Genomic DNA, 57,671 nt, shown 5'->3' with positions numbered 1-57,671 from the left:
GCGGACTGCCTGGTTGTTGTTGTAGATATCCATTGGGTTATATCCACCCTCACGCTCATACTTCATAACCTCTTCTGCTGAAAGTCCGAAGATGAATGCGTTGTCGATACCAACCTCTTCAACGATCTCTACATTTGCACCGTCCATTGTACCAAGTGTAGGAGCACCGTTTAACATGAACTTCATGTTACCTGTACCTGAAGCCTCTCTTGAAGCTGTTGAGATCTGCTCTGATACATCTGCTGCTGCAAATATTATCTCTGCGTTTGATACTCTGTAGTTCTCAATGAATACAACCTTGATCTTGCCATCAATAGACTCATCATTGTTTACAACGTCTGCAACTGAGTTGATGAGCTTAATGATAAGCTTAGCTCTCTTGTATCCTGCTGAAGCCTTAGCACCGAAGATGAATGTTCTTGGGTACATATCGAATTCAGGCTCTGTCTTAAGTCTGTTATATAAGTGCATAACATGTAAAATGTTAAGTAACTGTCTCTTGTACTCGTGAAGTCTCTTAACCTGTACATCGAAGATTGAACGTGGATCTACGTCGATACCATTGTGCTCCTTGATGTAATTTGCAAGACGGATCTTGTTTTGGTACTTGATGTTCATGAATTCCTGCTGACACTTCTCGTCGTCAACATATACCTTAAGCTTCTTAAGGTGTGTAAGCTTTGTGATCCACTCATCACCGATCTTGTCTGTGATCCATGAAGCAAGAAGTGGATTAGCATGTAATAAGAAACGTCTCTGGGTAATACCGTTTGTCTTGTTGTTGAACTGCTCAGGTCTCATCTCATAGAAGTCCTTAAGCTCTCTCTCTTCGAGGATCTTTGTATGAAGGGCAGCAACACCGTTTACTGAGTATGAACCTGCAATAGCAAGGTGAGCCATCTTAACCTGACCATCGTAAAGAATAGCCATGCTTCTTACCTTATCCTGGTTGCCCGGATACATCTCCTGGATCTTAAGTACATATCTTCTGTTGATCTCTTCTACAATCTGGTATACACGAGGAAGTAATCTTGAGAATAACTCGATAGGCCACTTCTCAAGAGCCTCAGCCATGATAGTATGGTTTGTATATGCACATGTTCTGCATGTGATATCCCATGCGTCATCCCACTCAAGACCTTCTACATCCATAAGTATTCTCATAAGCTCTGCAACTGCTACAGTTGGATGCGTATCATTCATCTGGAATGTCACCTTATCAGGAAGCTTGTGGATATCCTTATTGGTCTCCTTGAACTTAAGGATCGCTCTCTGTACTGATGCTGAAATGAAGAAGTACTGCTGTCTCAGTCTCAGCTCCTTACCTGCGTAATGGTTATCATTTGGATAGAGAACCTCTACGATTGTCTTAGCAAGGTTCTGCTGCTCAACTGCCTTCTGATATTCACCCTTATCAAATGAATCAAGACAGAACTCCTGCATTGCCTCTGCGTCCCATATACGAAGTGTATTTACTACGTTGTTGCCATATCCGATAACAGGAAGGTCATATGGTACGGCACGAACTGACTGGTAATCCTCCTGGATGAAGTAGTTCTTACCATTTTTGTTCTCAACTCTTACATATCCACCGAACTTAACCTCTACAGCATACTCTGAACGCTTAACCTCAAATGGGTTGCCGTCTCTGAGCCAGTCATCCGGAAGCTCTACCTGATAACCATCCTTAATGCCCTGCTTGAACATACCGTACTTGTATCTGATACCACAGCCGTATGCAGGATATCCAAGTGTTGCAAGTGAATCAAGGAAACATGCTGCAAGACGTCCGAGACCACCGTTACCAAGTGCTGCGTCCGGCTCCTGATCCTCTATGAAGTTAAGGTCAAAACCTAACTCTGCAAGTGCTTCCTTTACTGAATCATAATAAGTAAGGTTGATGAGGTTGTTACCAAGTGCTCTACCCATAAGGAATTCCATTGAAAGATAGTAAACTGTCTTGGCATTCCTCTTCTCATATTCTTTATGAGTTGCAATCCATCTATCAATAATGTCATCTTTCACTGCATAACATACAGCCTGAAATACCTGCTGGTTAGTTGCCTCGTCAATAGACCTACGATATAAAGTCTTTACATTCTTGGCAACTTCCTTTTTGAAGCTTTCTTTGTCAAAATCCGAAATCTTCTTCATTTATCCATGCCCTCCTGAATATTATTAATGTATCGTTTACATACACTCAACACATTTTATACTGTTTAATATTACCAAAAATGGACTCATTTCTCAATACATCAGTTGATTTTTGTTAATTATTTACCTAAAAAGTAGACTGACGTCAAATAAATATAACAAAACGAGCAATAATTTTACAAAAAATCATGCTCGTTGCTTATTTTATAGGTTTTTACTATATGGCTTTGTATATTTTTCATTAACAGCATAAAGTGAATGATCCGGGACAGCAACAACTCGTAAGGCAAAGCAGCGTACATGCTGTATTGCAGCATCTTGACATAGGATTCATATTCATATCCATTCCATAGGAATTGCCTCTGTCCATATACCACTGCTCACCTGATTTTATCTGCTCGTATGCCTTTTTGTACTCCGCATTGTCCGGTTCAAGAGTCATGGCTCTCTGTAGCATCTCCAGTGCCCTTATCCTGTTTCCGAGTCCTGCATTACACACACCGGCGTAATAATGCCACTTTCCGTTATGGTTTTCTATCTCATTAAGGACATTTCTTGCCTCTTCGTAGCTTCCGTTTCTGAGATAATTCCTGGCTGCATTAAAATATCTGGACTCCCTGTCATTCGGATCGTACTCTTCGTTTCTGCTTCTTCCCGCAGCCCCAAACCCAAATGGACCAAAGCCCCAGAACATATCCTCGAAATCCGGATCTCCCGATCCCTGGTTCCTGTAAGAACCACCATAGCCGGAATTACCATAACCGGAGCTGCCATAACCGGAACCCCTGTAACCGGAACCGCCATAGCCTGCGGAACCGTATGGGGAGCTGTCGCCTGTACCACCTGTATTTCCACTCATTATAGCCTTATAAGCCTGCTGGATCTCCTTGAATTTCTCCTCAGCCTGATCCTTGTTGGGATTGTTTACATTTGCATCGGGATGGTATATCCTGCTAAGCTTCCTGTATGCTTTTTTAACCTCCTCTTCACTGGCACCTCTCTCAAGTCCCAGCACCTCATAGGGATCTCTCATCTAATTCACCTTCTATCACTAACATCAGCCCATTGAAATCTGCCTTCCCGGTACTGACGTCCCTGGAATTTATTCAATATTTTCTTCACCGATACGCTTTCTGGTACGGTTTATATAGGCATTCCATATTCCAGAATACAATATATTTCTGAGGATTTCCACATTCTTTATAATAGGCAGCTGCTCAAATGCCCTTGCACAGGAGCTGGCGTCCATGGCCAGTGCATCCCTTGTCCACCGGGCAAATCCCTTCCAGGCCTCCACATCCACCTGCTCAATATCCAGTGGAAGGTCATGGCTCATATCCTCGGAAACACTCTCGGAAACATTCATGGAACTTTTATCATTTATATATTTAAGTCTTGATATAAGAGGATTGAAGTTCTTGCTCCTCACATCCTTCTCAAGGTCATCATAGGCATCCATTATATATATAAATCTTCCAAGATGATACCCTATTGCTCTTAATTCTTTATCCCATTCATCCTTTTCAGGGCTGCAGATTTCTGCCATAACTTTACCAAAATGTCCTGCCAGACAATCTATGTCACTGCTGTCCTGCTTCTCAAGTCCGGAAATAGCCTCAAGATTATCCTTTATGATCTTGATCTTCTCCATATATTTCTTCCTGACCTCAGATTTCTTGGACAACAATATATCCGAGTACAGCTTTTTGATCACTTTTCTTTCGTCGGTCCAATCATCCTGACATTTATAATAAGTCAGGATCACGTTCATGTCAGCAACATATTCCGTATACCTGTTCATTGTGTACCGGTGCTTCTTCACAGGATGAGGTATGCACCTGCCTGTGCCTGCTGCCTCTTCCGGCTCATAAAGCCCTGTAAGCAGCATTATAAGAAAGGTCATGTCATAGCTTAAGGACAATTGTCCTTTCACTCCGTAACGGTTCCTTAATCCCCTGCACAGTCCACAATAGTACTTGTGGTATTCATCATATTCTTTAAATTTCATTTCTGACTGATTACATACGATATAACCAAACAAAACAATATCTCCTAGCTCTTCTTTATAAATTTGTTGCCGCATTTAGGACATCTTATCTCTATCTTACCGCGTCCTCTCGGAACTCGTATAAGCTGATCACATTTGTTGCATATAAATATACGATATTCCTTGCCTGCTTCCTTTGATTTCTTTAACTTCTTAAAATAAAGTCTGACTCCTGCCGTCTTCTCAAGGAACCACTTGTTCTGGGCACTTCTCAGCGAATATTTCTTGGAAAATACCCTCACATATCCATATATTACCATAACAAGACCAAGACCGTACAAAATTCCTGTCTTTATAATGGCATCAAGCACCATTACTATAAGTCCTGTCCAGATAAGGAATCCTGACAACTGGTCGTTGCCGTATCTTCCTCTCATAAATCTTATGATCTTATCCTTCATTACATATACCTCTCCAAAGCTGCCGCAGATTCCTTAAGGGCTCTGTAAGCCTCCTTGATCTGTCCTGCTTCTATATCTGTCATCTTGTTTATATCGTTACGGCACACCAGCTTCTTCAGATAATCCACATCTGACTTTATAAGCTTTGCCTGCTTCTTGTCAAGCTCTCCGCTGTGGTCAGCAAGCACCTTCTCTACCTTATACACATATGCCTCAGCCTCATTCTTGATGTCGATCTTCTCCTGGTTGCTGTTGGCTTCATTTTCATATCTCATGGCGTCCTCTCTGGCTCTTCTTATCTCTTCCTCAGAAAGGTTATTGCTGGCGGTGATCACTATCTGCTGTGTGGCGCCTCTGCCCAGATCCTTGGCGGATACCTTAAGGATACCATTTGCATCAATATCAAAGGTTACTTCTATCTGTGGAACGCCTGCCATGGCACGTTTTATGCCGCTGAGCCTGAAATTACCCAGAAGCTTGTTGTCCCTGGTAAATCTCCGCTCACCCTGATATACCTTTACTTCTACATCCTTCTGGAAGTTCGCCGCCGTGGTAAATACCTTGCTCTCCCTTGTAGGTATAGGTGAATTCCTTGGGATTATGACATTTGCCACGCCACCCAGAGTCTCGATGGACAATGAAAGTGGGGTAACATCCATAAGTAGAATGTCATTTACCTTATTTGTGACCATTAACTCACCGGACAGCTTGCTGCCCTGAATGGCTGCACCCATGGCAACGCACTCATCAGGGTTCACACTCTTGGACAACTGTTTGCCTGTAAGTCCTACAATCTTATCCTGCACTGCCGGTATCCTTGTGGAACCGCCCACCAGAAGAACCTTGTCCAGCTCCCTGGCAGCTATGCCGGCATCACGAAGTGCCTGATTTACAGGGCCTGCTGTCCTGTCCACCAGATCTTCGGTGATATGGTTAAAGGTCTCTCTTGATATGGTCATGTCAAGATGTACCGGATTGTTCTTCACCACAGAGATAAATGGAAGGTTAATGTGGGTCTGGGTCTGGTAGGAAAGCTCCTTCTTGGCATTCTCTGCTGCCTCCCGTACTCTTCCCATGGCTACCGGATCCTTAGCCAGCTTGACCTTTGTCTCTTTTCTGAACTCTTCAACTATATATTCTGTGAGCCTTATGTCGAAATCATCACCGCCCAAATGGTTATCTCCGGCTGTGGCTAGAACCTCTATTACATTGTCTCCGATCTCAATAACCGACACATCAAAGGTTCCTCCACCCAGATCGTACACCAGTATCTTCTGGGAATGTCCGTTGTCAAGACCATAGGCAAGGGCTGCTGAAGTAGGCTCATTTATTATCCTCAAAACATTGAGACCTGCTATCCTGCCTGCGTCCTTGGTTGCCTGTCTCTGGCTGTCATCAAAATATGCCGGCACTGTAATAACCGCATCCTTTACCGGCTCTCCCAGATAGCTCTCTGCGTCTGCCTTAAGCTTTGAAAGAATTATGGCTGACAGCTCCTGTGGAGAATACTCCTTGCCGTCAATCGACTTTCTGTAGGTGCTTCCCATTTCCCTCTTAATAGAAGTAATGGTTCTGTCCATGTTCACTGTCATCTGTCTCTTGGCGGTGTCCCCTACAAGTCTCTCTCCGTTCTTGCCAAATGCAATGACTGACGGAGTGGTCCTGCCGCCTTCTGAGTTCTGTATGATCACCGGCTGATCGCCCTCCAGTACCGCCACACAGCTGTTTGTTGTTCCTAAATCTATTCCTATTACTCTGCTCATATAAAAGCCTCCATAATAAATATCAGCTAAATTAAAAACCGACACGCTAATTGATATCAGTGCATTTAAAACTTCACATGACTAACATCAGCTCAATTCCACTAACACTACATACAATCCTCCAGTGTCTAATATATAATAATATCTACTTTTGAACATACTTTTAAGAAAAAATAAAACAAGTATAAAGTATTTAATAAAAACTAATAAAATCCCGGGATTTAAGATAATTATTTTCATACATTACGGATTTGATACCTGCATTTATGGTGTTGCTTTTTCTTTACATTGAAATTATATTATTTATATGGGATCTTTATTTTTATAAGATAGTATTCAGGTTATGATTTTTATTGTGTCAGCCCTTTGTCAGAGGAAGCACCAAGTGTCGAAGACACATTTAGAATGGTGCTGACGAAATGCCGCCGAGAGATTGTGCCCATGCGTTGAAAACGCATATTTAAATGGCACAATCGACTTGCCGCCGAGTGTAAACGAGGGGGCGTTACCCAGAGATTGTGCCCATGCGTTGAAAACGCATATTTGAATGGCACAATCGACTTGCCGCCGAGTGTAAACGAGGGGGCGTTACCCAGAGATTGTGCCCATGCGTTGAAAACGCATATTTGAATGGCACAATCGACTTGCCGCCGAGTGTAAACGAGGGGGCGTTACCCAGAGATTGTGCCCATGCGTTGAAAACGCATATTTGAATGGCACAATCGACTTGCCGCCGAGTGTAAACGAGGGGGCGTTACCCAGAGATTGTGCCCATGCGTTGAAAACGCATATTTGAATGGCACAATCGACTTGCCGCCGAGTGTAAACGAGGGGGCGTTACCCAGAGATTGTGCCCATGCGTTGAAAACGCATATTTGAATGGCACAATCGACTTGCCGCCGAGTGTAAACGAGGGGGCGTTACCCAGAGATTGTGCCCATGCGTTGAAAACGCATATTTGAATGGCACAATCGACTTGCCGCCGAGTGTAAACGAGGGGGCGTTACCCAGAGATTGTGCCCATGCGTTGAAAACGCATATTTGAATGGCACAATCGACTTGCCGCCGAGTGTAAACGAGGGGGCGTTACCCAGAGATTGTGCCCATGCGTTGAAAACGCATATTTGAATGGCACAATCGACTTGCCGCCGAGTGTAAACGAGGGGGCGTTACCCAGAGATTGTGCCCATGCGTTGAAAACGCATATTTGAATGGCACAATCGACTTGCCGCCAAGTGTAAACGAGGGGGCGTTACCCATAATGGGAGGGGGCGTTACCAGAAAGGCAAATTTTAAATGGGCTGATGTTCAATGGGGGAGGGACGAATATGATATTGCGATGTAAAAACTGCGGCGGTGCGGTAAGACTTAATCCCGCCACAAGAAAGGCCGAGTGTCCAAACTGCGGCTCTATATATGCAGAAGAGGGCGACACGGACTACTACTATGCAAATGCCAATTCTCTTGCGGACATGAACGAAGATGTTCCCGAGGATTATTTCTCCTCTGACGGAAAAAAAGATGATACAGATAAGGGTGTCAGACCCGCTTTTAAGTTAAAGCTGAATGAGGATGACGATGAAGATATCAGCTCTGAGAATGGCAGCTCTGAGGAACACGATTATGAACATGATGACCATGACAATTCCAAAGAACCGGAGGTTAATTTCTTCCAGGACGATACCTACGAAGCCTTTGGCTACAACTTAAGGGAGCACGGCGGACAGATAACGGAAGAGATAGTATTTGCCCCTTCACTGGAAGCTGACGTAAGCTCCGGTATGGCTGGAAACAACGCCGGAAATTCTGATGATGAGGCAGACGATCAGTCTGAGCTTACCCTTAAGGAGGAAACCGGTCCTACCCCTGACGAGCTGGAGCAGAGGAAACGGGAAGCCAGAGGTCATATGCGTGTGGAACGCTACATCAAGGAGAGCGAAAAGGCTCTGGATGAATTGTACTTCGACACCCCCGACGAGGTTCCTGACAACGACTTTAAGCTTAAATATCTGAACTTCAATATCTACAGGTGTGCCGCCTGCGGTGCGAAGCTTATGCTGACAGGAAGAGACGCTTCCACCATATGTGCCTACTGTGGTCAGCCGTCCATAGTATTTGACAAGGTATCCAACGAGTTCTGTCCGGATCTGGTCATTCCCTTCTCCGTTACCAAAGAGGAAGCCATGACGAATATAAAGGCTGCCATACAAAACAGTAAATTTGTCAGCAGGGAGATAGATAACTACCGCCTTGATAACCTGATAGGTGTGTACATCCCGTACTGGCTGCCTACCATAGATATAAGAAAAGCAATGAAATTAAACGGAACTAAGCAGATAAGACAGGAAAAGATGCTATCATCCTCATCTTCCAGCGAAACCACCACTATACCTGTGAAGCTGCTCCGTGATATCGAATGCATATATGCAAGGATAACCGCAGACTCATCAAGGCAGTTAAATGACGACGTGTCCAGACGTCTTGAGCCCTGGGACACCGACAGAGCCATACCTTTCACCCCTAAGTATCTCACAGGCTTCTATGCAAATGTCTATGATGTGCCTGCAGGGGAAGCCATTAATATATCAAAGAAAAGGGCAAAGGAATTTATTGACGAATACATATATGATTCCTGTGCAGAGTTCCAGCCTGTAACTGTTGAGAGCGAGGAGACCACCTGCGATGTGGCAGACTTGGAATACGCTCTGCTTCCGGTGTGGTTCATGACCTTCAGATGTAACGATAACATAATAAATATCCTGGTAAACGGACAGACCGGCAAGGTGGTGGCACACCTGCCTAACGACACTGCCAAGGTTGCAAGATCTGCTATACCTATAGGAATAGGCGTTGTATTTGCTTATGCGGTGCTTGGCCTTATATGCGGGCTTCTGAACAATATCACTCCATGGCTGTTCCTGTTCGCCACCGGCTCGGCTGCATTTGCCAGTATGAGAAATAATATGAAACGGTACAACATCAGCCGTACCACAATGAAATCTTCAGGGTTAAAACAGATATCCCGGAAAGGAAGGGGCATATGGTAATATCAGTACCCGCTCTGATCATAGGGCTTATAGGCGGTATACTATGCGGCATCTGCGTTGCCGGCAATATAATAATCAAAAAGATAGTGAAGTCCTCTGTCTTAGGTGGAGATATCGGTGAGGCAAACGACTTCCAGCAAAGGGGAAATACCATAATCCACGCCATGGTGGATCCGCGTAATACAATAATAGGCGAGTCATATAAGAAATAAAAAAAGGCTGCAAAATAAGTTTCTAAAAAATAGGACCATTTGTATGATCGAATGGTCCTATTTGTATGATAAAATCAACTTGCAATGAACGCTTTGCACAATAATTATTCTAACTTAAACAGACTCATGGTATCTCTCCCAGGTATCCTGTGACAAATGCCAGATATGGCTCATACGACACCCCTACATTGACATTATATCCACGTCTCAGAAAATCATTGTATATAATGTTTTCCATAATGTGTCCAAGATCATATTGTCTAAAGTGGAAAAGATTACGGATTCGCAATAATTTGAAAGGTGGCTTGCCCCACAATCACAATTTATGGCAAACCACCTTATTTCTCTGTATCCTTTCAATTTTCCACGATTTATCAACCTCAAATAAATGCGTGCTTATTTAATCATACTTTAAACGAATCTATCCACTTCTGGGCTTCTATTCCTGGATTATAATCTTCAAGTGCACTCAATTCTTCCCCATATCTATAATTTGAATCAAATGCACCGGAAGCAACATTATATACATACCTAAATTCTTGAGGCATAGGCATATCGTATTCTTTACATATATCTTCAAGTTCAGGTATAATTTCATCCTCTATCACATCAAATATATCTAATATATCTTTATCCGATATACCCGCTTCAAGATTACCAAGTATTGAGCCTTTTACTCCGAAGGCACACGTTTCCATTGCTGACCATTCATCCGATTGGACGAAAACATATATTGTATCTACATTATCACCTATAACCTCTAAAAACATTGATATTATTTCTGATTGTTTTTCTGTAAATGCATCTTCAAAAATCATAATTTACCCCTTCAGCAAATTTAGAATTTCAGCTTTCCCTTACCAAGCAAGACAAAGTCTGTTCCCTTTGTCATCATATTCTGTATTCCAATAATGTGGAGCATTCACTTTCGTATAAATGAAAGCCTACTCCCATATTATTTTTGTCCTGCCTATACTTTTTTCCGGTGCAAAATAGAATTTTACAAAATCGCCTTCCTTTAAGTTATGTTCTTCCTGTTCTGATTTTGTTATTGCTACATCCGCCATTGTAATTTTATTATATTCATTATTTTGCAGTACCTCATTAAACCATAATAGCCTTATGTCTATTTTATTTCCTTTATCCTTCATTTTCGCTACCATTGCTTTTTGTACCCATGCATTTTTCCCAACAAAATTTACTTCTGTTGACATTAAAATATTTCTCTGCTCCTCTGTTAATTTGGAAACCATATCTATGCGTTCTTTACTGTCTTTTCCTGCCACTATAAAAACCACGGCAATAAAAATAACTACTACAACTGCTACAATTAAGTATGACATAAAACATTCCTCCTACTTAATTCCATTTCCAAGCTTTAATAACCTGAATAAAGGAAATTTCATTTTCCCTTATTTTAACACATCAATTACAGATATTCTATCCTCAAAACTTGTAAATTTTATCTTTTCATAAAATTCTGCTTCATCGAATCCGAACAAATTCTCTGAAACCTCATATTCTTCATCCGTTGGTTCTATGATGAATGCCGGAGTCAATGACACCCCTTTTAGGAATTCATCTTTTATTCTAAGCATAGTCACGCACCCTTTTTTGTCTTTCTTACCTAACTCCATTGCTTCCCTTAATCACAATCAACATTCAATCTAAATTTTCCACAATGAATACATCTGAACAAATATCCAGCCAGGGAACCGCCCTTTTCTAACATTTCATTATCAAAGTCCATTCCCTCTACTTTTTTGTATTCTTCAATAATACTTACTAAATTCATCTCTTTTAATTCCGCATATCCTACATCACCTAAATACTCACAATAGTCATCGCAACATGCCAACCAATATTCGCCTTGCCAAGAACAATATCCCGGTGTTCGCCTAAACAATTCAGTCCTTTTCTCCTCATCTGATATTTCCTCTGCGTATTGGATAAATTCACCATCATACTTTTCTGCTGCCTTACCATTTGCCACACATTCCATGCAAATACAATCCACTTCTCCACTGCAGTACATAGTTGACACATACACATCTGTTTTGTTGCCACAACACTGGCATACATTATTATCGAACTGAACTGCATCTAAAACTTTTTCTTTATCGTAAACATTAGGATGATATTTAAATTTGGGTAATTTCAAAGAATTATCATTCATTTTTGTATCCTCTTCATCTTCACAACTACATCAACTCCGGACAGTTCTCTACATACTCAGAAAACAGCCCCCCACCAATCTCATAATCTCTTAATGCAACTTCCTTGCTACTCATAACCTCAGGGTTCAGTTCGTCAGGCAGAATACAAAGCAGACATTCTTCATCCGACATCGGTAAGTCATATTTGGAAATGCCGTACTTTTCATTAAAAACCCTGCCATTTACCACATAAATTTTCAGATGCTCATTCATAAGCAAGCGCTTCTGATTTAATGTTTCACTATAAAATCGGTTATATAAAAAATCAAGCATCTCGTCACTTGGCTTTGAAAAGTAGCAAAGTGCAGTCTGGGAATTGAGCAAATCAAGAAATGCTATATCCTTCACATAAATAAGCTCACACCGTTTTGCACCATCTGGTACTTTGTAAAATGTGCGCTTTACGTGGTTTTTCCACAGACAGTAAATCCAGACATCGACATAAAACAATAAAAATGCCAAAAAAGGTAAACCGAAGTATGTCAGGACACACGTACCACCAATAAACAAAACGATCATAGTTATAATAACAGCCACACCTTTTGCCGAGCCATATATATGTATATACCATTCTTCGATGTATTTGTACCGATAGGATTCTTCTATCTCTGCAGGGTCTTTCATTTTTTTCCTGCATTTAATTACAAAAGGCGACAGAGTTATAATCGCAAAGGCAAGCATTGCCGAAAGTACAATAAATGCATAGCTTACCTGCTCATTTTCCAAATTAAACCAAACATACAGACAATCAACCGCCAATATGAAAAAACCAATGTATTGCCAAAATAAATACGGATGCTTTTTTATGAATTTCATTCTATACTTAAATTCCCTTTCCACTCCAATATACCTATTACAACTTATCCCACACCCAATCGGGTGCTGAATAATGAATATTCAAATTGATAGATTTAACCCCCTGTAACTATGTCGTCCAAATATCTTCCAAACACCATATGCTCATACGAAAACTGCTCCGTATTTTCTGCATTGATATTCAGATCGCCCATAGCGATACATAAAATCTGCGTATCATCATTTACTTTGCAGGCAAATCGCTGATTCCACAGCTTTCCTGTAAGGTAATACAGTTTAAGTTTGCCTTCCGGCAATGCATTCATGCCGATTAACCAGTTGTACAGAATATTGAAAAATTCTTCATCCGGAATAGCTTCCATTCCAATAGTAAGTGCAGATTCCTCGTACAGTTGATTCAGAATCTCTACCTGTTTAACATCTATCTTTTCTATATTTTCCGCTCCCACAGGCACCGAATACAGCAGCTTCATAATACGTTTTTTCCTTAGCAAAGCATATGTAACAGCTGCTCCAAAGCATAAAAAAATTACAAGGAGCATGATAACTCCTGCTTTTACGTTCGCTCCCATCAAGCCAAATGCAGCTATAGTCAAAATGAGACACAAAAAAAATATTGTTCCAAATATCACATCAAAACGTTTCTGATTTTTGTTGTTTCTGTTTCTTGTGTTATAGGCTCTAAACAGGGCATCTTTTATACTCTTGTTAATTGTGTTCATAATCTCACTTACTACTTTCTATCATTATTCTGTTCAAAAAAACTCACCAATTCTTACACAAATAAACGGCTTTCCAATACCATTTGGACATTTCTGTGCTTCAAAAAAGCAATCTATACTTTTGCGAATTTCCTGTGCAAGTTATTTTCTAAAGCCGATTGTTGTACAGATTGCCAAGGCTGTTATCTATCTCATATCCGCACACACCATTTTGCCCTTAGAATCCACATCTACATCAATCTCATGTCCGCCAAATACATAGCCATCATCATATCCTATAGTATAGGAACCATTTTGATTCACAAAGATGTATTTCATGCGTCCTTTTAATGCGTTTGCAAATTCTTCCGGTGTAGAAAAATGAATTTCACATTCATCTTCATAGTCTTCCAAGCACTCCAAAGCAGCGTCATACAATGCTTCATCAGCTGCAATATATTCTCTAAATGCTTCATCTCTTGACACAATATGCTCCACAAAATCTCTTGCAACAGTCAAAGGCTTTTTCCAGGTTGCTTTACTACTCCATTCTACCTCAATATAAATCGTAATATCATTACCTAAAAAATGATACGTTCCTTCAAACAGCCCTTCTGATTTCTCTAACACCAATTTCCCCAAAACATCATCTTCTAAAACAATCGGTGCCAGATATTTTTCCTGCTTTTTATCAAGCTTTGTTCCGGATACATTTTCTTCTAATACCTCTTTTACATACAAAAATGCAAGTTCCCCAAAGGTACTATACTGTAATCTTCCCAAAACCTTATAAATCACACCATCTTTAAATCTGTTAAAATATTCGCTGTTTTCATTCTGTGCCTCATACTCCTGATTTGATATAGGCCATGTCATAATCTTTATCTTCTTTACCACACAATCAGCATTTATATCATATATTGCAACAGCAGAACATGTAATAATATGATACTTTTCATTCTTGCTCAAACGTGAAGAACCACCGTTTCCAGCAAGGACATAATACAAGCTCTCCTCGCCCTCAAATTTATTATCTTTCTGATAGATTCCATTCATATCCATACGCATTCCTCCTACTTAATTTCCTTACCAGGCAAGGCAAAGTCTATTCTCTTTGTCATCATATTCTGCATTCCAATAATGCGGGTCATTTACTTCCATATAAGTTACACCCAGAATATCCGTCCTAACCTTCGTCTTTAGTGTCTTATTTAGAAAAATAAATGTTGTTTCATCACTATCACTGAAACGACCTCTGTAGGTTTCACGTATTGTATTTCCAGCCTCAAGCTCTGCCAGCAAAATATCATATAGTTTACTATGAGATTTTTTAAATCTCCGGATATTATTCCATTCATAAAGAAGCTTCTTAAGATCTTCGGTACTTACGCAAAGAGGCTCGTAATCGTCAACCAAATAACATGTTATAACGGTAATTTCCTTTTCTATGTCCGCAGAAAAAACATTTCCAGCCGTATTATATATTTCAGCCTCACCGTCAATCACTATGTCTACACTTCTTTCCATCAAATCCGGAAAATCAATAAGACAGCCAAGCAGTGCTTCATACTCATTCGAAAGAGCAGGGCGAATTATTTTGTTTCCGTCATCAAAGGTTTGCACATCATATGTATGTTGAATCAATTTCTTCTTTCTCCTATCATATTTCTTTGGCAAAGGCTCAATATATAAACTTCAAAATGTCACGTGCTACATACTTTCTTTAATTTTTCTATACCAGTCCATCAATTCTGACACAGGTGATATTCCACTTTTGGTATAGTCATCATAACGATAGGATGCATCAAATTTATGAGTTGCAACATCAAACTCCAGCTTATATTCATTCGGACATTTTTGTTGGTACATATCACACAACTCAACCAGCTTACTAATATCTTTTGTTCCAATTGATAAAAATTCATCAGAGGCTTCATCATCAGCAAAATTACCGGCAGGTATGACCCTATCTCCTTTGACAAAAATAGCATTGAACATTTTCTGTGATGCATCCTGATAAATATAGATATATATTTTATCAACGCATCCGCCCGTATATTCCATACACAGAGAAACAAATTCTGACTGTAAATCAGTGAACGCATCTTCAAAAACCATATCAACATCTCCTTCATTAGCCGCAAAGCCTGTACATCTTATCTTTTCATTAAATTCTGCTTCATCGAATTCGAACAAATTCTCTGAAATCTCATATTCTTCATCCATCGGTTCTATGATGAATGCAGGAGTCAATGAGACTCCTTTTAGGAATTTTTCATATACCATTCTGTTATCCAAATCAAGATGTTCAGATTGTAAAAAATCATTTATAAGCTCCGATGTATTCGAACCGTATTCATCTCTCTGGTAATCTTCTATAAACTCCTCAAAACCATCAAATACTTTTTTCGTAATTGGAATATATTTGTACCATAATAGTATATTTATAAAATCATCTACAGAAGCTGCGATATATCCGGCTCCACCTTCCGAATCAATCATGGAAACATATTGATTATCCACCAATACACATACTCCACCATCACCATCACTGGCAAATGGAATAAGTTCATAATTCTGTTTACAGCCACCCTCCATTAGAGATTCCAAGTCATCCTGTAATTCGTTAGGTTTCCATATTTCCAATCCACATTTCCAATATATTTCATCCTTAAGCTCGGTGCTATTATTTATCCTGTCCAAGTAATAAAATAGTTTTTCTTTCTGTGTCATTTTTCAATCCTCCTTTTCTGCTGCAAAATCTACAGCTTAAATGCGAAAGTTTCTTATTTTCCAGACTTTAAATCAGCAGGGTACAACATATCCACAAACAAGGAAAATGATTTTTATCACTCATCGGGATACAAAATTTCATATTTCATCCCTCCAGCCTTTTAACATATTCGCTTTTGTTGCCCTTCCACAAACACTTTACACATCTTCCTTGATGAAAAATATGTTTGCAGTTTTCATATCCATATAAAACGGATGCACATTCAGGGCATAACCCCATCATTTTAGATGAACCCACTAAAAATTCACTACCACATTCATCACATATTTTTATGTCTTTATTATTCATGTTGCTTTAACCTTTTTTCACCTGCAATTTTCTCAATTCATCAAAGGTATAATCCTTATAAGTGCTGTTCCTACCAGCTTATCAATATGCTCCTGAATCTCCGGAGCCATCTGGCACATTTCTGCTATTGATAATAATTTAATATTTTTATAATCCTCTATAAACTCATCATCCTCATTACCTGCCATAAAGCTCCAGCCACTATCTTCCTCTCGTTCAGCTTCTTCCCTGACCATATATCCGACTTCCAGCCTTCGTCCGTAATCTTCGTGGACACATAGCAAAACATAGGTGAAAAGCAATATTCAGCTAAAATACAGTAACTATGTGGCTTTCAGCCACTTTCACGGCTGAGCCGTGAATAATCTAGGCTTATCTACATCCTTTAACTGTTGCTGCGTACTTTTAATTTGTCCATTGACTCCCTTTAGGGCAGTCTGTAATTTGGTGGTATCTCCGCCAATCTCGACAGTAATACCCATGATTCTGTTAGCCACGGTCGATACCTCCTTCCGTAAAAATGGGCATTAAAAAAGCCCAGATTTCTCCATGCATGAAAGAGCACCAACCATTTCTGATTGATGCTTTCAAATTATTTTGATTTTGTTAATCTGTTTAATTGCGTATCCACATCTCGTCCACCGTACATAACACGGATAATCGTAACCACTTGTGTATCATCATCTGGAATATATAGAATAAGATAATTGTCTACTGGCGCTACGCGTAGCCCTCGACTTTTCCATGGTTCCAATTCATATTGTCGATATCTCTTCGGCATATGATCAAGATCCATAATACATGCTTCAAGCCTATCAAGCTGACCACTTGCATTTCCTGGTGCCTGCAGTTCAAAAGCAATGTATTCGAAAATTCCACGAAGGTCTATCTCGGCCTGATCTGAAATCTCGATATCATAAATCATAAACTGTAATCCTTGCGGATATCAGCAAAAACAGATTTTGCTGATCTAGTACGACCAGCCTGCATATCCGCATATCCTTTCTCTAGTTCTGCATTCATCTGTGCTTCTGATAATGCACTAACGTCTACAAGACGAGCGGATGGCATTTTCACTTCAAAAGGAAGTCCTCTTTGAAGAATAATTTGTTTGTAAAACATATTTATTGCATTGGATGCAGGAATTCCTAATGCTGCTAAGATTCCTTCTGCCTGTTCTTTTACATCAGGCTCTATGCGTACGTATAAATTTGCTGATTTTGTTGCCATAGTAAACACTCCTTTCGAGTTTTTTCTAACTATATTATATCCATTTGTCCTGACAAAAGCAATACAAAAGCAGCATTTTACAAATTGTTCATACTCCATACGATAAATACGGATGCTTTTTTATGAATCTCATTCTATACTTAAATTCCTTTCCACTCCAATATACCTATGACAACTTATCCCACACCCAATCGGGTGCTGAATAATGAATATTCAAATTGATAGATTTACCCCCCATAACTATGTCGTCCAGATATTCAATAAGACAGCCAAGCAGCGCCTCATACTCATCCGAAAGGACAGGTTGAATTATTTTGTTGCCATCATTAAAAGCTTGCACATTATATGTATGTTGAATCATATAGCCCTTCCATAAACAAGGAAAATGAATCCGCAATCTTAGAGATTGTAAAGTGTTCATTTACCGTGTCAAAAAGATCATTGTATGCGGGTCAAGATCCTCGTCCGTACACTTACTCGCAATAGTCATCGCAACAGGCCAACCAATATTCGCCTTGCCAAGAACAATATCCCGGTGTTCGCCTAAACAATTCAGTCCTTTTCTCCTCATCTGATATTTCCTCTGCGTATTGGATAAATTCACCATCATACTTTTCTGCTGCCTTACCATTTGCCACACATTCCATGCAAATACAATCCACTTCTTCACTGCAGTACATAGTTGACACATACACATCTGTTTTGTTGCCACAACACTGACATACATTATTATCGAACTGAACTGCATCTAAAACTTTTTCTTTATCGTAAACATTGGGATGATATTTAAATTTGGGTAATTTCAAAGAATTATCATTTATTTTTGTATCCTCTTCATCTTCACAACTACATCAACTCCGGACAGTTCTCTACATACTCAGAAAACAGACCCCCACCAATCTCATAATCTCTTAATGCAACTTCCTTGCAACTCATAACCTCAGGATTCAGTTCGTCAGGCAAAATACAAAGCAGACATTCTTCATCCGACATCAGTAAGTCATATTTGGAAATGCCGTACTTTTCATTAAAAACCCTGCCATTTACCACATAAATTTTAGGATTCTCGTTCATAAGAGGTCATCAAACAAGTAGGAAATACGGAATACCGGACCCTCTTGGAGGAACGATACCTTTGCTTCATCACTTGGGAGCAGATTGCTGTTGATATGGGATACGAACTACGTTATCTCCATAAACTTCACGGGAAAGCACTGGAAGAAGTAAAAATTCCACCTTCCTGCGAAGTGGACATGAAATGACATAGAAAGACACCCACGCCTTCTGATATTATTATAATAGCGAAAATGAAAATTACAGAGAACCTTATGGGAGCAATCCTACAGGGCTTTTCTTATGTCCACACGGAAGGAGAAACACGATGCCAAGGAAACCAAAAACGTCCCTGCTCCTATCCCGGTTGCTGTACTGTTGTTCCTTTTGGTCAGGGCTTTAAGGACATGTCTCCTCCGACAAAGGAATCTTATTCCTATTACCCCTGCATACTTTACCTTATAATACGCATGCTATTAAGGGAAAATTCCCTTAATATGTTGCCGTTTCCCTTATTTTGTGGTAATATTTAAGGGAAATAATCGGAGGTGAAGGAAATGAGAACTTTTAATTACTCTGAAATCAAGAAGCAAAAGTGGGATTCAGATGTTCTTAGCTTAATTGCAGCAATTTATAAAGAGGCCGGTAAACAGGAAATGTACCTGAAACAACGTCCTGAAGAATTAGAAAAACTGGTTGAGATTGCTAAAATACAAAGCACCGAGGCATCAAACGCAATTGAGGGAATTGTTACAACAAGCACTCGTATCAAGCAGATTGTAGAAGAAAAAACAACACCAAAGAACCGTGATGAGCAGGAAATTGCAGGGTATCGCGATGTTCTTAATATTATTCACGAAAGCTTTGATGCAATTCCTATCACACAGAATTATATTTTACAGCTTCACAAAATATTGTATAGCCACATGAATAATCCTATGGCCGGAAGAACTAAAAGTGTACAAAACTATATTAGTGCCACCTATCCAGATGGCCATGTAGAAACTCTGTTCACTCCACTTGCTCCATACGATACTCCACAGGCTTTAGATAGAATATGTGAGGAATATAATCGTGTCATTGGAAATATGGAAGTTGAACCCCTGATTGCAATTCCAATCTTCATTCATGACTTTCTTTGCATCCATCCGTTCAATGATGGAAATGGACGAATGAGCCGTTTGCTTACAACACTTCTGTTATACAGAAATGGCTTTTATGTTGGCAAGTATATTTCATTGGAAGCTAAGATTGCCAAGAACAAGGACCTGTATTACGACGCACTTGGTCAGGCACAAATTGGCTGGCATGAAGGGACAGAGGACTCAGTTCCATTTATCAAGTATTTGCTTGGTACTGTTCTTGCTGCATACAAAGATTTCGAAGAACGTTTTGAACTTGTTGAAACAAAGTTGCCAGCTCTCGAAACAGTCAGACGAGCAACCTTACACAAAATAGGTCGCTTCACAAAGCAGGATATTCGTGAGCTTTGCCCTTCGCTTAGCGTCAGCTCTATAGAGGGCTCACTAAGAAAATTAGTCGCATCTGGTGAACTAAAACGTGAAGGCTCAGGAAAGAACACTTGCTATTTTAGAATGAAATAATACCATTAAGTATTTTATATTTCCCTTAAACATTTCCATTTTTTAAGGGAAAGTCACCGTAATTAAGGTTAAGCATCTGCAACTTATCCTCTGTACCCTTTCATTTTATTTCTTTAGCCACATATCTTATTTTCTAAGATTGCTCTCTTTATCGAAAAAAGCCTTCTCTAATGCATCATATTCTTCTTCAGAACACACTTCCTTACACTTTTTCTGATAGTTCTTTGAACGCTCCAACATATCTATAATCTTATCGCACGGAAACTCTTTACACTGATTACATTTTTCAATACCATGCTTATACAGTATATTTCCTCATAAGGATTATAGCAATTTGTAACAGATGAAAGAAAAGCTGTCTTCCCTTCTATTTTATTTGCTTATCGGCTTTGAGCATCTTTTGATATCTATAAATGTACCCCATTTTTCCTTGTGTCCTGTAAATCTTTTCATGAAACTGGCATAACATTATTTACATCCATGTGGACAGCCCACATATGGATTAATAACATAATCACCGGCAGGGATATTGGATTTTGTCAGATAATCCTTTGCCTCAATTTCCTTTTCAATTATATTCATTATCGAATAGCTCCTCCATGAAAATGACACTCATATATTTTTTCATCTATGTAAAATATTTCTTCATATCCCTGAAACCATACAAACTCGCCATCTATTTTGCAATGATAGTGATAATCTCCTTTTGCATATATCTCTGGACCACGAAATGGCAACTCTGCCGAAACTTGCATAAGCACCTCTTTCAAGAAATTGCCACTGAAATTCTCCCCTATCACACGTCCTACATAGTTCATGCTCCAAACAGGATTCTCACGCAACCCCCGTCAGCTATTTCTACCTAAACCATCTTCCGATATCACAGCTTGAAAAATGATACCAATTATCTACTATCTTAAACTTGTGCATTCTCTCAGTACGAATACCACTGATCTCACCGGGCTTGGGAGTCTTCCCATCTGACGAATATACATATGCCTCTCTGCCATTCAGATTACAAAAAGAGACAAATCCTTTATTCACAACTATACGATCTAAATTCTGTCCATCTAAATAATAATTTTCATAAACCTTCTGGAAGAATTCACGACTTACACCATCGAGTTTAATTTTTCTTGAGTCAGCATAGCAATATAGTGTGTTGTCATCATCTGTAAATGAATAAACTACCTTGGATGTATATTCGTTAGAGTTATAATCGTTCAAGCAAAAAACCGCCACATAATCATATGCGTCAAGTTCCTTAATAAATCTTTTTACAACATACTCATCTGGTCTATTTAATTGCCATATAACCAATACTACAACCAATACTGTTGCAAGAGAAATTATGATCAGTTTTTTATGTCGTAACTTTTTCATTGTAATGTTCCCCTTATTGTTTTCTCAATAATACATATTGATTTTTCTACTTAACCCCATACTCTGCTTCCTTTCGTTCTCTTATAATTTCTCCTTTTTGTATTTTCCTTTTTGCACCCCTTTCTCCATTTGTTGAATAAAATAATAATATTATATTTTATACTGCTATTCAAGAAAATTATTATAACGCTATGTCAATATTGCAATAGTGTAAAAAAACAGGGACATGCGGATACAATCCGCACATCCCTGTGTAACATTTTTATTTATAATGCATTAAGCGTTTTTCTTAACACCAAGTGTTACCTTCTCACCGTTGATGTTCCATTCCTTTGAATATCCGTCAACTGAGCCTGTAACCATATCTGTAGCCATAACGTCTACCTTGATACTGTCGGCATTTGCAGCGATAACTGACTGAACCTTGTCGTTTCCTTCAGCGTAAACAGTTATCTTATCCATTACCTCGAAGCCTGCTTCTTTTCTCATGGTCTGGATCTTTGATACGATCTCTCTTACGAAACCTTCCTCTAAGAGCTCCTCTGAAAGCTTTGTATCGATAACTACGGTTACTCCGCCGTCACTCTCTGAAACGAAGCCATCCATCTGTGCCATATCTATAAGAAGATCTTCTTCAGCAAGGGCGATCTCCATGTCATCGACTGTGAACTTAAGAGCACCATTTGCCTTAAGCTCTGCCATGGCTGCATTTCCGTCTACTGATGAAAGATATGCCTTGATACCGCCAAGGTGCTTGCCATACTTTGGTCCAACAGTTCTGAGCTGTGGCTTGAAGCTGTAGGTTGTATATGCTGATACATCATCTGAGAATACTACATTCTTGATGTTAAGCTCGTCCTCGATGATCGCCTTCTCCTCACCCTCAAGCTTCTTGTCAGCCTTAACATACATTGTACCGATAGGCTGTCTGTTCTTGATATTTGCAGTGTTTCTTGCAGCACGTCCAAGAACTACGATCTTAAGGATCTCGTCCATAGCTGTCTCAAGCTCAGGGTCTATCATCTGCTCATCCACTGTAGGGAACTCGCACAGATGAACTGAAAGTGGAGCGTCCTTGTCGATATTTCTAACCAGGTTCTGGTAGATATCCTCTGCCATGAATGGGATCATTGGTGCAGCAGTCTCAGCTATTGTAACCAGTGCTGTATAAAGTGTCATGTAAGCATTTACCTTATCCTGCTCCATTCCCTTTGCCCAGTATCTCTCACGGCCGCGACGAACATACCAGTTACTTAAATCATCAACAAACTCCTCAAGAACTCTTGTGGTCTCAGGAATCTTGTAATTTGCAAGGTTGCTGTCCACTGCTTTAACTGTTGAGTTAAGCTTTGAAAGAAGCCATTTGTCCATAAGTGAAAGCTTCTCGTAGTCAAGCTCGTGCTCTAATGGGTTGAAGTTGTCTATATTTGCATAAAGTACATAGAAAGCATATGTGTTCCAAAGTGTTCCCATGAACTTTCTCTGACACTCTACTACTGCGTCCTCATGGAATCTGTTAGGAAGCCATGGTGCTGAGTTGCTGTAGAAGTACCATCTGATGGCGTCTGCACCGTACTTGTTCAGTGCGTCCATCGGATCTACAGCGTTACCCTTTGACTTACTCATCTTCTGTCCGTCTTTATCCTGAACGTGACCAAGAACGATTACGTTCTTGAATGGTGCCTGGTCAAAGAGCAGTGTTGATATAGCCATAAGTGAGTAGAACCAGCCTCTTGTCTGGTCAACAGCCTCACTGATGAAGTCAGCAGGGAAGTGCTGCTTGAAGATGTCCTCATTTTCAAATGGGTAGTGCCACTGTGCAAATGGCATTGATCCTGAATCGAACCAGCAGTCAATAACCTCTGATACTCTGTGCATCTGCTTACCACACTCAGGACACTTGATAGTAACAGCGTCGATGAATGGGCGGTGAAGCTCAATGTCATCAGGACAGTTGTCACTCATGCTCTTAAGCTCTGCCTTTGAACCGATGGCATGTCTGCATCCGCACTCGCACTCCCAGATATTAAGTGGAGTACCCCAGTAACGGTTTCTTGAAAGTCCCCAGTCCTGAACGTTCTTGAGCCAGTCGCCGAAACGTCCCTTACCAATGCTCTCAGGGATCCAGTTTACTGTATCATTATTCTTAACAAGCTGATCTCTTACTGCTGTCATCTTGATGAACCATGTATCTCTTGCGTAGTAGATAAGTGGCTTGTCACATCTCCAGCAGTGTGGATATTCATGCTCAAACTTAGGTGCGTCGAAGAGGAGTCCTCTGTTGTCAAGGTCTACAAGTACCTTAGGATCTGCGTCCTTTACCCATAAGCCTGCAAATGGTGTCTCTTCTGTCATCTCACCCTTGCTATTTACAAACTGTACAAATGGAAGATCGTACTTTCTTCCTACATTTGCATCGTCCTCACCAAAAGCAGGAGCTATATGAACGATACCTGTACCATCTGTCATTGTTACATATGAATCACATGTGATGTAGTGGCCCTTCTTCTTCTGAGCTGCTGCCTTATCTGCTGCTGCCTGGTAAAGTGGCTCATACTCCTTGTACTCAAGATCCTTTCCTTTGTATGTCTCAAGAATCTCATAAGCTGCTACAGCAGGTGAATCCTCTGTTGCTTCCTTTGCAAGTCCGCCTAATACCTTATCAAGAAGTGCCTCTGCCATGTAATATGTGTATCCGTCAGCAGCCTTAACCTTAACGTAGGTCTCATCCGGATTTACACAGAGGGCTACGTTTGATGGAAGTGTCCAAGGTGTTGTTGTCCATGCAAGGAAATATGCATCCTCACCTATAACCTTAAATCTTACTACTGCTGAACGTTCTTTAACTGTCTTATATCCCTGGGCAACTTCGTGGCTTGAAAGAGGTGTACCACAACGTGGACAATATGGAACGATCTTGAAGCCCTTGTATAAGAGACCCTTATCCCAGATCTTCTTAAGTGCCCACCACTCTGACTCGATGAAGTCATCATGATATGTTACATATGGATTATCCATGTCTGCCCAGAAACCAACTTTTCCTGAGAACTCTTCCCACATGCCCTTATATTTCCATACTGATTCTTTACATTTCTGGATAAATGGCTCAAGACCATACTCTTCTATCTGTTCCTTGCCATCAATTCCAAGAAGCTTCTCAACCTCAAGCTCTACAGGAAGACCGTGAGTATCCCAGCCTGCCTTTCTTACTACGTTATGTCCCTTCATTGTCTGATATCTTGGGATCATATCCTTGATTACACGGGTAAGGACATGTCCTATATGTGGCTTACCATTTGCTGTTGGAGGTCCGTCATAGAAGGTATAAGTTGGCAAATCCTTTGTTTCTTCTACACTCTTCTCAAATATCTGGTTTTCCTTCCAGAAATCCAGTACCTTCTGTTCACGCTCTACGAAATCGAGCTTTGTGGATACTTTGTTGTACATCTGATCCATCGTCCTTTCATTTTATTTTTTTCAAAATTATAATTTAAAAAGCCCTTCCGTCGTAATCAGGACGAAAGGGCTTGAAATTCGTTATACCACCTATTACCACTATACTTATTGCCTGTGCGACCACAATATCTATGATCCCTTAACCACCTGCAATGCATACACGTTTCCGTTAACGCCGGAACTACGACAGAGCCTACTTGATAAGATCATATCTTTCGGTCTGCAACTCCAGAGTGATATTCGATCAGCCACTACTTACACCGGGCTTCCACCATCCCCGACTCGCTTAAAGCTTTCATGTGCTGTCTACTGTCTCTGTCATTGTTTTTGATCATGTTTATTTTTAACATGCTTAGTATAGCAATTTATATTTTTATAGTCAATAAGTTATTCTCACTTTTGACCACATTTAATCTGCCTTACTTATATAATGAGTGATACCAATCTGCACTTCCTATAACACTCTGGATATTGCTTATAGTTGTTCCGTCTGCAATCTTTCCACCGAGGAAATCAAGGAATACGCATACGATAAGGCATACAAGAACTGTTGCTGCCGCTGCGATTATCTTCTGGTTAGGGTTGAGATTTGCAACGTCCATAACTGCCTTGATAGCAAGCATTATTCCGACAAACATGATACTTCTGTAGAGTATATCTGCAAATGAACCAATGGCTCTTACTTCTGTAAGTGCTGCAAGAAGTGAGATTATACAGCTTGCTGCAACTGCAACAGCACCATATGCTGCGGCAATACCTGTAGCTGTGATAGCCTGGTTAAAGTTTACTCCGCCTCTGAATACTATGCCGATAAGTAATGTTGCAACACCGGCAACAGCAAATTCAAGTACAATGACCATGATAAGTGCGTAGAATATAGGATTTGCAAGGTTCTTTCCGCCTATAACCGCAAGTGAAATAAGTACAAACAGGAATGATACAATGGCATGTAAACCAATGAAGATACTTCCTGTAGCTATATTTGCTGATGACATAAGATTTCTTATAGCGTCAGCAGGCGATGTAAGAAGACCTAAGAAGCCCTGGATGCAGTTTGTCACAACCGGATTTGGCTGTGGTCTGTACTGCTGGCCACCCATCGGCTGTCCGTACTGTGGACCACCCATTGGCTGTCCGTACTGCGGGCCGCCCATCGGCTGTCCGTACTGCTGACCACCCATTGGCTGTCCGTACTGTGGGCCGCCCATCGGCTGTCCGTACTGCTGACCACCCATTGGCTGTCCGCCAAACTGCTGACCATTCATTGGCTGTCCGTACTGCTGACCATTCATTGGCTGTCCGCCAAACTGCTGGTTATTCATCTGTGGATTATTCATATTTCCCTGTGGATCCATCTAAATATTACCTCCTTGTTTCCCGAGAAGCACACATATATGTATTGTTAAAGTCTTTGTGCTTCATCCCCTGGTTTAGGTGTACAATGTCCTAATTGCACCCACTGCCATGATATCATTTAATTACGGATTTGTCATTAAAACAATCCAAATTTGCCAAATTATACAGAGATTTTGGGTAATTTTTACCCAAGCGGCCGTCACCCTACCAATATCCGGGTATCCATCGGAACACTGTCGGTGAAGAAGTCCGGGACTTTGGCGGTTTTATTTCTTATTGTTTTTGTGCCCAAGTGGGGATTGCATATGGTTTTTTGCAACTTTTGCGGATATTTTTCAGTAAATATAGTGTTTTTAACTATTTGTTCCCTATTTTTATCAATTTATCAAATCATCTGGTTTTAATCGTGGAATTATACACCTTTTCATGATATTATTAAGATTAGAGATATTTATACCAAACAACCGTAAATTTTGTTTGATATATCAACCGACAGTTTGTATTGGAGATGCCATGAAGAAAATAAGTCTTATAATACCATGCTATAATGAAGCCCCTGCACTTCCATTATTTGCAAAGGAATTGAATAAAGTCATAACTCAGATGAACAAAGAAACTCACGATTACAGCTTTGAAGTATTGCTGATCGACGATGGCTCCACAGATGAGACCAAAGACGTTATGAAGGATCTGTGCCACAGAAGTAATCTCTGTGAAAATCCATCTGACGCCCGTCCTTCCGCCACCGACAAAACAACTTCCAACAAAACAGCTGTTTCAGACGCTTCATTTCCGGAAAATATTGCTTACAAATATATCTCATTTTCAAGGAATTTCGGAAAGGAAGCAGCCATGTATGCAGGTTTCTCCAATGCCTCCGGCGACTATGTGGCGGTTATGGACGCTGATCTTCAGGATCCGCCGACACTTCTGCCTGAGATGATCCACATTCTTGAGACTGAGGACTACGAGAGCGTTGCTACCAGGCGTGTCACCAGAAAGGGCGAACCCCCTATCCGGTCATTTTTCACAAGGCAATTCTATAAGCTCATCAACAAAATTTCCGATGCAAATGTAGTTGACGGTGCCAGGGATTTCCGCCTTATGAAACGCGAGATGGTGGACGCCATCCTTGCTATGAGCGAATACAACAGATTTTCCAAGGGTATATTTGGCTGGATTGGTTTTAAGACCAAATGGATAGAATTTGAAAATATCAACAGAATTGCAGGCGAGACCAAGTGGAGCTTCTTTGGCCTGTTTAAATACGCCGTAAATGGTATCATTAATTTCTCCGAAACTCCTATGTCTGTAGCGTCAGGCTTTGGAATTTTCTGTACCATACTGTCATTTGCCATGTTGCTGTTCTTCTTCATAAGAAAGCTGATATTCGGCGATCCCGTAGCCGGCTGGCCATCTCTGGTCTGTATCATCCTTTTTATTGCAGGACTGCAGTTCCTGTGCATGGGAATAATGGGCAAGTACATTGCGAAAACCTACACAGAAGTGAAGGAGCGGCCCCACTACATCGTCTCCGACAGCGATATTGAAGATATCAAGAAAATAAAATAGGATTGGGACTTTTTGCTCCCAATCCTATTTGTATATTGATAAACACATATTTATCACTTTGTCTTCTACTTTTCAAAGATGTGAACATCACATAATTCATATACACTATCGTAAACGTGTCGCCCATTGCATAATCTATAATCTATATACACTATTGTAAGCATGTCGCCCATTGCATAATCTATAATCTATATACACTATTGTAAATATATCGCATCTTTTCCATTTGCATACAATAATTATCTGAGGTATTTTTCTACTTTGTTTTCGATAATCTTAGTGCTTATAATACTCTCTGAAGTTTCAAATGTAGCAATCAATTTTTCACCAATATATATGCCATTTTCTTCATATGCCTGTAATTTCTTTATGGCACTTCTGGCATATATGGGATCGTCCATTCTTCCATCATGTTCCCAGTATATTTCTCCACCGGTTGTAGGCGACAAGAAAGTGAAATCAGGATAAACTATTCCCACACCTCTTAACCGTAATGGTTTTTCATACTTATAGCAAATACCATGATGATAGAAATAATCTGCCAAGATCTTTTCTGATTTTGATCTGACCTGCTCACCCTTCTCTGTCAATATAACTGTCGTCCCTTCTTTAAATTCTTTTCCCCTGTATTCCTGTTTGATCCACTGATCTTTTTTGTCTTCCCAACTTAACTCAATAGGCTCAACCAGCTTTTTCCGTTCTGCATGCATGCTGTCATATATCTTCTGTATCTCATCATTTTCATACCCTTTTAGTAATTTTTCTATTTGTTTCAATCTTTTTTCCGCAAGTCTGCTCACCTTTTCAAGATATGTTTTCTGAGCAAGCAATCTTGCCTGTTTCATATTTTCCGCACTCATTCTTGACAAATAAGTTTCTGTGCTACCCTCTGTGTTACTATGTACAACATAATATCTATAAGCTTCTTCATTAACTGAAATCCTTAATTTGCCAGTCACTTCATTCATTTCCTGTAATTGCAGTTGTGTTTGTGTTTTGGTAATAATTTGTTTTAAATATTTTTCTTCCAATAGCAATTTTTCCTTTAATCCATTCAATAATTCCTTCTCCTTGTTATTCGATTTGACTTTGTTTCTCACTTTTTTGATTTTAAGTCACTAATTTGCTCGGACTTTCTTGACCTGTTCCTCACTTTTTTGATTTTAAGTCATTGTTTTTCCGGAACTTTCTTGACCTGTTTCTCACTTTTTTGATTTTAAGTCATTAATTTGCTCAGACTTTCTTGACCTGTTTCTCACTTTTTTGATTTTAAGTCACTATTTTTGTGGAACTTTCTTGACCTGTTTCTCACTTTTTTGATTTTAAGTCACTATTTTTCCGGAACTTTCTTGACCTGTTTCTCACTTTTTTGATTTTAAATCACTATTTTTCCGGAACTTTCTTGACCTGTTTCTCACTTTTTTGATTTTAAGTCACTAATTTGCTCGGACTTTCTTGACCTGTTTCTCACTTTTTGATTTTAGGGCACTTTTCCACCGAAATTCCCTTGACTCTCTTGGGGATTTTACACATTTAAGTCATAGGGAGAAAACCTTTTCGCTTTAGAGTACAAATTTCAAATTAATGATATATGATCTTAGAATTTATAGACAAAAACCACCTGTTAAACGCACGCCGGAAAGCAATTCACCATACACTCTTTACTACATTATCTTCATTCTGTGTTTCATTTGATCACCTTGCATGTTAGCACCGCTTACAAGGTTATGGCATGCTTTCCTTTTTTATGTGTCATTTGACACTTTTACTTTATTACTATCAAATTTCCTGATCCAAGTCAATTAAGATTGTATAAAGAATACATAAAATGAATGCAGGAAAACCAACACAGGAAATTCAATGCAAAAAATCCAATACAAAAAATTCAATGCAGGAAAGCCAACGCAGGAAATTCAATGCAGGAAATTCAATGCAGGAAATTCAATGCAAAAAATTCAATGCAAAAAATTCAATGCAAAAAATCCAATACAAAAAATTCAATGCAGGAAAACCAACACAGGAAAACCAATGCAGGAAATTCAATGCAAAAAATTCAAATGAACGCAGAGAACCCCGGAACATCGTTCCGGGGTTCTTCTCTTTCAATCCAGTATATGTCTCCAAATCCAGCATACATCTCTTAATCCAGTACATGATACCTGTGATATATGTTCATTCCATCTATCTATATACTAAATATATTATTCATACTATTTCATACCATTACATATTACTTCTCAAGTATGTCGTATATAAGATTCATAACCTTATCACCGAAGTCTGCTGACATCTTCTGTGCCTCATCATATGAAGCACCCTTAACGCCGAAGTAGAACTTGATCTTAGGCTCTGTACCTGATGGTCTTACTGCAAGCCATGCTTCGTTTTCAAGCTCGTAGTAGAGAACATTGGCATTTGGGAAGCCTGTAGGTCTTACATCGCCTGTCTCAAGGTTTCTGATATACTCAAGACGATAGTCACGGACAACCTTTGTCTTGTAGCCTGCAACCTCAAGTGGTACATTTGCACGAAGAATGTTCATGATATGACCAATCTTCTTAGAACCCTCAACACCTTTAAGTGTTACTGTCTTGATATCATCTATATAATAACCATACTTCTCATACATATCCATCATGGCATCCCATAATGTCTTGCCCTGACCTCTGTAGTAAGCTGCTGCCTCACAAAGTGCCATAGTTGCAACGATAGCATCCTTATCTCTTGCATGAGTACCGATAAGACATCCGTAGCTCTCCTCGAAACCGAAGAGGTATGTTCCCTTGCCGGTCTCCTCGAACTTAAGTATCTCACGTCCGATGTTCTTGAAACCTGTGAAACACTCAATAAGGTCTGTGCCGTATTCCTTGGCAATAGCGTCTACCATATTTGTAGTAACGATAGTCTTAATGATAGCTCCATCTGCAGGAAGTGAACCATTCTTAGCCTTCATCTGGCTTACTTCGTACTCACATAGAAGACTTCCTGACATGTTACCTGTGAATACCTTGTACTCACCGGTCTTGCTGTCCTTGGCATAAACACCGAGTCTGTCTGCGTCAGGATCTGTAGCAAGCACAACATCTGCATCAACCTTCTTTGCAAGGTCAAGTGCCAATGTAAATGCTTCCTTTGCCTCAGGATTTGGATACTCTACAGTTGGGAACTCGCCATCAGGAAGCTCCTGCTCAGGTACCACATAAACATTCTCAAATCCAAGCTCTGCAAGTATTCTTCTTGCAGGGATATTACCTGTTCCGTGAAGAGGTGTATAAACGATCTTAAGCTCCTTGCCATACTTGTCAATGGCATCCTGATTAATAACCAGCTTCTTAAGCTCTGCCATGTAAGCATCATCAACCTCTGCGCCGATAGTAACAAGGAGTCCGGCTTTGATAGCCTCATCCATGTCCATTGTCTTTGTATCAGCGAAATCTGTAATGGCCTTAACCTCAGCCATAATTCCTGTATCGTGAGGAGGTGTTATCTGTGCGCCGTCCTCCCAGTATACCTTGTAACCATTGTACTCTGGTGGATTGTGGGAAGCTGTTACATTTATACCAGCTACACAACCAAGATGTCTTACTGCAAATGACAATTCTGGAGTTGGACGAAGTGACTCAAATCTATATGCCTTAATTCCATTGGCTGCAAGACAAAGTGCTGCTTCCATTGAAAATTCAGGTGACATTCTTCTTGAGTCGTATGCTATAGCTACGCCCTTATCCTGCTTACCTGCTTTGATAATGTAATTTGCAAGACCCTGTGTAGCCTTACGAACCACATATACGTTCATTCTGTTGGTTCCTGCACCGATAATACCTCTGAGGCCTGCAGTACCAAATACGAGATCGCAATAAAATCTCTCTTCGATTTCTTTCTCATCATCTTTGATCGCAAGGAGTTCATCCTTGGTTTCCTGACTGAACAATGGGTTGTTCAACCACTGCTCATATATTGCTTTATATCCACTTTCGCTCATTGTAACATTGCCTCCTTTTGGCTCTCGACGATAGTATTCCTCTTAAGCTTTAATTTCGCTACAATATTATAACCTTATTTCGTAATCTTGTGAACCCCAAAATAGCAAGAAAAATCATTCAAAAATTTTTGCTTTTCTTGTTCATGTTCAATAATTTTTCTTATCTTTTCTATATTTACAGGTGAAATCCACGATTTTCTCGAATTAATGTAGTGGTTACTGACCTTCCAGAACTTCTCCGGGAATTTCAATAAAATATAAATATATTCATGATCCTTTGCTGTCAGCGGCTGTGCCTGCCCATAGGCTTCAATTATCCTCCTTGCCGTCTCAAGCCGGTATCCGGTCTTCTCTATAACCTTTCTGGTGAACTGATAGAGATCCACCAACTGAAATCCCACATGGAAACTGTCAAAATTAACTGTGGCAATCCCCTCCTCAGTGATTATCACATTATGATAGCTGTATGAACCATGACAGTATCCCACGCCCTCAATTATTTTTTCCTGTTTCTCAGATTTGTATTCTTTACCTTTTGTGCCTGCATCGGCTTCCCATGCTTCTTCCATCATATGGGTAGCTTCAAGAGCCTGTTGAAAATAATAATTGAAATGCTTTATGTACATGAGTTCAAAATCATTTTTTACTTTCCTGCCGGATATGAACTGTCTGACCCGCTTAAGCTCCTTTACTTTCCTTGACAGACCACCGGGTTCACCGTCAAATGTCCTGCCACTGCCTTCGGACTCCTTCTCCCACAACAATCTGCCTGCCTTATGAAATTCCGCAAGATTTTTTGCTGCCGCCTCAAGCTCTTCTATATGATTAGGATTGCATTCTCTGCCTTCAAAATATTCCATCAATATGTAAGGATTTCCATATCTGTCACAGGTGATCAGTTCTCCATCCCTGTCAGCAACACACCTGTCAATCCTGGTAAAACCTGCGTCATACAGGTTGTCCTTGAATTCACGCTCTCTTGCAAGCCTAGCCTCTCCAATGTTACATGGACATAACCGTCTGGTTCCCTTATCTGTGCGAAGCAACGTAAATCCCCGGCCTCTGCCTGAATTTATTACTTCCATGTCATATGCCTCGTATACTTCACTCATTTTTTCAGACAAAAAAATCCCCTCCTACAATACCATGATGGTGCCTACTAATCACAGGGGTTCCTCCCACAAGTGGGTCCCTCCCTATGATATTTCACAGGGATTCCTCCCGCAAGCGGGTCCCTCCCTATGATATTTGGTGTAAGCAGACAAGCTACTTACTAATCACAGGGATTCCTCCCACAAGTGGGCCCCTCCCTATGATATTTCACAGGGATTCCTCCCACAAGTGGGTCCCTCCCTATGATATTGTATGAGAAGATCTTAAAAATAATTCTTATTCTATTTTAGATATTTGTCCGCCACCATTTTTTCAAGGTTTTCCCTGGTGTTGATGTGCGGGGCTTCAAGTACTTTCTCAAGGAGGTATTCAAGGATATGACCCATCTGTTTTCCCGGGGCAATTCCCATTTCCTTAAGATCTCTGCCGTTTATGGCAAGCTCCTTTATGGTGAGACAGTCGCCATCCGCCATGATCTTGCGGTACATTTCCTCTATAGCGTCCACGATAGCCTTTTTCTCATCATAACGATAGTCGCTCTGGGCCGCCATGTCTGCTCTCTTGATCTTGTCGTAGAGTGGGAAGAAACCTGCTCCCATCTCAGCCAATGTCTTTCTGAACCTGACTACTGACGGAATGCCACCCATTCCGTAGTCATGCCAGTACACCATCTTGCTAACCTGCTTTATGGTGTCATTGTCCCATTTCATCCTGCGGAGCACCTTTTTCGCAATGTCTGTTCCAACCACATTATGACCGTAAAAATGATCTATTCCCTTGTCATCCCTGGTATGAGTGTCAGGCTTGCCCACATCATGAAGCAGAGCCGCCCACCTGCATATGCTGTCGGCGTCTATGGCTTTCATTGTGTATATGGAATGAACCCCCACATTGTACAGATGATACGGATTGTTCTGTTCCTGCTCCATCATCCGGTCAAATTCCGGGAGCACCACCGTAGTTATACCCATTTCATATGCCATTATGAGCTTTTCCGGGTGATCCGACACAAATAATTTGTCAAGCTCGACCCTTATCCTCTCGGCACTGATCTTTGACAGTGTTCCTGCCAATTTCTTCATGGCTGCCTGGGTATCTTCATCTATGGAGAAATCCAACTGCCCGGAAAATCTCACCGCCCGGAGTATCCTTAAGGCGTCCTCTGAAAATCTTTCCTCAGCTACGCCCACTGCTCTGATGACCTGATTCTCAAGATCCTCCACACCGCCGAATATATCTATGATCCCATTCCGGTGATTATACGCCATGGCGTTTATGGTGAAGTCTCTTCTCTTCAAGTCTTCCTTAAGATTAGTGGTAAATAATACCTTGTCCGGTCTCCGGTGATCGGTATATTCTCCGTCTATCCTGTAGGTTGTTACCTCATAGCCTTCTTTTCCGAACATTACCGTAACCGTTCCGTGCTGTATGCCGGTATCCACCGTCCTTCTAAACAGTGCCTTTATCTGTTCAGGCTTGGCAGAGGTGGTTATATCCCAGTCTCCCGGAGACCTTCCGAGAATAGAGTCTCTCACGCAGCCGCCTACAATATAGGCTTCATAGCCTGCAGCTTCCAGTGTTTCAATTATTCTATTTGCATTTTCAGGCATATTAATACGCATATCTGAGACCCCGGCAATCTGATTTTTTAGTAAGCTCTTCCGAAGTATACCATCTTGTAGGCAGGCTTTCCGCAGTGAACACACACATCACCTAAGTTCTCCTGTGCAAATGGCATACATCTTGTTGAAGCACCTGTCTTATCCTTGATAGCTTCCTCACAGGCTGTCTCACCGCACCACATAGCCTTAACAAATCCCGGCTTGTGCTCGATGATATCTGTGAACTCATCAAAGTTGTGTGCAACATATGTGTGTGAATCTCTGTGGGCAAGAGCCTTCTGGTACATATCCTTCTGGATAGTCTCAAGAAGCTCTCCAACCTTAACATCTATCTCATCAAGAGAAACTACTGTCTTCTCTCTTGTATCACGACGTACAAGAACAGCCTGATTTGCCTCAATATCCTTAGGTCCGATCTCAACACGAATAGGAATACCTCTCATCTCCTGCTCTGAGAACTTCCATCCAGGACTCTTGTCACTGTCATCAACCTTAACTCTGTATGCACCAAGCTTTCCTGAAAGCTCTGCTGCCTTCTCAAGAACACCAGGCTTTTTCTGCATGATAGGAATGATCATAACCTGTGTAGGTGCAACCTTTGGAGGAAGCACAAGACCTGAATTGTCACCATGAACCATGATAAGGGCACCGATAAGTCTTGTAGTCATACCCCATGATGTCTGATGAACATACTTAAGCTTGTTGTCCTTGTCTGTGAACTGGATACCAAATGCCTTGGCGAATCCATCACCAAAGTTGTGGCTTGTTCCTGACTGGAGTGCCTTACCGTCATGCATAAGTGCCTCTATTGTATAGGTAGCTTCCGCACCTGCGAATTTCTCTTTCTCTGTCTTTCTTCCCTTTATTACAGGAATAGCAAGCACATCCTCACAGAACTGTGCGTACACATTAAGCATCTGGATAGTTCTCTCCTCTGCCTCCTCTGCTGTTGCGTGGGCTGTGTGTCCCTCCTGCCATAAGAACTCTCTTGAACGAAGGAAAGGTCTTGTCTCCTTCTCCCATCTTACTACTGAACACCACTGGTTATATACCTTTGGAAGGTCTCTGTATGACTGTATCTCATCCTTATAGAAATCACAGAAAAGTGTCTCTGATGTAGGTCTTACACACATACGCTCGTTAAGAGGGTTAAGTCCTCCGTAAGTAACCCATGCTACCTCAGGGGCAAATCCCTCAACGTGATCCTTTTCCTTCTGGAGAAGGCTCTCCGGTATGAACATTGGCATATATACATTTTCAACTCCACACTCCTTGAACTTGGCGTCGAGCTGCTTCTGGATCAGTTCCCATATAGCATAACCTGCGGGCTTAATGGCCATACATCCTTTAACATTTGTATAGGAAATAAGTCCTGCCTTAAGTACAACGTCTGTGTACCACTGTGCAAAATCTTCATCCATTGATGTGATTGCTTCTACAAGCTTCTTGTCATTTGCCATGATATTTCTCCTTTATATTAATTCTTATTATTTACTTTCGGCTGTATACTTAGCATCTTTTCATTATAAAATGCAATACCCATAATTTCAAGCAGATTTGCACTTTGAGGAAAACAATAATGTCCATTTACCGACAATTAATGTCCTGACTATTGTATTTATCCGGTAAAATGTTATACTCTGTCGTTGGAAACACAGGATAATAATTGCAGCCCCATTATCTGCAGGTATACCACCTGACGATATGTTACTGTGAATATCGGTTTAGAATATAATGTATATGAAAAGAGGTGACATAGACATGTCTGAAACTAAAGACCGCAAGCCCGCCTTCAAGCTCAAGGAGGACTACCATTCAAATATAGGTGAGACAAATACCCTCACATCCCAGTACGCGGAATCCACCAGAGGTCAGGCGTCCGCCTATGTCATGACCCATAAAAAGAAAAGATCCGCCAAAATAGCAAAAAATATCATCTCTGCCATTCTTGTTGCGGCTCTCTTAAGTGTTGCCGTGTACTATTTCTACAACCTGTACAGATATCACCACAACAAACCAAGCTATGGACAGGACTACCTGTACAACACCTGGATTGCCGATGACGGCGGGGTATATTCCCTCAAGGAGGACTCATCAGTGATAAAAGAGACCGGGGGAATCACCACCATCGGAAGCTTCTATGTAGAAAATCCCAGAACTCTCATAATGGAATTTCCTGAGAAGACCGAAAGCTATCAGTTCAGGATAAATGAAGAAACCGGAGCCATGACCTGGACCCGCTACATAAATGACGTTCCGATGAAAACCACCCTTGTTGTGAAACCGGACACCGGAGATTAAATTTATTTAAAATTCATCCAGATCTATGATCTCGAAGGCCTTGCCCTCAGGCTCATTCTTGAATACCATATGCTCACCTGTTACAGGATGAATAAACTCCAGCCTTGAAGCATAAAGGGCGATCTGCTGGTATTTCTTCTTAACCTTCTGGAACTTAGGGTTATACTTGGTATCTCCCCATATTCCTGCCTTTTTTCCTGCCATCTGTACCCTTATCTGATGATGTCTTCCTGTCATAAGCGTTATAAGCACATATGTGAGTATTCCGTTATCTGTCTCCATCACATCAAGGACCTCATAATCAAGCTCCGCATACTTGGCTCCCGGAGTACCCTCATCAACGATCTTTGTCACATTGTTCTTCGTGTCATGAAGAAGGTAGTTCTTTATGGTTCCCTCTTCATTCGGAAGCTCCCCTGTAAGTATCGCCTGATAATACTTCACCATTTCTCCGCTTTCGCTCTGTCTTGAAAGCTCTGCTGCGGTCTCCTTATCCTTGGCAAATACCATAATACCCCCGACCGGTCTGTCCAGTCTGTGTATGGCAGCCAGATATGGCTCCTCTGTCCTGTTTTCTCTCTCATATATATGAAGCTTAAGTATACCTATCATATCCTCAGAATTTGTCCTGTCAGACTGGGAAGGTACGCCATAAGGCTTCACACACACTATTAAATGTTCGTCTTCATGTAAAATATTTAGCTTCATATTCCGGAGTCTCCATATCCTGTGTATTTTCTGTACGTCACCATATATAATAATATAATGGTCATTTATTACCTGTGGTCAAGCCTACATTCTGAATCTGTATCCAACACCCCATACAGTCTCGATAAACTGAGGATTTGATGTATCATACTCTATCTTCTCACGAATCTTCTTTATATGTACGGTAACCGTTGCAATATCACCGATACTCTCCATGTTCCAGATTCTGCTAAACAGCTCATCCTTTGAGAAGACCTTGTTAGGGTTGCTGGCAAGAAATACAAGGAGGTCAAATTCCTTGTTAGTAAATACCTTCTCCTCACCATCTACAAATACCCTTCTGTCGGTCTTATCAATCCTTAAACCCCTTATCTCTATGGTGTCGTTCTTAAGAGCCGTTGATCCCACAAGACGCTCATATCTGGCTATATGTGCCTTAACTCTGGCAACCAGCTCACTTGGACTGAAAGGCTTTGTCACATAATCATCCACGCCAAGTCCAAGACCTCTTATCTTATCAATATCGTTCTTCTTGGCTGTGACCATTATTATAGGAATATCTTTGGTCTCCCTTATCTTCTTGCATATCTCAAATCCATCAAGATCAGGAAGCATAAGATCAAGTATTATAAGGCTGTAGTCTGTTGTCAGTGCCTGTTCCAGACCCTTCTTTCCATTTGTCTGTATGTCCACTTCAAAATCATTTAATTCAAGATAATCTCTCTCCAGCTCTGCAATACTCACTTCATCCTCAATTATCAGAACTTTGCTCATTTGCTTCATCTCCCTTTGTATATTTGTTTAGTTCAAACATAATGGTAGTGCCTACACCAAGCTTGCTCTTAGCCCATATCTTACCACCATGTTCTTCAATTATCTTCTTACATATGGCAAGTCCAAGACCACTTCCGCCCCTTGACTGCCTTGCACTGTCTGCCCTGAAGGTCCTGTCAAATATATGCGGCAGGCTCTCCTCATCTATTCCCTTGCCATCATCACTTATGGATACCTTTATGGTATCTCCCTCATCATAGAGGTAGATCTCCACAAGTCCGTTCTCCTTGTCGGAATACTTTATGGCATTGGTAATTATATTATTGATAACTCGCTTTAACTGATCCGGGTCAACCACAACCTTAACATCCGGATCAACATAATCCTCGTATTTAAGCATCATGTTATTGGTTGCAAGGGTCGTCTGGATCTCCTCCATGCAATCACTGAAATATGCCTTAACATTAACTCTGTGAAACTCATATGGAATGGCATTATTGTTAATATTTGCATATAATGACAGCTCATTTATAAGGACATCCATTTCATTTGCCTTGTTATATATCATCCTGAGGTATCTGTCACGCTTCTCCGGAGTATCCGCAACACCATCCATGATACCCTCCACATAACCCTTTATGGTTGTTATAGGTGTCTTGAGATCATGGGAAATATTGCTTATAAGCTCCCTGTTCTCTTTCTCATACTGTATCTTAAGCTCAACGGATTCGCTGAGCTTGTTCTCCATATCCGTAAATGAACGGCACAGCTCACCGATCTCGTCCGTCCTGTGTTTGTCATACTCCACCTTAGTGTTAAGGTTGCCTTCACCTATTGCCTCGGCTGCCTCCTTGAGACTGACGATAGGCTTCACAAATTCCACATAAACAAGTCCCGATACTAAACCCCCTACCAGAATCACTACTAACAAAGTGATAAGCAGGAAGGTTACTATAGCATACCTGAACTGCACCATGTAATCACCATATGCCGTAAGAATATACACTGCAATATTGTTGCCCTTGTAGGTGTAATGTATCTGACTACACTGATATGTGGATGTATCATGTATCACATAATCTGAAAATACCTTCTCATAGCCTGAATTCTCGAAACTGTCGAACTCTTTCTTAAGCTTCTTGAAGTCCGGCACGTCATCAGCACAAATATATTCTCCGTTCCTCTTTACTATGACATGAGTGTTGGTTCCCTTAAGGGACTTGTTAAGCTCCTTGATGAAATCGTCATTCATGAACTTCTCCGGAGTATCATTTATAACAGCCGCCAGTGTCTCCTTATACTCTGAGATACGACTGTATATCTTCTTTACCGGTGACTCTCCGATATAAACCGAAGCAACCGAATATCCCTCACCAAATGTGGCTTCTATATATCTCTTTCCTACAAATATGGTACCTACAAACATTACAAATATGGTGAAGCACCATATAAAGAACAAAACTATCTTTACTTTCTTTGTTATCTTCATATTCCACGTTCCTGTATATCTGCACGACACGCCATGCTGTAATTTTACAGTGTTCATTATACCACACCTGTTATGTGCAATGTATGAAGTTTTCATAAATTAGTTTTTATATCTTTTGTACCCTTTCTTCCTGCCAAATAAACCCTTTTTCCTGGTTGGGACGGTACATGCAGCCTCAGTTCTCGCCTGAGACAGTTCCCTTAAAACACCGTCCAGCTTCCTGTATCTCTGTTCATCCCTCTGATCCTGCTTCCTCTGGAGCTCCTCAAGGTGTTCAACTATTCCCTCTATGGTCTCCCTTGAGGTTTCCTTTCCAAGAGACTGGGCAAACGTATCTGCATTCTCCTTTATTGCCTTAGACACAATCTTGTTCATCATATCCTGGAACTGTATGTATTTGAAATCAACGACCCTCTGGGGATTGTGCTCTCTTTCCTCTGATATCTCTATATCCCCATTTACCGGTCCAAGTTCTCCGTTCTGTTCTGCATTTTTCACTAACTGCTTTATTGCCTTTAGCTGTATCCCCCGTTCCTTTAATTCCTTTACCCTCTTAAGCACCTTTATGTCCGTATCATCATAATATCTGTGACCCATTTCATTTCTCTTTATCTTAAGTCCCAGCTCCTCCTCCCAGTATCTGAGAACATGTGCTTCAACCTCAACAAGCTTCGCTGCTTCCTTTATAAGATATACATTTCCTTCAATATTTTCCATTTTCCGGGCACCTCCTACTTAGGATTTTATACAAGCCCAGGTGGTGTCTCAATGATATTCACTCCAAAGATTTCGACAACCACAGGAGGATTTATGGGAAATATGTCTGATACTCTGATTTTATGAAACCGGCAGCTCCCTCTTGACGGCATATTACAAAAAAAGACCCTTAATATCATTATCTGTATATATGCCGGAGCCCGGTCACATATATGATACTAAAGGTCTTTTTCACTGACTGTTCAGATATATCCGTATATCCAGATGTATCTGATTGTATTTAATTATTTATCCTTGTGATCTTGTACTCACCCTTGCTGTTCTTTCTGAAATGCACATTACGGTAATTTGTACCCATTATGTACTCACTACCGTCATCTGTCTTTCTCAGATTATCCAGGGATTCCTGATTCATGGCACCCTTAAGATACTCTGTGAACAGCTCCTCCTTAGGCACCTTAAACAGTTCTTCCTCATTGCTTATGGACTGTCCGCTTCCAAGCTGCTCCGGATAATTTATCATGGTGGACAGCGTATCAACATCCTCATCCTTTATGACCTTCATTATCTTCTCAGCATAGGCATAAGCGTCCTCGTCAGTCTGCTTCTTAACATCCGGTCTCTCGTTGTAATGGTTCTCGAATGTAAGACAGTTTATTATATCGTTTAAAACTGCGTCTGTGGTGGTAACGTAAGTGTACAGAGAATAATTAACCTTGCTGTCTGAGAAGAACACCACTCTTCCCGGCTGAAGAGTGTAGTATGTGGCAGTGTTTCCGTTTATCATGGTAGACAGCATGTCCCCTGTCATGGTGTTGTCCACCGCTGCCAGGTCAAATTCAGAATACACAGTAGACGCACGAAATACGCACTGGAGACCATTATATACAAATGACACCTCTGCGATCTCGTCTTTTGATATGCTGTATACGCAATTGGACACCTCCGGACCTTCTGCGTCTATATACATTCCAAGTTTTATGAAACTGTCCGGTGATTCCACTGTACCGTTTATGTCATCAGGAGCTTCCTTTTTTTTGCTGCCGCATCCTGCACATATGGAAAGTACCATGAACACCAGCAATATAACTTTAACTGTTCTCTTCATAAGGAATATCATCCTCTCTTTTGTGATTAGTGGCAGCCTCTCTGCTTGCACTTGTAGTACATGTTAGGGTCTGTAGGATCCCATGTATGCCATGACGCAAGCTTGTATGCCTTAGGCTTGTCAAATGGACCCTTCTCTGCCTTTGCTGTGATGATAACTGTAGTTCCCAGTACACAGTTATCATATATCCACTTGGCGTCACCTGATGTAAGTCTTATACATCCGTGTGAACAGGTTGTTCCAAGCTTATTGTAAGCACTTACACTAAGTGTATTGTTGTCATTCTTTGAAAGATAATATACTGAGTGGAACAGGTAATTACCCATGATCTGTGTATCCCACTGTCCCCAGCATGGTCCCATAAGCTCAAGCCACCTGAACTTATTAGGTGTATGGAATTCTCCTGTCGGAGTATCATTTCCTGTTGAACATATCATAGTCCTTACGGGGATTATATATCCCTTTGATCCGTCCTTGGCATATGCGGTAACAGTATTTGAACCCTTATATACCTTGATCACATAGGTTGTTCCTGCAGGCATTTTGCTTGACACATCCTCTGCTCTCTTACCGTCAGATCCGAAGTAGAACTTGTAGCCATTTGCATAAGCCCATGTATTCTGGAGTCTGTGTCCGTCACTGCTGAAATAGTAGTAGTAATTCGCAAGCTTCTTGTAGCCGATGGTAGCCTCACCGTTACTCTTGGCATAATATGTCTTGCCGCTGTAATTTACCCAGCCTTCCTTCTTTATAAGAGCACCGCTTGGTCCGCAGAACAGATATATAGTTCCGTTAAGCTTGTAAGCGCCCTTTACCAGAGAACCATTTGCCCTGTAATAATATTTGTTTCCATCCGCTGATGTGTACAGACCTGAATATGGTCTTCCGTTGTCTTTAAACCTGTAATAATATGCGCCGATATGTACAAATCCGCTGGTAAGGTAACCCTGGTCTCCGAAATAGAAGTAATTTGCTGAGCCCTTTACCTTCCTGGCTCCTGTGTATGCCTTACCGTCGCTGCCTAAGAAATATGTCTTGCCGCCAACTGTCTGCCATGCATTTTTGATCATCTTTCCCGCAGTTGAGAAGCAGTATATGCTGCCGCCAATCTTTCTGACACCGGAAACTGTACGTCCGTTCTCATCTGCATAGACCGTCATATCTCTTATGGTAAATAATTTATTTACCTGCAATACACCATTCTCGTCAAATACATACTTATATCTGTTGGCTGTACTTATAAGACCTGTGTATGCCTTGCCGTCTCTGCCGAAATAATACTTCTTGCCATTCTCGGTTACCCATCTTGATATAGTTATTTTTCCCGAATAATTGAAATGATATATACCATCTGTGGTCTTTCTCACACCACAGATAGTCCTGCCGTTACTGTCTGCATAGAATACCAGATTACCTGATCTGTACACACAATCTGTCTGGAGTCTTCCTTCATCATCGAAGCAATACTTATAATTATTCCTTGTGTCAATAAGGCCTCTGTATGCCTTACCGTCACCGCCGAAATAATATTTACTGCCTGATATGGATTTCCAGCCCTTATTGAATACTGAACAATTCCCCTGCATGAAATAATACTCTCCATCTATCTCGTACAATCCGCATCCGTATATCTTACCGTCATCGCCGAAATAATATCTGCTGTTTCCTATAACTGCAAATGAATTTCTGGTCATAAATCCACTGCTGTAATCAAAAAAGTATTTGGCATCATCTATTACTCTTACTCCCTTTACTGCCACACCTTCCACATAATATCTGGTTCCGCCGTCTTCCTCTACAAATCCATTCTTAACCTCGCCTACAGGATCTTCCACTTCTGCACTATACTGTATGGAATATACTGCAGGAGCCTGGGCTCCGCTCAGATACTCTGCTGCCGAAACTCTCTGTACCTGTGGTGTTGCGGCTATTCCTGCCCACACAATTCCTGCCGTAATGGCAATCTTCACTAAGTTTTTCTTCATATGCTTTCCCCCTTTTATTTTGAAAAAACTTCTATACATACTATCGTTTACCTTTTTGCTGCGATTCTTCTGGTGTATCCAAGCTTTGTCTGCTGTAACCGGATACCAAGAACAATACCAACCTCCATCATGGTGAAGAGGATGGCCGAACCACCATAGCTTATAAATGGCAGTGAAACACCTGTATTAGGCAGAAGATTTACTGCCACACACACATTTACAATTATCTGATAGATAATATTTAACATTACACCTATGGTAAGTATGCTGCCGTAGAGATTTCTTGATTCCTTTACGACTATGAACATCTGATACAGCATATAAGCATACATCATGAACATCAATATAGCACCAACAATACCTAACTCCTCACATATGATAGAGAAGATCATGTCATTCTGGGCCTCAGGTATATTCACCAGCTTCTGGGTTCCCTTGCCGAGACCTTTACCGAATACACCGGCACTTCCTATGGCATACATTGCCTGCAAAGGCTGGTATCCACCATCTGCCTCATACTTCTTAGGATCAAGCCATGCAAATATTCTTGCCATCTGATATGGGTATTTTCCCACATCCTCCTGTGCCGGAAGATGATGAGAAAGATATACCAGTGCTATAGTCACTACAACTATTATCGTCACCAGAAAATACATGTGGAACTTCGTGTCACCACTCATTATAAATGTCAGGGTAAATACCATGAGCATAAGTATAATAGCGGTACTGAGATTTGATGAAATCGCCAATACCAGAATCGCCTGTACAGACACCGCCAACCACAGTACAAATATAATTACCCTGTTATTCATTCTCTTCTGGTATGTATTCACATATCCTGCCATAAACAAAATCATAAGAACTTTAACCACATCAGCAACCTGAAACTGAAGAGGTCCGATTGTGATCCATCTTGTGGCACCCTTGGCATTAATTGCAATACCCGGAAGCTTCAGAAGAAAAATACAGCCTATAGAAGCTATATAACTGGCTATAGCCGTAATGAATATAAGCTTTCTGTTATTCTTCTTAATGTAAAATCTGGCTACCAGAACCGCTACCACCAAGGCTACGATACCTATCACTATAGCTCTCAACTGCTTCTTAAAATAAAAGGCAGAATCATAATTAGTAGCCGCACTTATAGAGCAGCTGTAGCTTGACGCCGAAAAGATCATAATCAGTCCAAATGCCATAAGAAATAACATTCCGACTATCAGCCTGATCTCCACAGCAGGAGTATATATATACTCTACTTCCTCCGACTTGTCCTGTCCTCTTTTTATTTTCTTACTGTCTGTTCTGTTATTGTCTGTCTTCACAATATATCTCCACTACATATTAATTAAACAAGTTTGGAAGTGAATCCTTTATGAATTTTCCCGTGTCTATGACGCCTGCCTCCAACACATCCAATACATTTCCCTGGGGCTTATTGATCTTATCCACCACAGTGCCCACATAAAACACCGGATTCTCGTATCCACAGATTGCTCCCTGATAAGTTACTTTAATATATTTTCCCTTGTCATAGCTGTCGATCTTCATGTCATAGCTGCCATCTTCCTGCCCATTGTCTACACTTACGGACAGTACTTCATCCCTGAATTCATATTTCAGAGTTCTAACAGTCTCACTTCCATCCTTCACGTTAGTGAGAGTATATTCTGTTCCAATGACCTCATCTTCCGATATATCATCCTTAACCAGCTTTATGCTATTGCCCTTATCATCACTCTGCTCATAGCAGATTTTATCACACAGGTAATCTCCTCCAAGGAAACTCAGCTTAAAACCTATATTATCCTTTGATATGCCGTTCGCATATACGCACACCAGCTCGTCATACTTTGTAACTGCAAATCTCAGGGTGAAATCTCCGGTCTCATTAACTATAGTCTTTATCCTGTTATACATAATATCAACAGAGAATCCTGTAGCCTCCTCAACCTTTGCCAGCACGTCAGGTCCCGCCGACACGATCATATTATGTGCTCTGTCTATATAATCCATAAGCTTTTCCTGCTTAATGGTGATCCTGTATACTGTACATTTCTCATCCCTGCCATTCACAGAGAAGCTCTCTTTCCCTTCCCTCTCGGCCTCCATGTCAAGTACTGCCTCCGCTATCTCCTTATAAAGCTCCGACATGTCATTTGTTTCATCCGAAGTGGCAGTCAATACCTCCATAAAAGACTGATAAAATCCTGCAAATGCTTTTATTTCATCCTTACTTACACCTGCAGTAAGCTTGAGTACAGTGGCAAATGCAGTTGATGGAAGATTCTCTTTAAATGCCCCCGTATAATCAAACTGAAGATAATTACCCTTATAGCCCACAAGGGAAGTATCCTTGTCCGCATAGATATCCACATCTATATCATGGTTTAAGATTGCTCCCGAAGTCTGGAGCATAAACTCATGCCTGTCCTTGTCTCTGATTATGCCGGTACTTAAATTGTCTGCTTCAACTGATATTTTGTAATTTCCGCCTATGATACCCTTAATCATATCATAGCCGCCGTATTTTGCCTCTGCCTGCGATTCCTCCGCCGTAAGCATTGTATTCTTAAATGCATTCCATATCTTAAGCTGCGGAATATTCCTTATATACACCAAAACACCTACGAATATCCCTGCTGCCACTATCAGCACTGCTAATATAGAAATGATCACTTTTTGGGATTTATTAGTCTTCATGTGCAACCTCGTCATGGTGTTTATTTATATAATCTACTGCCTGCCCAAGCCCTTCCTCTGAAAATGGGAACTCTCCTCTGATCTTCACCTCATCGGCAGTTGCTTCAAAACAAAAGGGTTCCGGCCACATATAGCATGCCAGCACTGTTTTCTTCTCTTCAGTTCCGTCTTCTGCGACTCCGGAAACTACTTCCTCCTTTGTCACCATATATCTGGCACCTGTATCACTGCCCTTAAAGGGCTTTTTCTTGTAAAACTCAAATGCCAGCAAATCCACACGATTTACCATAATTTATTTCTCCCTTATCTCAAAGGTATACTTGTCAAGCAGCATGTTAGTCTTCTTATCCCTTACATAAAGCGTTATCCTCTCCGGCTTCTGACTTTCACCTGTCACAAGTACCCATGTAGCACTGCCGGTCTTCACCGCAGTGTCAGGGACTACATCTTTACTTTTACTTCCGTCCTCATGGACTATATATTCTACAATGTCACTGGACTTGCCGTCCCCAGCGTTGAATACAGAATGTACATATGCGTCCGTTCCCACAACACAGCTGTTGTTACGGGTAGAGTAATCCTCTGTGGAACCATTGATAAATGACTGTATATTCCAACCTGTAAGCTTCATAAGATCCTCTGCTGCCGTTCCGTAGCTTGCATATTTCAGGTCACACAGGTAAGACAGAGTAGTCTCATCATCTGCACTCATATGATCCGCAACATACGCAGCCTTTGCATTATTTATGTAGCTTGTCACGTCTATATTCTTCACCTGGGCAAATGCCTCTATGGCGCCATTGTAATCATTTTCCTCAAGAAGCTTCTTTCCCTTAGCCTGATAACAGGCGTCCAGGAGATCCGTAGTATCCTTATATGTCTGATCTACCTGAGAATAGTACCTGATAGCTTCGTCAAATTCGCTGTTTTTGTAACATCTTCCCGCATACTCAAGGTAACATATGCCTGCCTTCTCAAGGTAATCTCCATATTGAGATTTCATATAATCATCATGAGCAGTCTTAAGGTCCCCATCAGCATAGGATACACCTGCCTGCTTATAGTAGGATCTGGACAGCATGTCGGCAGAATCTTCATAATCTCCTGCCTCTGTGAAGAATTTTATTGCCTCCTCGAAGCTCTCCTCCTTGTATGCTGCAATACCCTGCTCATATGCACAGGACTGCAGAAATTCTCCGGCATCACTTATGTCTCCGGCATTCTCAAATTCTGATGAGGCAGCCTCATAATTACCGCTTTCATAAAGCCTTGTGGCTTCATTGTAGTGACTTTCCCTTGCCATCTTGGCAGAATCCCTGTAATCATACTTTGCCGCCTTCTCATAATATACCGCCGCATTCTCATAGTCTCCATCCTTGTAAAGGGATTCGGCATACTCATAGTATGCACCGCCCTCCACCATGGTCTTAGAATTTCTAAAATCATGAAGCTGGGTATATATGCTCACTGCATTATCTATATCTCCGCGGTCAAGTGCCGCAGACGCCTTATTGTACTTTAATATCTTCGGCACATAATAACCCGCCCCCGACACTGCTGCAAGTGCCAGTACTATGGTAACCGCTGTGATAATCCTTTTTCTTTTCTTTCTGGTCTTCTCGTCATCCGGCTTCTTCTTGTAGTAATCCTTATCTACTTCCCATGGCTCCGGCTCTCTCTCCGGAACAGGTTCCACCGGCACATCTTCCTCCGGATCCTCTTCCAATTCATAATTTTCCGGTGCGGGATCTTCATAATTGTCATCCTCATACCATTTGGTCTGAAGCTTGTCCTTGTCAACCCCTGCAAACATTGCTCCGCATACTGGACATCGATCTTCGTTATCCTCCAGCTCCCGTCCGCACACATTACAATAAAACATAACTATTAGCTCCTTTATTCCTGTCTGCCAGACTTAGGTTCCAGGATCACATCCCTGGCTTACTTGCTCTTAAACAGGAACTCTTCATTTGATATTTTTATAATACTATTGTCAGGAATAGGTACATCCATACTGCTGTATACCTGCTTTCCATTCAAATAAGTATGGTTGGTGGAGTTATTATCCCTCAAATAATTAACTCCGTTTATACTTGTGATATAAGCATGTCTTCTGCTGACAGATTTATTTCCCAGGATCTTATAATCAACGCCCTGATCTGCCTTGCCTATACAGAATACCTGCTTGGTAATAGGTATCTCTTCACCGGTAACTTTTCTTATAAGCTTTGGCACACCATATCCGCTTATAGGCTTTGTGGAAAGCACTGTTGTGGCTGCATCAGAGCTATCCTGGACATCTCCCATATAGCTTCCACTGCCCGGTCTGAAGGTGACTCTGCCTGTTGTATTCCCTGCCATGGTTCTTCTGATCTCCTCATAATATGCCATGTCACGGTTCTCATTAAGTCTCTTGACTTCTTCGGCTCTGCGTTTTGCTTCTTCAGCTCTCCGCTTAGCTTCCTCACTGTTTCTTCTTGCTTCAAATTCAGCACGCATTCTTGCCTCTTCGGCACGCATTTCTGCATCCCTTGCCCTTCGTATTTCATCTGAATACTTGGACGCTTCTATCTCCGCCTTTATCCTTGCTTCCTCAGCAGCCTTTGCCGCAGCCTCCGCCTGCTGTCTCTCTATCTCTTTCTGTCTTCTGTCTATGCCGTCCTGCTGCTCCATTATCTGTCTTGCATAGAGTATGGCAGTCTGTGACTGTGCCGCAACCTCCGCAGCCGCTCTCTGTCTGGCAACCTCAGCTTCTATCTTGGCGGCCTCCGCAGCCATCCTTGCTTCCTCAGCAGCCTTTGCCACCTGTGCCTGACGTCTTGCTTCCTCACTCTGACGTCTTGCCTCACTTTCAGCGATTATCCTTGCCTTATCTGCATTTCTTGCAGCCTCCTCAGCAAGCATACGCTCCGACTCCTTCTTGGCATATTCTGCTGTTTCATCGGCAAGTGCCGCCGGTGTCTGATCTTCTATGATAAGGAGCTGGCTCTTTGATCGAAGCTCACCTATAAATCTGTTAAAGTCAAATACGTCAAAATCCGGATTATCATCAAAATAATCCAGTATCTGGTTGGCACATTCCACCGCAGATGTATGGGCATATACCAGACGTGACAGGGTATCCTTCATGAACTGCCCTACATTATTCTCCGGAAACGCCTTATCAAGTGGAAGGTATATGACCTGCACTGTAAAATCACACAGCCTGGCATATAAAAACCTCAGATCAAGAACAACCTTATTTAGGCTCAGTCCATTCTGCACTATGGACACAAGTTGTCTGCTGAGACTGTATATATACTCAATTAATTCGTCTCTGAACACCGGCTTGACAATAAGCTGTTCAAAGGTCATATCCCCATAAATTGTATATTCAAGTGTTCTTTCTCCTTTTATATATGTTTCCCTGCATGTGCTGTTGTTACCTGCAAATGGCACATTGTATGTATTCATCTCATACGCATTTACCGGTGTATTCTGATCAAGCTTATAATGAACCCTCTGCTCCTTGACAGTCCTGTTATCCCTATCTGCCATGTATGCCCTCCTACTTTAAACTTTGCTAAGGCTTAAGTTTAGTTATTAATACTTTATACGTGCTCTATATGTGTTTCATTATACTTCTATGCACTCTTAATTTTTTTGCTCTGTTTTGTCATCAGTGCCCTTCCTCATGATCGTATAAATTTCGACACTAATACTTGTACATTATAACAAAGCACAACTTAAAAAGAAACCCCAAAACAGACTTTATGTAAATCTGAGTTTGGGGAATGTATTTCTTGATCAACTTTAAGTTCTGTACTGTCATCGACTTCGAATTTATGTTTATCTGTCATTGACTGTGAATTTATGTTTATTAATAATTTGCAGATTGCATTTTATTCTGATGTTTTTATGCTCAGTCGTCTGACTCCGGGTAGAGATCGTGGTTCCAATAATGCTCAGTAGCCTCAAGAACATTGTCCGGGCAGTTAAAGAACTGATAATTCTCATCCCAGCTTTCTGTGACCACATTTCCCTGTTCATCATAGTAAACCGGATCGTCCCAGGTAACATCCACGTTGTACCATTTACCGTCTATATGGATCTTGTTCCAGGCATGATCCTCTTCCAGACCATTTGCCTTGCCCTCTACTATAATGCATTCTATGTCGAAACAGTCCATGAACAGCTTGAAGGTTGAGGCGTAACCGGAACATATACCGTAATGTCCCACCAGCATACCATATGGATTGTCTGCGTCAGGATCTGCCTTGCTCTCATCATCCACGGCAGGAATGTCGTAGTCCATGTTTATACACAGGTAATCATGGACAGCCTTCTCCTTCTCAACATCCGTCATATCCTCTGTGATCACACTGTCGATCACAGCTACTGCTGCCTTATATATGGCCTGATCCTTTGGCTCCGTAAGTATGGACATATCCCTTGTTTTCACAGCCCTCACTATATCCTGATTGTAATATGTACTGTCGTCTATGTCCTTAAGATCATTTTCAGAGGTTATGACTTCATTGGAGTTATTTTCGTTATTGTTCTTATCATCTTCTGATTTTTCATTATTATCAATGTCTGAATCTGTGTTGTCTTCCGAATTTACATCATTGTTGTCCTGAGATGCATTATTTTTTCCGGAACCATTATTGTCACTTTTATCTTCATGGGTATTTTTATCATCATTTCCGACAGCGTCTCTGTACTTCTGTATCATCACAGCGTTTTTATCACTTAAGGCTTCCAACTCATCTTCTGTCATTTCAAATGTTTTGTTGAAGCCCTCCTTTGCAGAAGCCTCATCATCACAGATTGCAAGGACCACATAATTTCCCCTTGAATACACAAGTCCGTCATCTATCATCTTGGTTTCCTCCGGGAAATATCCGTAATACGCAGCACTACGCTGTTCTTTTCTGTTGGCAAATGCATCCTTAACCACCTTAACATCTTTCTTTCCCGATACCTCAAGCACTGCCCATTCGTATGCCCTGGAATTTACAGAATATATAATGGCACCATCCTCAAGGTCTACGTTAAGGTCATAAAATACTTCCATCACATTGTCAAATTCTGTATCTCCATATGTAACCAGTGCAGCTTCATATTCCTTATCATCAATCATGCCTGTTACCAGCTCAAGGCAGTCTGCCTTAGTCACCTTAGTATCTTTTCCCGGACCTGTGTTACTTAAACTGCATGCAGATGTAAAGCTTATAAGCAATATCATACACATTACAATTCCTATCTTATTATTTATTTTCATATCCTTCATTGTTCTCCTGTTGGTTTTTACTTGAACATCATTATAATGTTTTCCCCGTTATATTCAAATACCGAATTCTCCTTACTGCTATAATAAGAAAAACCCTTGATTTCAGTTTGAAATCAAGGGTTTTATTTTAGAGGCGCGAGCCGGATTTGAACCGGCGATGACGGTGTTGCAGACCGGGGCCTTACCACTTGGCTATCGCGCCATATATCATAAGGAGGGACCCATGCAATGGGAGGATTCCTTGTGATTAGTAAGCAACTTGTTGCTTACATTTATTACCATAAGAAGGGGCCCACGAAGTGGGAAAATCTCCTGTGGTTAATAAGCTGTTTACAGCTTACATTTATTATCATAAGGAGGAACCCATGTAATGGGAGGATTCCTTCACCCATCCTTAAACTCCCCGAGTAGGGCTCGAACCTACAACCCCTCGGTTAACAGCCGAGTGCTCTACCATTGAGCTATCGAGGAATATGTCAAAAATATTATTCAAGCATTCCAAAAAAGGAACGCAGAAGGAGGGATTTGAACCCTCGCGCCGCGCAAACGGCCTACACCCTTAGCAGGGGCGCCTCTTCAGCCACTTGAGTACTTCTGCAAAATGCCTAAATGAATGTTCCCACCAGGGATGTATTTATTTTTGACGCTAGTACATGATAACAAACCGGGAAAGATTTGTCAACATGTTTTTTTTGTTACAGTCTGAGCTTAGTGCCCTTTCCTCCACGTCTTACAGGTTTTATCCTTGTAAAGGCTACTTCCTTCTCGCCCACTGTAATGCTGTCCTTGATACTTCCCACTGCAACTTCCTCAATGTTATCCGTATCAGCAATGGACATGAACTTAATGCAGCCTGCTCCCTTGCCCTTTTCAGGGATCTCCGCAGCAGCCACACGGATGTAGAATCCCTCCTGGGATCTGGCAACAACAAAATCGCTCTCATCCACAAGACCGATATAGATTATCTCCTCATCTGCCTTGGACGCCGCAATGGACTTTCTTGTTACATCAAAGTTATTACCTGCAACTCTCTTGGCAAATCCATACTTATCTGCAAATAAGAATGTCTTATCCACAAACTGTTCAACACATCCCATATATAATATGTCTTCCTTGCCGTCCATATTACAAAATTCAAAGATCTGTATTCCCTTATCGTTAAGTCTTCCGATAAGTCCCTGTGAGGAAGGCTTCTTGGAAGATGAAGACTTTGAATTGGTATTCTTCTTTGCCTGAAGCTTTATAATATCAAGAACCTTGATGGTGTACATGTTACTATTATTTGCAAATACCGCAACTCTATCCGTATTCTGACACTTAAACGCAAACCTGTAGTCTCTTGTGATCTGCTCTGTATTCTTGTCATATACACCTGCGTCCACAACCTTTATATAGTAAAATCTATCCAGAAGAACTGCTACTTCAGTGGCAACAACCTCTGCCTTCTTGACTACTACCTCACCGCAATCCTTTATAACAGATCTTCTAGGAATGGCATACTTTGCCTTGATGGCCTCCATATCTGAAATCATCTGTTTCATCATGGCTGCTTTTCCTGACAGAAGCCTGCTGTACTTCTTAATAAGCTTCTCAGCCTCATCAAGCTCCTTCTTAAGCTGGTCGATCTCCAGACCTATAAGCTTCTGGAGTCTCATGGCAAGTATGGCGTCTGCCTGCTTCTCTGTGAAGTGAAGCTCCTTTGCATCTGCCTCTGAACCTTTAAATCTGAACTTAATATTTGATGTATCTCCATGGATAAGACATGCTCTGGCATCTGCCACCTTCTTACTTCCACGAAGTATCTCTATGATAAGATCGATACAGTCAACGGCTGTAAGAAGACCTTCCTTTACTTCCCTAACATTCTCCTGCTCTGCAAGAAGCTTGGTATACTTGGTATTATAGAGATCATACTTGAAATCAGTGTATATCTTAAGTATCCTCTTAAGACCCATGACCTCCGGCTTGCCATCATTTATGCAGTTAATATTAACTCCGTAGGTATCCTCAAGTCCTGCCTTCTTGTAGAGGATGTTGATTATGTTCTCTATCTCGGCGTCACTGGTACCCTTCTTAACATCAATACAGAGACACTCACCATTCTTGTCACCTCTGTCGGCAATATCTACAACCGCAGGAAGCTCTCTGTTTCTGGTAAGTTCTGCCACTGTATCAAGGAATTTGGCTGTTCCGCCTATCATGGTTACAGGAAGCTCTGTCACACAGATACTCTTTCTTCCGTAGCCGATATCTCTTACCTCAACCTTACCTCTTACCTTAAGTCTTCCAAGACCTGTCTCATAAATCCCCAGAAGATCATCTCTTGAGGCATTTATTATTCCGCCGGTGGCAAAATCCGGTCCCGGCATTATATCAAGAAGCTCTCCAAGGGATATCCCAGGATTATTGAGATAAGCTATGGTAGCATCTATAACCTCTCCGAGATTGTGGGTAGGGATATTTGTCGCCATACCTACCGCAATACCTGTACTTCCCGATACCAGTATGTTAGGAACCTGGAATGGAAGAAATGTAGGTTCTGTCTCTGTTCCGTCAAAGTTAGGGATAAATCTGTCCTTGAAATATGAAAGATCCTTCATACACACATCTTCTGTGTATTTGGATATCCTTGCTTCAGTGTATCGCATTGCCGCAGCACCTGAACCATCCACGGCACCGAAGTTACCATGTCCATCCACAAGTGGAATTGGAAGCTTCCAGTTCTGTGCCATATTTACAAGTCCCTCATATATTGAGCTGTCACCATGGGGATGGAACTTACCCATGGTATCACCTACTATTCTTGCGCTCTTTCTGTGTGGCTTGTCTGAACTGGCAAGACTGTTCAGTGAATACAATATTCTTCTCTGTACAGGTTTTAGTCCGTCTCTTACGTCGGGAAGTGCTCTCTCAGTAATAACTGACATGGCGTAATCCACATAGGACTGGCCCATCTCCGATTCAAAATCTATGTTTAATATTTTCTCTGCCATTGTTTATTCTCCTAATTACAATATGCATCACCCTTATATATCAAGTACAGCGTCCATGCTGTGGGTCTCGATATATTCTCTTCTCGGTGCAACCTCTGTTCCCATAAGTGTCTGGGTGAGCTGGTTTGCTTCAACAATGCTGTTTATGGATACCTGCTTTAAAACTCTGTTATCCGGATCCATGGTGGTTTCGTAGAGCTGGTCGGCATCCATCTCACCAAGACCCTTGTATCTCTGTATCATGAACTTGTTCTGATGAGTCTTTCTGTATTTCGCCAGCTCATCATCCGAATAGAGATACTTTATATTCTTTCCCTCACCTACTCTGTAGAGAGGGGGTATAGCAATGTAAATATGACCTTCTCTTATAAGATCCGGGAAGAATCTGTAGAAGAATGTAAGAAGCAGTGTAGCAATATGTGCTCCGTCCACGTCCGCATCAGTCATGATTATTATCTTATTGTAGTTAAGCTTAGAGATATCAAAGTCATTTCCGTAGCCCTGTAAGAAACCGCAGCCAAAAGCATTTATAAGGGCCTTTATCTCTGCATTTTCAAGAACCTTGGCAACAGGCTTTTTCTCCACATTCAATATCTTTCCTCTAAGGGGAAGTATCGCCTGGTACTTTCTGTTTCTGGCGGTCTTTGCCGAACCTCCCGCAGAATCTCCCTCCACTATGAATATCTCACATTTCTCTGCGTCATTTGACTCCTGCTTTGCAAGCTTTCCGTTTCCCTCAAATGAGAACTTGGAAATATTGATCTTGGACTTGTCCATTGCTTTCTTTTTTGAAAGAGCAACCGCTCTGTCGCAGATATCCTTGAGCACTTCATAGTTTCTGTCGAAGTATACTGTAAGCTGTTCCTTTACGATATCATCCACAGCCTTTGTCACGTCTGTGTTTGAAAGCTTGGTCTTGGTCTGTCCCTCAAACTGAGGATCCGGATGCTTGACTGATATTATCGCCTGCATACCTGATCTTATGTCTGCTCCCGAAAGGTTCGAGTCCTTATCCTTTAAAAGTCCCAGTTCATTTCTTGCGTAATTATTTATAAGCTTTGCAAATCCTGTCTTAAATCCGGTTACATGTGTACCGCCCTCAGGGTTTGTAATATTATTTGTAAATCCGATGATGTTCTCTTCGCCATCTTCAGTCATAAGAAATACGATATCTGCACTTATTCCATCCTTCTCGCCGCTGATAGCCACCACTGGTGATGTACGGGTAAGTCCCTCTGATATGTCCTCCACAAATGCTGAAAGACCTCCCGGCTGATGGAACACTATAGGCTCTTTGCCGTCTCTCTTATTCTCAAATGTAATTGTAAGCTCAGGGTTCAGATAACAGGTTTCCTTTATTCTCTGCCTGATGGCGTCTGCCTTGAACTTAACTGTCTCAAATATACTTTCATCGGGATACAGTGTTACCGTAGTACCTGTACGTCTGGTCTTAAGCTTCTCCTTAGGGAGATTACCGTCAATCAATTCTGTTGTAGGATTGCCATATTCATAGGAATCATGGTAGAGATATCCGTCCCTTGCAACATCCACTATAAGCTTCTTTGACAGGGCATTTACAACTGCCGAACCAACACCATGAAGACCTCCGCTTATCTTGTATGTGTTTCCGTTAAACTTACCGCCTGCATGTAATACTGTATATACAACTCTCTCTGCCGGTATTCCCTCTGTAGCATGTATATCTACGGGAACTCCTCTTCCATCGTCGGACACTGTGGCAGAACCATCTTCGTTGATACTTACATATATATTCTTGCAGTAACCTGCCAGGTGCTCATCCACCGAATTATCTATGAGCTCCTGTACCAGATGGTTGAGTCCGCTTCTCCCTGTATTTCCAATATACATACCCGGTCTTAGTCTTACTGGTTCAAGGCCCTTTAAGACCTCTATGTTTTTTGCACTGTACGACATCTAACTTTCCCTTCTTAATTTCACCATAATCTGTTTTTATCTGACTATATCACACAAACATATGTTCTTGCAAATATTTTATTTAATTTGACTTCTCAAAGTCACTGAGGATATTTATATTATCTTCGCTTTCAGCGTAATATATCTTTATCTTGTCTCCCGGCTGGATAAATATCAACTGTTCATTATCTGCAAATTTCTGTTTGTACACATTACCATCCTTGTCGGTAATGTAGACATATGTCTCATTTTCCACAGCAATATACTTGATATCCTTTACAACTATATCCTTATTTGGCATACCTTCAAGGTCTGAACTGCTGTTTGTTATGCCATTTTCATACAGTAATCTGGTATATTCCTTAAGAGCGTCCCTCTGGGTGTTTCCTGTAGCAACAATGTTATATTTTTCCACATTTACCAAAGCATACATTTTTACAAGTCCCGCATTATCCTTCAGAACCATTATATATGTCGGGATATTCTTAATATTTATAAGTGATGGGAAGCTCGCCCTGTAACCAAGATTTTGTACCTGTCCCTCTGCGGAACTCATGGCAGAATACTCCTCGGCACCGGCAATGTTGTAATATTTACTTTCGCCGGTTCTTAAGTTCATAAGGACAAAGCCTATATTAGACTCATCTGCATTTACAGAGGTTACTCCGGTATAAACCCATACATCTCCATCCATAACCTTATAACCATAGTCATCTGTAGTCTTCTTACATCCCTTGTTTCCGATAATGCTGTTTATATATCCGCCTGATAATCTTCCGTACCAATCATACTTCTGACACATGAGATCTCCGTCATACACTCTGTCTATCCAGTTTGGTACATTGCCCACCGGATAATATACAGTATCACCTGTACACG

At 41.1% G+C, this 57,671-nt stretch carries 50 protein-coding genes, 3 tRNA genes and 1 pseudogene (2 of these 54 cut by a window edge); 6 read left to right on the top strand and 48 right to left on the bottom strand.

Going from position 1 to position 57,671, the window contains the following annotated elements; translation table 11 throughout:
* The 5 genes from DXB54_RS01780 to dnaK all read right to left on the bottom strand — a co-directional run.
* Positions 1 to 2,154, bottom strand: partial view of a glycogen/starch/alpha-glucan phosphorylase gene (locus DXB54_RS01780; protein WP_118694066.1) — the 5' portion only. The gene continues 291 nt to the left of window position 1, outside the view; 2,154 of the gene's 2,445 nt are visible here — the first part of the coding sequence; its start codon is at positions 2,152 to 2,154; the stop codon falls past the left edge of the window.
* A gap of 241 nt (positions 2,155 to 2,395) precedes the next feature.
* Positions 2,396 to 3,187 carry a J domain-containing protein gene (locus DXB54_RS01775; protein WP_021938390.1) on the bottom strand — a complete coding sequence of 264 codons (792 nt, stop codon included), beginning with the start codon at positions 3,185 to 3,187 and terminating at the stop codon, positions 2,396 to 2,398.
* Positions 3,188 to 3,256: 69 nt separating this feature from the next.
* Positions 3,257 to 4,195 carry a DUF5685 family protein gene (locus tag DXB54_RS01770; protein WP_118694065.1) on the bottom strand — a complete coding sequence of 313 codons (939 nt, stop codon included), beginning with the start codon at positions 4,193 to 4,195 and terminating at the stop codon, positions 3,257 to 3,259.
* A gap of 11 nt (positions 4,196 to 4,206) precedes the next feature.
* Positions 4,207 to 4,602, bottom strand: a complete 396-nt coding sequence (locus tag DXB54_RS01765; protein ID WP_021938392.1) for a hypothetical protein — start codon at positions 4,600 to 4,602, stop codon at positions 4,207 to 4,209.
* Positions 4,602 to 6,365, bottom strand: coding sequence for a molecular chaperone DnaK (dnaK, locus tag DXB54_RS01760; RefSeq protein WP_021938393.1), 1,764 nt, complete (start codon positions 6,363 to 6,365; stop codon positions 4,602 to 4,604). Before dnaK ends, DXB54_RS01765 begins: the two co-directional genes overlap by 1 nt.
* Positions 6,366 to 7,693: 1,328 nt before the next feature.
* Here dnaK and DXB54_RS01755 point away from each other — a divergent pair.
* Both DXB54_RS01755 and DXB54_RS01750 read left to right on the top strand, forming a co-directional pair.
* Entirely contained in the window at positions 7,694 to 9,412 is a 1,719-nt protein-coding gene (locus DXB54_RS01755) for a hypothetical protein (protein ID WP_118694064.1), read from the top strand.
* Positions 9,406 to 9,624, top strand: a complete 219-nt coding sequence (locus DXB54_RS01750; protein WP_118694063.1) for a hypothetical protein — start codon at positions 9,406 to 9,408, stop codon at positions 9,622 to 9,624. The genes DXB54_RS01755 and DXB54_RS01750 overlap by 7 nt, the downstream gene beginning before the upstream one ends.
* 404 nt (positions 9,625 to 10,028) lie before the next feature.
* Here DXB54_RS01750 and DXB54_RS01745 read toward each other — a convergent pair whose 3' ends face one another.
* The 16 genes and pseudogenes from DXB54_RS01745 to DXB54_RS01665 all read right to left on the bottom strand — a co-directional run bounded on the left by DXB54_RS01745 (position 10,029) and on the right by DXB54_RS01665 (position 18,743).
* Positions 10,029 to 10,442, bottom strand: a complete 414-nt coding sequence (locus tag DXB54_RS01745) for a hypothetical protein (RefSeq protein WP_021937740.1) — start codon at positions 10,440 to 10,442, stop codon at positions 10,029 to 10,031.
* Between the two features lie 126 nt (positions 10,443 to 10,568).
* The gene (locus tag DXB54_RS01740; RefSeq protein ID WP_021937739.1) at positions 10,569 to 10,967 is read right to left on the bottom strand and encodes a hypothetical protein; all 399 of its coding nucleotides are present in this window, start codon (positions 10,965 to 10,967) and stop codon (positions 10,569 to 10,571) included.
* Between the two features lie 69 nt (positions 10,968 to 11,036).
* Positions 11,037 to 11,261 (bottom strand): hypothetical protein, encoded by a 225-nt coding sequence (locus DXB54_RS01735; RefSeq protein ID WP_118694062.1) that lies wholly within the window; start codon positions 11,259 to 11,261, stop codon positions 11,037 to 11,039.
* A gap of 8 nt (positions 11,262 to 11,269) precedes the next feature.
* Positions 11,270 to 11,800, bottom strand: a complete 531-nt coding sequence (locus tag DXB54_RS01730) for a CbrC family protein (RefSeq protein WP_022215861.1) — start codon at positions 11,798 to 11,800, stop codon at positions 11,270 to 11,272.
* A gap of 25 nt (positions 11,801 to 11,825) precedes the next feature.
* Entirely contained in the window at positions 11,826 to 12,656 is an 831-nt protein-coding gene (locus DXB54_RS01725; RefSeq protein WP_022215862.1) for a hypothetical protein, read from the bottom strand.
* 95 nt (positions 12,657 to 12,751) lie between these two features.
* Entirely contained in the window at positions 12,752 to 13,378 is a 627-nt protein-coding gene (locus DXB54_RS01720; RefSeq protein WP_021938294.1) for a hypothetical protein, read from the bottom strand.
* A gap of 186 nt (positions 13,379 to 13,564) precedes the next feature.
* On the bottom strand, positions 13,565 to 14,419 hold the full coding sequence (locus tag DXB54_RS01715; protein WP_158578148.1) for a DUF2262 domain-containing protein: 855 nt from the start codon (positions 14,417 to 14,419) through the stop codon (positions 13,565 to 13,567).
* Between the two features lie 24 nt (positions 14,420 to 14,443).
* Positions 14,444 to 15,001: a hypothetical protein gene (locus DXB54_RS01710; RefSeq protein ID WP_118694060.1), complete on the bottom strand. Its 558-nt coding sequence runs from the start codon at positions 14,999 to 15,001 to the stop codon at positions 14,444 to 14,446.
* Between the two features lie 66 nt (positions 15,002 to 15,067).
* The gene (locus DXB54_RS01705) at positions 15,068 to 16,090 is read right to left on the bottom strand and encodes a hypothetical protein (protein WP_118694059.1); all 1,023 of its coding nucleotides are present in this window, start codon (positions 16,088 to 16,090) and stop codon (positions 15,068 to 15,070) included.
* 145 nt (positions 16,091 to 16,235) lie between these two features.
* Positions 16,236 to 16,439 carry a hypothetical protein gene (locus DXB54_RS01700; protein ID WP_118694058.1) on the bottom strand — a complete coding sequence of 68 codons (204 nt, stop codon included), beginning with the start codon at positions 16,437 to 16,439 and terminating at the stop codon, positions 16,236 to 16,238.
* Between the two features lie 32 nt (positions 16,440 to 16,471).
* Positions 16,472 to 16,723 (bottom strand): immunity protein Imm33 domain-containing protein, encoded by a 252-nt coding sequence (locus DXB54_RS01695; protein WP_279220709.1) that lies wholly within the window; start codon positions 16,721 to 16,723, stop codon positions 16,472 to 16,474.
* Positions 16,724 to 16,810: 87 nt separating this feature from the next.
* Positions 16,811 to 16,936 (bottom strand): annotated as a pseudogene (locus DXB54_RS01690) (tail tape measure protein); the annotation flags it as partial.
* 95 nt (positions 16,937 to 17,031) lie between these two features.
* Positions 17,032 to 17,364 (bottom strand): type II toxin-antitoxin system RelE/ParE family toxin, encoded by a 333-nt coding sequence (locus DXB54_RS01685; protein ID WP_118694057.1) that lies wholly within the window; start codon positions 17,362 to 17,364, stop codon positions 17,032 to 17,034.
* Complete coding sequence (locus DXB54_RS01680; RefSeq protein WP_118694056.1) at positions 17,361 to 17,669, bottom strand: type II toxin-antitoxin system RelB/DinJ family antitoxin; 309 nt, start codon at positions 17,667 to 17,669, stop codon at positions 17,361 to 17,363. The genes DXB54_RS01685 and DXB54_RS01680 overlap by 4 nt, the downstream gene beginning before the upstream one ends.
* A 473-nt stretch (positions 17,670 to 18,142) precedes the next feature.
* Complete coding sequence (locus DXB54_RS12265; protein WP_118694054.1) at positions 18,143 to 18,475, bottom strand: CbrC family protein; 333 nt, start codon at positions 18,473 to 18,475, stop codon at positions 18,143 to 18,145.
* A 40-nt stretch (positions 18,476 to 18,515) separates the two neighbouring features.
* On the bottom strand, positions 18,516 to 18,743 hold the full coding sequence (locus tag DXB54_RS01665) for a hypothetical protein (RefSeq protein WP_118694053.1): 228 nt from the start codon (positions 18,741 to 18,743) through the stop codon (positions 18,516 to 18,518).
* 536 nt (positions 18,744 to 19,279) lie between these two features.
* On the opposite strand from DXB54_RS01665, the gene DXB54_RS01655 reads away from it, so the two are divergent.
* Positions 19,280 to 20,326, top strand: coding sequence for a Fic family protein (locus DXB54_RS01655; protein ID WP_021937729.1), 1,047 nt, complete (start codon positions 19,280 to 19,282; stop codon positions 20,324 to 20,326).
* Between the two features lie 581 nt (positions 20,327 to 20,907).
* Here DXB54_RS01655 and DXB54_RS01645 read toward each other — a convergent pair.
* The 4 genes from DXB54_RS01645 to DXB54_RS01630 form a co-directional block, all read right to left on the bottom strand.
* Positions 20,908 to 21,168, bottom strand: a complete 261-nt coding sequence (locus DXB54_RS01645) for a DUF5680 domain-containing protein (protein WP_279220689.1) — start codon at positions 21,166 to 21,168, stop codon at positions 20,908 to 20,910.
* A 16-nt stretch (positions 21,169 to 21,184) separates the two neighbouring features.
* Complete coding sequence (locus DXB54_RS01640) at positions 21,185 to 21,709, bottom strand: hypothetical protein (protein ID WP_021937732.1); 525 nt, start codon at positions 21,707 to 21,709, stop codon at positions 21,185 to 21,187.
* 276 nt (positions 21,710 to 21,985) lie between these two features.
* Positions 21,986 to 25,156, bottom strand: coding sequence for an isoleucine--tRNA ligase (gene ileS / locus DXB54_RS01635; protein ID WP_118694052.1), 3,171 nt, complete (start codon positions 25,154 to 25,156; stop codon positions 21,986 to 21,988).
* Between the two features lie 428 nt (positions 25,157 to 25,584).
* Positions 25,585 to 26,520, bottom strand: coding sequence for a hypothetical protein (locus DXB54_RS01630; protein ID WP_118694051.1), 936 nt, complete (start codon positions 26,518 to 26,520; stop codon positions 25,585 to 25,587).
* A gap of 514 nt (positions 26,521 to 27,034) precedes the next feature.
* Here DXB54_RS01630 and DXB54_RS01625 point away from each other — a divergent pair.
* Positions 27,035 to 28,093 (top strand): glycosyltransferase family 2 protein, encoded by a 1,059-nt coding sequence (locus DXB54_RS01625; RefSeq protein ID WP_118694050.1) that lies wholly within the window; start codon positions 27,035 to 27,037, stop codon positions 28,091 to 28,093.
* A gap of 239 nt (positions 28,094 to 28,332) precedes the next feature.
* Here the strand turns inward: DXB54_RS01625 and DXB54_RS01620 are convergent, their stop codons facing one another.
* Entirely contained in the window at positions 28,333 to 29,151 is an 819-nt protein-coding gene (locus DXB54_RS01620) for a hypothetical protein (RefSeq protein WP_118694049.1), read from the bottom strand.
* Between the two features lie 774 nt (positions 29,152 to 29,925).
* Here DXB54_RS01620 and DXB54_RS11760 point away from each other — a divergent pair.
* The gene (locus DXB54_RS11760) at positions 29,926 to 30,237 is read left to right on the top strand and encodes a hypothetical protein (protein WP_147360997.1); all 312 of its coding nucleotides are present in this window, start codon (positions 29,926 to 29,928) and stop codon (positions 30,235 to 30,237) included.
* A gap of 86 nt (positions 30,238 to 30,323) precedes the next feature.
* Here DXB54_RS11760 and DXB54_RS01610 read toward each other — a convergent pair whose 3' ends face one another.
* The 4 genes from DXB54_RS01610 to proS all read right to left on the bottom strand — a co-directional run bounded on the left by DXB54_RS01610 (position 30,324) and on the right by proS (position 36,270).
* Positions 30,324 to 32,075 carry a phospho-sugar mutase gene (locus DXB54_RS01610; RefSeq protein WP_021937617.1) on the bottom strand — a complete coding sequence of 584 codons (1,752 nt, stop codon included), beginning with the start codon at positions 32,073 to 32,075 and terminating at the stop codon, positions 30,324 to 30,326.
* Positions 32,076 to 32,149: 74 nt separating this feature from the next.
* Positions 32,150 to 33,199: a CotS family spore coat protein gene (locus DXB54_RS01605; RefSeq protein ID WP_021937618.1), complete on the bottom strand. Its 1,050-nt coding sequence runs from the start codon at positions 33,197 to 33,199 to the stop codon at positions 32,150 to 32,152.
* Between the two features lie 270 nt (positions 33,200 to 33,469).
* Positions 33,470 to 34,810: a CCA tRNA nucleotidyltransferase gene (locus DXB54_RS01600; RefSeq protein WP_118694046.1), complete on the bottom strand. Its 1,341-nt coding sequence runs from the start codon at positions 34,808 to 34,810 to the stop codon at positions 33,470 to 33,472.
* Positions 34,811 to 34,836: 26 nt separating this feature from the next.
* On the bottom strand, positions 34,837 to 36,270 hold the full coding sequence (gene proS, locus DXB54_RS01595) for a proline--tRNA ligase (RefSeq protein ID WP_118694045.1): 1,434 nt from the start codon (positions 36,268 to 36,270) through the stop codon (positions 34,837 to 34,839).
* Between the two features lie 301 nt (positions 36,271 to 36,571).
* On the opposite strand from proS, the gene DXB54_RS01590 reads away from it, so the two are divergent.
* The gene (locus tag DXB54_RS01590; protein WP_118694044.1) at positions 36,572 to 37,111 is read left to right on the top strand and encodes a hypothetical protein; all 540 of its coding nucleotides are present in this window, start codon (positions 36,572 to 36,574) and stop codon (positions 37,109 to 37,111) included.
* Between the two features lie 6 nt (positions 37,112 to 37,117).
* Here the strand turns inward: DXB54_RS01590 and DXB54_RS01585 are convergent, their stop codons facing one another.
* The 18 genes from DXB54_RS01585 to DXB54_RS01495 all read right to left on the bottom strand — a co-directional run.
* Positions 37,118 to 37,819, bottom strand: coding sequence for an RluA family pseudouridine synthase (locus tag DXB54_RS01585; RefSeq protein WP_118694043.1), 702 nt, complete (start codon positions 37,817 to 37,819; stop codon positions 37,118 to 37,120).
* An 84-nt stretch (positions 37,820 to 37,903) separates the two neighbouring features.
* The gene (locus DXB54_RS01580; RefSeq protein WP_118694042.1) at positions 37,904 to 38,593 is read right to left on the bottom strand and encodes a response regulator transcription factor; all 690 of its coding nucleotides are present in this window, start codon (positions 38,591 to 38,593) and stop codon (positions 37,904 to 37,906) included.
* Positions 38,571 to 40,139, bottom strand: coding sequence for a HAMP domain-containing sensor histidine kinase (locus DXB54_RS01575; RefSeq protein ID WP_243104720.1), 1,569 nt, complete (start codon positions 40,137 to 40,139; stop codon positions 38,571 to 38,573). The genes DXB54_RS01580 and DXB54_RS01575 overlap by 23 nt, the downstream gene beginning before the upstream one ends.
* Positions 40,140 to 40,181: 42 nt before the next feature.
* Positions 40,182 to 40,799, bottom strand: a complete 618-nt coding sequence (locus tag DXB54_RS01570; RefSeq protein WP_021937624.1) for a MerR family transcriptional regulator — start codon at positions 40,797 to 40,799, stop codon at positions 40,182 to 40,184.
* A gap of 280 nt (positions 40,800 to 41,079) precedes the next feature.
* Positions 41,080 to 41,907 (bottom strand): hypothetical protein, encoded by an 828-nt coding sequence (locus DXB54_RS01565; RefSeq protein ID WP_021937625.1) that lies wholly within the window; start codon positions 41,905 to 41,907, stop codon positions 41,080 to 41,082.
* Between the two features lie 26 nt (positions 41,908 to 41,933).
* Positions 41,934 to 43,892: a L,D-transpeptidase family protein gene (locus DXB54_RS01560; protein ID WP_158578146.1), complete on the bottom strand. Its 1,959-nt coding sequence runs from the start codon at positions 43,890 to 43,892 to the stop codon at positions 41,934 to 41,936.
* 47 nt (positions 43,893 to 43,939) lie between these two features.
* Positions 43,940 to 45,214, bottom strand: coding sequence for an FtsW/RodA/SpoVE family cell cycle protein (locus DXB54_RS01555; RefSeq protein ID WP_243104719.1), 1,275 nt, complete (start codon positions 45,212 to 45,214; stop codon positions 43,940 to 43,942).
* Between the two features lie 19 nt (positions 45,215 to 45,233).
* Positions 45,234 to 46,592: a hypothetical protein gene (locus DXB54_RS01550; protein ID WP_118694039.1), complete on the bottom strand. Its 1,359-nt coding sequence runs from the start codon at positions 46,590 to 46,592 to the stop codon at positions 45,234 to 45,236.
* Positions 46,582 to 46,881, bottom strand: a complete 300-nt coding sequence (locus DXB54_RS01545) for a hypothetical protein (RefSeq protein WP_021937629.1) — start codon at positions 46,879 to 46,881, stop codon at positions 46,582 to 46,584. Before DXB54_RS01545 ends, DXB54_RS01550 begins: the two co-directional genes overlap by 11 nt.
* A gap of 3 nt (positions 46,882 to 46,884) precedes the next feature.
* Positions 46,885 to 48,474, bottom strand: coding sequence for a tetratricopeptide repeat protein (locus DXB54_RS01540; protein ID WP_021937630.1), 1,590 nt, complete (start codon positions 48,472 to 48,474; stop codon positions 46,885 to 46,887).
* Between the two features lie 59 nt (positions 48,475 to 48,533).
* On the bottom strand, positions 48,534 to 50,129 hold the full coding sequence (locus DXB54_RS01535; RefSeq protein ID WP_021937631.1) for an FHA domain-containing protein: 1,596 nt from the start codon (positions 50,127 to 50,129) through the stop codon (positions 48,534 to 48,536).
* 364 nt (positions 50,130 to 50,493) lie between these two features.
* Positions 50,494 to 51,855 carry a DUF4358 domain-containing protein gene (locus tag DXB54_RS01530; RefSeq protein ID WP_158578144.1) on the bottom strand — a complete coding sequence of 454 codons (1,362 nt, stop codon included), beginning with the start codon at positions 51,853 to 51,855 and terminating at the stop codon, positions 50,494 to 50,496.
* A 140-nt stretch (positions 51,856 to 51,995) separates the two neighbouring features.
* Positions 51,996 to 52,066 (bottom strand) — tRNA-Cys (locus DXB54_RS01525).
* 197 nt (positions 52,067 to 52,263) lie between these two features.
* Positions 52,264 to 52,335: transfer RNA gene (locus DXB54_RS01515), tRNA-Asn, on the bottom strand.
* 39 nt (positions 52,336 to 52,374) lie between these two features.
* A tRNA-Ser gene (locus tag DXB54_RS01510) sits at positions 52,375 to 52,462 on the bottom strand.
* Between the two features lie 97 nt (positions 52,463 to 52,559).
* A complete protein-coding gene (locus DXB54_RS01505) occupies positions 52,560 to 54,857 on the bottom strand; it encodes a DNA gyrase subunit A (RefSeq protein ID WP_118694036.1) in 2,298 nt (765 codons plus the stop codon).
* 33 nt (positions 54,858 to 54,890) lie between these two features.
* Positions 54,891 to 56,792, bottom strand: coding sequence for a DNA gyrase/topoisomerase IV subunit B (locus DXB54_RS01500; RefSeq protein ID WP_021937852.1), 1,902 nt, complete (start codon positions 56,790 to 56,792; stop codon positions 54,891 to 54,893).
* Between the two features lie 82 nt (positions 56,793 to 56,874).
* Positions 56,875 to 57,671: the 3' end of a hypothetical protein gene (locus DXB54_RS01495; RefSeq protein ID WP_118694035.1), read on the bottom strand. 886 nt of this gene lie beyond the right edge of the window; only the last 797 of its 1,683 coding nucleotides appear in the window; its start codon lies beyond the right edge, outside the window — the gene reads right to left on this strand; its stop codon occupies positions 56,875 to 56,877.

It is taken from the genome of Coprococcus sp. OM04-5BH (assembly GCF_003482105.1).
Taxonomy (GTDB): domain Bacteria; phylum Bacillota; class Clostridia; order Lachnospirales; family Lachnospiraceae; genus Coprococcus.
The sequence above is the reverse complement of the archived record's forward strand: the minus strand, read 5'-3'. Positions and strand labels throughout refer to the sequence as shown.

Coding starts and splice junctions, on each gene's coding strand:
- DXB54_RS01775 (WP_021938390.1), bottom strand. CDS start 3,187: ATGAGAGATCCCTATGAGGTGCTGGGACTTGAGAGAGGTGCCAGTGAA.
- DXB54_RS01765 (WP_021938392.1), bottom strand. CDS start 4,602: ATGAAGGATAAGATCATAAGATTTATGAGAGGAAGATACGGCAACGAC.
- dnaK (WP_021938393.1), bottom strand. CDS start 6,365: ATGAGCAGAGTAATAGGAATAGATTTAGGAACAACAAACAGCTGTGTG.
- DXB54_RS01755 (WP_118694064.1), top strand. CDS start 7,694: ATGATATTGCGATGTAAAAACTGCGGCGGTGCGGTAAGACTTAATCCC.
- DXB54_RS01750 (WP_118694063.1), top strand. CDS start 9,406: ATGGTAATATCAGTACCCGCTCTGATCATAGGGCTTATAGGCGGTATA.
- DXB54_RS01745 (WP_021937740.1), bottom strand. CDS start 10,442: ATGATTTTTGAAGATGCATTTACAGAAAAACAATCAGAAATAATATCA.
- DXB54_RS01740 (WP_021937739.1), bottom strand. CDS start 10,967: ATGTCATACTTAATTGTAGCAGTTGTAGTAGTTATTTTTATTGCCGTG.
- DXB54_RS01735 (WP_118694062.1), bottom strand. CDS start 11,261: ATGGAGTTAGGTAAGAAAGACAAAAAAGGGTGCGTGACTATGCTTAGA.
- DXB54_RS01730 (WP_022215861.1), bottom strand. CDS start 11,800: ATGAATGATAATTCTTTGAAATTACCCAAATTTAAATATCATCCTAAT.
- DXB54_RS01725 (WP_022215862.1), bottom strand. CDS start 12,656: ATGAAATTCATAAAAAAGCATCCGTATTTATTTTGGCAATACATTGGT.
- DXB54_RS01720 (WP_021938294.1), bottom strand. CDS start 13,378: ATGAACACAATTAACAAGAGTATAAAAGATGCCCTGTTTAGAGCCTAT.
- DXB54_RS01715 (WP_158578148.1), bottom strand. CDS start 14,419: ATGGATATGAATGGAATCTATCAGAAAGATAATAAATTTGAGGGCGAG.
- DXB54_RS01705 (WP_118694059.1), bottom strand. CDS start 16,090: ATGACACAGAAAGAAAAACTATTTTATTACTTGGACAGGATAAATAAT.
- DXB54_RS01700 (WP_118694058.1), bottom strand. CDS start 16,439: ATGAATAATAAAGACATAAAAATATGTGATGAATGTGGTAGTGAATTT.
- DXB54_RS01685 (WP_118694057.1), bottom strand. CDS start 17,364: ATGATTTATGATATCGAGATTTCAGATCAGGCCGAGATAGACCTTCGT.
- DXB54_RS01680 (WP_118694056.1), bottom strand. CDS start 17,669: ATGGCAACAAAATCAGCAAATTTATACGTACGCATAGAGCCTGATGTA.
- DXB54_RS01665 (WP_118694053.1), bottom strand. CDS start 18,743: ATGAACGAGAATCCTAAAATTTATGTGGTAAATGGCAGGGTTTTTAAT.
- DXB54_RS01655 (WP_021937729.1), top strand. CDS start 19,280: ATGAGAACTTTTAATTACTCTGAAATCAAGAAGCAAAAGTGGGATTCA.
- DXB54_RS01640 (WP_021937732.1), bottom strand. CDS start 21,709: ATGAAAAAGTTACGACATAAAAAACTGATCATAATTTCTCTTGCAACA.
- ileS (WP_118694052.1), bottom strand. CDS start 25,156: ATGTACAACAAAGTATCCACAAAGCTCGATTTCGTAGAGCGTGAACAG.
- DXB54_RS01630 (WP_118694051.1), bottom strand. CDS start 26,520: ATGGATCCACAGGGAAATATGAATAATCCACAGATGAATAACCAGCAG.
- DXB54_RS01625 (WP_118694050.1), top strand. CDS start 27,035: ATGAAGAAAATAAGTCTTATAATACCATGCTATAATGAAGCCCCTGCA.
- DXB54_RS11760 (WP_147360997.1), top strand. CDS start 29,926: ATGCAGGAAAACCAACACAGGAAATTCAATGCAAAAAATCCAATACAA.
- DXB54_RS01610 (WP_021937617.1), bottom strand. CDS start 32,075: ATGAGCGAAAGTGGATATAAAGCAATATATGAGCAGTGGTTGAACAAC.
- DXB54_RS01600 (WP_118694046.1), bottom strand. CDS start 34,810: ATGCGTATTAATATGCCTGAAAATGCAAATAGAATAATTGAAACACTG.
- proS (WP_118694045.1), bottom strand. CDS start 36,270: ATGGCAAATGACAAGAAGCTTGTAGAAGCAATCACATCAATGGATGAA.
- DXB54_RS01590 (WP_118694044.1), top strand. CDS start 36,572: ATGTCTGAAACTAAAGACCGCAAGCCCGCCTTCAAGCTCAAGGAGGAC.
- DXB54_RS01585 (WP_118694043.1), bottom strand. CDS start 37,819: ATGAAGCTAAATATTTTACATGAAGACGAACATTTAATAGTGTGTGTG.
- DXB54_RS01580 (WP_118694042.1), bottom strand. CDS start 38,593: ATGAGCAAAGTTCTGATAATTGAGGATGAAGTGAGTATTGCAGAGCTG.
- DXB54_RS01575 (WP_243104720.1), bottom strand. CDS start 40,139: ATGAACACTGTAAAATTACAGCATGGCGTGTCGTGCAGATATACAGGA.
- DXB54_RS01570 (WP_021937624.1), bottom strand. CDS start 40,799: ATGGAAAATATTGAAGGAAATGTATATCTTATAAAGGAAGCAGCGAAG.
- DXB54_RS01565 (WP_021937625.1), bottom strand. CDS start 41,907: ATGAAGAGAACAGTTAAAGTTATATTGCTGGTGTTCATGGTACTTTCC.
- DXB54_RS01560 (WP_158578146.1), bottom strand. CDS start 43,892: ATGAAGAAAAACTTAGTGAAGATTGCCATTACGGCAGGAATTGTGTGG.
- DXB54_RS01550 (WP_118694039.1), bottom strand. CDS start 46,592: ATGAAGACTAATAAATCCCAAAAAGTGATCATTTCTATATTAGCAGTG.
- DXB54_RS01545 (WP_021937629.1), bottom strand. CDS start 46,881: ATGGTAAATCGTGTGGATTTGCTGGCATTTGAGTTTTACAAGAAAAAG.
- DXB54_RS01540 (WP_021937630.1), bottom strand. CDS start 48,474: ATGTTTTATTGTAATGTGTGCGGACGGGAGCTGGAGGATAACGAAGAT.
- DXB54_RS01535 (WP_021937631.1), bottom strand. CDS start 50,129: ATGGCAGATAGGGATAACAGGACTGTCAAGGAGCAGAGGGTTCATTAT.
- DXB54_RS01530 (WP_158578144.1), bottom strand. CDS start 51,855: ATGAAAATAAATAATAAGATAGGAATTGTAATGTGTATGATATTGCTT.
- DXB54_RS01505 (WP_118694036.1), bottom strand. CDS start 54,857: ATGGCAGAGAAAATATTAAACATAGATTTTGAATCGGAGATGGGCCAG.
- DXB54_RS01500 (WP_021937852.1), bottom strand. CDS start 56,792: ATGTCGTACAGTGCAAAAAACATAGAGGTCTTAAAGGGCCTTGAACCA.